Origin of the sequence: Bacillus sp. SW14 (assembly GCF_047608225.1) — a bacterium.
GTDB lineage: Bacteria > Bacillota > Bacilli > Bacillales > Bacillaceae > Bacillus > Bacillus subtilis_G.
In genome coordinates this window covers 2,187,416-2,245,086 of the sequence record NZ_JBLKRW010000001.1, presented here as the reverse complement: position 1 = coordinate 2,245,086, position 57,671 = coordinate 2,187,416, and the positions used below count along the sequence as shown (strand labels likewise).

Genomic DNA, 57,671 nt, shown 5'->3' with positions numbered 1-57,671 from the left:
AGCAAAACGGGCCGCCGTATGGGGCGCAAGCGGTTCACCTCCGGCGAATACACGCTTCAGGCTTGTCCCGTCACCCAGCGATTCCATTTCCGCTTGATCCAGAAAGCTGTTCAGCATAGCCGGAATAAAATGAACCGTTGTCACTTTTTCCTGATGAATGGATTTTACGATCAATGCCGGGTCTTTCTCCCAGCCGGGCGGAAGCAGATAAGCTGAAGCGCCGGAAAGCGCCCACCAAAACAGCTGCCAGACAGATGCATCAAAGGAAAAAGAGGTTTTCACCATGACAATGTCCTCTTCCTGAAGCGGAAATTGATGCTGCATACCGGTCAGAAAGGAAACAGCCTGGCGGTGCTCAACGGCTACTCCTTTTGGCTGTCCGGTGGAGCCTGACGTATAGATGACATAGGCGAGAGAACCGCTGTCAGCGGGAGCAAACACATGACTTTCTGCTTTTTCGTTCGCAAGAGATGCCATGTCAACTTCAAGTGTCTCTCCGGAGAAGTTCGGTGCGGAACATCCCGGCTGCGTCAGCACGAGAGCTGCGCCGCTGTCTTTCAGCATGTAGCTCAGCCGCTCCTCTGGATATGCCGGATCAAGCGGCAAATACGCCCCGCCTGCTTTCAATACGGCAAGTACAGCTATCAGCATGTCAGGTGACCGCTCAGATAGGACACCGACGATGCTTTCCTTGGTGACGCCGCGTGCCGCGAGGCGCGCGGACAGCCGGCTGGCATACATGTCAAGCTCAGCGTATGTCAGCGAACCGCCGGAAAAACGGATGGCTGGCCGCTCCGGTGTGCAAGCCGCCTGTCGTTCAAACAGCCCGTGAAGGGTTGGGACTGTAGGCACAATAGCTTCTGTCTTGTTAAACTCATTCAATAATTTTTGTTTTTCTCTTACATTGGTCATATCTAATTCTTTTATGAAACTGTGCGGATGTTGAAGGGCGTTTTCCAGCAACGTAAGCAGATGGTGCTGTATTCGTTTAATATCTTCAAGAGAAAATAAGATATTTTGATAGTCGAAATTTAAATGTATGGTTCCGTTGTCTATCCGTTCCTGTATTTGAACAGAAAGCTCGTTCGCGGTGGATCCGCTGAAATAAAGCGCCGTTTCATAGTCAAAACCGTCTGCTTTGTGCCATTGGAGCGGCTGATACTGCATAGATATACCGATAAGGTTGTGTAATTCTTTCCGGTCTTTTCTTAATTCATTCACCAGCAAATTATAAGGAAACCGTTGATGACGCATAACGGAAAGCTGTTCCCTGCCTACTCTGTGGACAAAGGAAAGAAAATCTTCATCAGGATCAACCGTTATTCTGATGGGAAGAGAACTGACAAACATGCCGAGCATTTCTTTTTCAGCCTTTGACCCTCTGTTGCCATAGTAGGTGCCAATGGCAAGATCTTTTTTAGAGGTGATCCGGCTGATGCATATGTAAAATGAAGCCATAAATAAGGAAATGATATTGATCTTTTGTTCTTCGCAAAAGATTCGAATCGTTTGCCCTAGATGAGGTGAAAGTGTGATGGTATCTCTGGATGCGGATGTGCTCTGTTTTTGTAAGGACGTCTGGCCGGCTAACGAATGGTATTCCAGCGGCTGCTGAAAGATTTGACTCCAAAATAAACGGTCCTTTGCAAAACGTGAAGATTGTAGATATTGACTCTCTTTTTCGATGTAGCTCAAGTAAGAAGGTTGAGGCTGATCGGGTAAAGGATCTTGCTTTTTTATTTTTTGATAAAGGTCTATAATTTGATTTCCCATCACATTTAAGGAGATGCCGTCCATTATAATATGATGAAATTTCGCAAATAGCCAAACCTCATGAGTGTGGATTCTTAGGAGATAAAAATGATAAAGGGGCGAGTTGAACAGTTTAAATGGGATTCTCGCTTGATCTTGTATCCATTGCTCTATTTCTATCATTTCAACATTTGAAAAATCTGTTATTCCAAGTGAAGTATATTGATATTCAGTAAGATACAGTCGCGGTTCAAGCTCCTCTCCTTCTAGCAGTTGAAACCTAATGGCGTCATTGCGGGAGATGGAATGATTCAACGCCTCCTCTAGGTCATCAAGATCAATATTGCCTCTGAATTTCACACAGGCCGTGAGATTGCAAATGCCGGTGCCTGGCTCCAGCAATTCGGTAAACCACACTCTCCTTTGGGCATGGGTTAAAGAATAAGTATGTTCGCTCAACGGATTCCCTCCAGTTCTTTATAATAAGAGGATAAGAAAAAAGCAGAAAAATGACGATAAAAGTAATTATATGACTATATAATCCTTATATGGACTATATTAACGGATTTTTTTTAAAGTACAATGAAAAATATTAAATTTTTATAACATTTTTTTGAATATAGTATTATTTCTTTAGGTTAATTTTCTTTTTTTATCATTTTTTTGAACATTAAGTGATAAAAGTACCATTTTATGTCAGGTCTTACATACTGTTTTTGATCATTTATGGGAGACATAAAAAACCTGTTTTCGCTTGGAAAACAGGTCTGCCGCTATTATTGATTTGCTAAGATGACAGCGATTTGATCCTCAATATCTTTTCCATCCTCGTCATCAATCAATCCATTTAGAAGAATAGAGAAAACAAGGGTTTTTCCGCTCTTGGTTTCTGCGTACCCGGATAGAGAGCTAACCGTACTTAGCGATCCGGTTTTTGCCCTTATTTTTCCTTGTGCAGGAGTGTCGTTCATGCGGTTTCTCAGCGTTCCGCCTATCATTCTGTCACTATTGCCCGCAATAGGCAGAGAATTTAGATACGCTGAGAACCATTTTTCATCTTGAATGTCATATAACAGCTTTGAGATTTGGTCGGAGGATACAGCATTAATATGAGAGACTCCTGATCCGTCTCTTAAGACCAGTGATTTGGAATCAACACCACATTCCAGAAGCGTACTGTTTAATACTTCGAGTCCCTTTTCCCAGCTCCCTTCTCCTTTTTCCGCTTTCCCCATCTCTTTTACGAGCACTTCGGCATGTCCATTATTGCTTAGTTTCAAAAACGGAACAAATAGTTTTGTCAAAGGCATTGAGCGATGAGAGATTAACACGTCTGAGGAACCGGTCGTTTCGCCCCTCATGACGTTCCCCTTTACAGTAATCCCTTGTTTTTTTAGTGCTTGCTTAAATAAATCTAAAGCATATCCAGACGGCTCCCAGACAGCAATCCATTCCTTTGTCTTGCTTGCGTCAACCGGTACGCTACCCTCAATTGTGATCGTGTTTGTCCCATGCTTTCTTTCGATCGTGAGGTCCTTCTTTTGACCATCCGCAGCCGTTTCAGCATTGTTCTTAATCGTTACATAATCCGTTTTCGGAGATACAGAAACGGCAGGCTTATCCCCTTCTTTTTTCCCCGGGGTGACCTCTACAATTACAGTGCCTGCATCATAGTCTTCATTTGGAGACACTGTTAAAGCGGAAATTTGAGCGCCGTAATACGTGTATTCATCACTCCACGGTAAATCAGGTGATAATCGCTTGTCATCATACCACGTATCATCACCAATCAGATTGCCTTTAATCACTTTCACGCCGGACTGTTTCAATTGCTCAGCCATTTCTTCAAAATCAGCTGGTAAAAGTGTTGGATCCCCCTTCCCTTTCAAATAAAGGTTTCCATTCAGTTTTTTTCCTTTGAGGGTGCCGTCTGCCCGGACCTCGGTTGTAAAGGAATAGTCCTCGCCAAGAACAGTAAGTGCCGCGGCCGCAGTCAAAAGCTTCAGAGAAGAGGCGGGCCTCATTCGGACGTCTCCTGAATGCTCATATAGAACAGCGCCTGTATCTGCAGAGCGAACGGTGATGCCGGCCGTTGCGCCTTCGAGTGCAGGATGATCAGCTAAAACCTTATCGATCTGCCCGGCAAGTGCATCGTGTTTATCAGCCGCTTGCGCAGCCTGATGCATATAAGGCACCGAAGCAACGACGAATAGCAGCAAAACAGCAACATATAGCTTTATGCTTTTTTTCATTATTTACCCCGCCTCTCTGCGCCTCATCATAGGTTATTGATGATTCAGTTCAATGGTGATACTGCTTTTAGCTGTCGTTTTTTCTCCCGGCTCCAGCACTTGTAAACCAGTGAGCGATGAAGGCAAATCAAGATTCACTGCGTTTGTCACCCATGTGTAAGGTTCAGGGCATAAATACCCCTGTTTTGCGTCCGCATTGTATACAACCCAATGTTTAAATTGTTCATCTGCCTGATATATAATGCTTAGATGTGCATGCTGATGATAAATGACTGCCTGATTTTCTCCGCCTCTTTTCTGATAAGCAGATAAAAAGACATCATCCAACTGCTTGTGGCGCAAATCCATCCCTTCATGCAAGTCTTCTTTATTCGGTACATCCATCAGCTTCCCAGTCGGCAGCAGGCGTTCATTCAACTCCCATTGCTGATCGGCTGTCAGGGAGAATAACGAACTTTCTTCCGAAAAAACAAATGTAGTATGATAACCGATCCCCCAAGGAAACGCTTCCTTTCCTTTGTTCATGACCGTTGCATGTTTAAATAGAGTATTCCCCTTTAGCGTATATGTCATCCGAACGACGGCATGATGAGGAAATTGCTTATATACATGGGGAAGCTCTGAAAGATCAATTTCCGTTTCAACGATCACTTCTTCATCAGTTTGCTTCATGGTCACTACGTTCCACTTTTCCTGATAAAGAAACCCGTGAAGATGGTTGTGTTTATCTTTTTCGTTGATATCAAGATGATACGTTCTGCCTCGGAAACTGAATGTGCCGTCACTTATCCGGTTAGGCGGAAACAGGATCGGAATTCCATACAATGTTGGTGTGTGGCGGAAGTTTTCTGCTGTTTCTGGTTCTCGCAAAAGCTGGATCTTTGTTGTTTTGTCCACGAGAGAAATGACGTTGCTCCCCCACTCGGGAACAACAATTATTTCTATATGCTCGTTGCCCGCTTTGATGGCAGGTGTTCCTAAATACGTAATCTTCTCAATGTAGTTTGACATGTAACTCAACCTCTCCTTGATTCATTGCTTGTATAAGAATTCAATGTACTGTGCCATATTTCCTCCATTTGATGTTCTCTCGATTAAATAAAAACACACCGTTCAACATTTGAACGGTGTGTTTCGTGAGTCTATTGGATGAGACGTGTAATTTGTTTCTTTTTCCACACGAATTGATAATACCCATAAATCAACAACAAGCTGACAGCAAACGCAGCCGGATAGCCAACCCAGACGCCGAGTATCTCGAGTTTTGTGTAGTGGGAAAGTACGAATGCAACAGGCACCTCTACTCCCCAGATGGCGAAAATACTAATAACGGTCGGCCATAAAACCGTTCCGCTTGCACGCATCGCCGCAGAAAAAATTTGGGCATTTCCAAACAGCAAATAGCTCCACAATGTAATCATCAAGAGACGATGCGCGATGTAAAGTGTTTCTTTCTCGGTTAAAAATAACGATAAAATCTGCTGGGAAAACACATAGATCAGAATGATCAATACGCCGCCAATAATATAATTCAGCCAAATTCCGACGCGAATGACCTGCTTCAAGCGGTCAAACTCGTTCGCTCCGATCGATTGCGCGGCGAAAATAGACACCGCAATGCCGAGGCTGACGGCCGGCATTTGCACGTAGCTGGCTACCTGGTTGACCACGCCGTATGCAGCTGTCGCATCAGAGCCGTAGTGGTTGACGAATGAAATAACCGCTATCTCTGATAATGAGACGAGAATCATATTGATGCTTGATGGAATCCCAAGGCGCAGCAGGAGAGCCAGCAGTTCCTTATCCATTTTCAAATAGCGCCGCACCGTTTTATCAAATTGTAGCGGATGGTTTCGTTTTCGCAAATACACCATTAAAACAAGAAATGTCACAATCGTGGAGATGACGGTTGCATATGCGGAGCCGTATATGCCCAGTTTCGGAAAACCGAACATGCCAAGGATTAAGACTGGCAAAAGCGCTATGTTGATGACCGTGCTTACAATCAGCGTATAAAACGGTGTCTTAGAATCCCCTGTTCCGCGCAAGAATGTTGTATACGCAAAATATAAAAACATAAACGGCATAGCGTAAAATAAAATACGTGCATAGCTGGCGCTGACATGAATAACATTTTCAGGTGTACCCATTAAACGAAGAATATCCAAGGTAAAAATACTGCCGACGACGGCTAACACAAGCCCTAATAAAAACGTAAACGTGAGCGTCGTTCCGACAACAGCCTTTAACCGTTCCTCATTCTTCGCCCCGTAGGCTTGTCCGATCAGGATCGAACTTCCTGAACCAATTCCAATTGTAAATGAGATTAAAAGAAAAAATAACGGGAAAAAGGATGATACAGCTGCAACCGCATCAACACCAAGCCATCTGCCTACAGCCATCATCCCGACTAACTGGCCTATTGATTGCAGCACGTTGCTTAGCAGAAGCGGTACTAAAAAGAGTGACATAGACCGCCAGACAGATGGATTGCTTTTCTTCTGGGTTACAAGTTGTTCTTGTGATGTTTCCATATTGAAGGACTCCTTTATTTGAATTCGTTTGTAAACATGTCCCCATTCCTTTTACAAAAACAGGATATGCAACATGTTATTATTCATCACTGTCCATATGAAACCCTTCCCGTTTCTTCTAATTTTACACATCTTTTTAGCTTATGAAGAATAAACTAGCAAGTAACAGTCTATTTCTTTGTGAGTAAAAGAACAAAAAATAATTTATGCAAAAGTATTGTAATCTATCCGTAATTATTGTAACATTTGTAATATAAGAGAAAGAGATTTTGAAGGAGTGGACCACAATGAAAAAATGTCTTCTATTTCTAACAACGATTGCACTTATTCTGTCATTAAGCACAAATGCATTTGCGAAACATACATCAGGCGATTTATCACAAAAACAAGCTCTGGAGCTGGCATTATCAGCAAGAGAACACTTTTGGAACACAATGAGCGGGCACAATCCAAAAGCAAAAAAAGCAGTTTGCCCATCAGGCACATTCGAGTATCAAAATCTTCAATATGTGTACATGTGCAGTGATCTAGGCACTAAAGCAAAAGCAGTGAATTACTTAACTCCTATTTTCACAAAAACAGCAATCGAAAAAGGCTTTAAAGATTATCATTTCACTGTTTCTAAAGGAAAACTTGCGGTTCCAATCGGCGATGGAGATAATCTTTTGAACTGGAAAAAATCAACTGCTAAACTGATCTCTAAAAAAGGCGGCGCAGTCACATACGAATTTACTGTTCCTGCTTTAGATGGGTCACCTGCAGCGAAACGGAAAGTGACATTTGTAAAAGAAAATAAAAAATGGAAAGTTACTCAATTTGACGCAGTAATATAAGAAAAACGCCCGGCATAAGGGGACTGACCCCCGTTTTTGAGACAGGGATCAAAACACCTTTTAAACAGCCAATTGCCGATAGTTTATCGGTGATTGGTTGTTTAGTTTCGTTTGAATACGAATGTTGTTATAATAATAAATGTATTCTTTGACAGTGCGTTCTACGATGGCGGTCGTGGTTCGATCAATGCTGTTAAGATAGAACGTTTCAGACTTTAGTGAGGAATGAAACGATTCGATGGAGGCATTATCAGCGGGTGTCCCTTTGCGGGACATGCTCATGGTAATGCCTTTTGTTTTAACAGCTTTCTGATACTTCTAAGATGTATACACAGATCCTTGGTCACTATGTAACACGCAGTTCTCAGGCAGTGTTGGCAGTTGATCAAGTGTGTGTAAGACAAAGTCTGTGTCCTGCTTATCTCCAATCGTAAAAGCAATCACTTCTCCATTGTATACATCCAATATACTGGAAAGGTACAATTGCTTCTGTCCATAAGGCAAATACGTGATGTCCGTTACTAGTTTTTCAAGAGGATGATCAGACTGAAAGTTCCGATCTAATATATTATCGACCACGGCATATGGCTGCCCATTCTTCTTGCGCTTTTTCACCTTAACCCGGCACTGCCACTGATTTTTCTGCATGATACGCTGAACCGTTTTATGGTTAATGCACATTTCCTTTTTTAATAGGGCGGTGATTTTTCGATATCCATATCGATACTTGTGCTTTCGGCATACTACGCCAATTTGTTTCTCTAAATGCCGTTTGGGGTGATCTTTCGTCAGATTCTTCTTCCAACGATAATAAGACGCTCGTGAGATACCTAAATGAACACAGATATCCTGCACGGTCATTGTGCTGTGCAATCCTTCTACAAGTTCGACTGACGTTTGGCTATCAACTTCCTTTCCAATTCGTTGTACTTTTTTAACACTTTATTCTGTTGTCTCAGGTATCGATTCTCTGCCTGCAGTTTCTCTAATTCGGAAGCATACTCCGGACCTTTTCCGTAAGTGTATTGCTTTCCAACAGGCTGTTCGAATCGATGTGTATCCCCAGCCTTATGCCATCTAACCCATGTCTGAACCTGTGTCTTATTCTTGATATTCAATTTCTGCATGATCTCTTTCATAGGCACGCCTGCCAATCTCATGTCTACAGCCTTCTGTTTCACTTCAACCGGATAACTCACTCTTGTCCCCATAGAAAAAACACCTCCAAGTCTAATGTCGGATAACAATCATCCGTTTTCAAACTTGAAGGTGTTTTTTATTTGTCTCATCTTATGGGGTCAGTCCCTAAGCGGGCGTTTTTTATTTGAAATAAAGAAAGACAACAGACGAGTAGTTCATTGTCTTATTGTCATATAACGCTCTAGGAGAGATTCGAACTCCCGACCTGCAGTTTAGGAAACTGCTGCACTATCCGCTGTGCTACTAGAGCTTTTGTATTTATATAGTAGCTCTGATGATCAATATTTTCAAGCCGTTTGTATTAAAGCCCTCCAAAAACCTTATACGCGGCCCTTGTCGTATCTTCATCTATACCGATATACCGCATTGTAATCGAGGGTGATGAATGATTCAGTATTCTCTGCAGCTCGGCGATATCTTTTGTCCGCTGATAAAAATGATAGCCAAACGTTTTCCGGAGCGTATGCGTCCCTATCTCCTCAAGTCCGCATGCCGCGGCGGCCTCTCTTAAAATTCTGTAGGCCTGAATCCGGGAAATCGGCTTTCTGGTTCGGACAGATTTAAAAAGATATTCGTTTTCCTTCATATCTTTCGTATACTCGTATATTTCCTGTTTCAGCGATTCTAAAATAAGAATCTTTCTTTTCTTTTTCGTTTTGCTTTCAGTCGCCCATAAATGATCCTTATTTTTAACGTCCTTCACTTGCAGCGGCAGAATATCAGAAATACGAAGCGCGCTGTTGATGCCGAAAATAAACAGAAAGTAATCCCGCTTGTTTTTGTTGAGCAAATACCGTTTTACATCTTGAATTTTTTCTAAACTGCGAATCGGCTGTACAATATGCATCAAAAAACTCCTTAAAAACAGTTATGTAACGTTTTGAGGCCTATGTTACTATTATAGCTGAAAAACGTTGAATGTCAAAGTACGGCGGTATTTATGTAACATAATATACATAGTGTTACATAAGCGAATAATAGAGGCTTTCGAAAACTCCTCCCTCGCAAATGCGTTTTATAGCCTCATATAAAGCTTTTAACCTATTTGATACTCATTGCTCTATATATCATCAAAAACCTCTTAAAACAAAATCTGACGATTCGGTTTTTCTGTTGTTTTTAAAAGGATATACAAAAAAAGACACAATTTGAAATTGTGTCCTAATCCTCATCCTTTACATCAATATCTTCCGGGATCGGTTCATTTAATATTTCCTGCACGAGTGCTTTGTAATTCTCCAGCTGTTCAAGATGCGTTTTGAACTGTCCCTTATAAATCAAAAATTGCTCACCGTCATGAACGGCCCTGATGTTTCCTTCGAGCACCAAGCTTTTAATATAATCCTCTGAAAGATTTGCATATTCAGCTGTTTCTTTAATCGTTAAATACATATAGCAGTCCTTTCTTAATCCGTATACTGATTCTAATATAGCACATGGCCCATAACAATTTAAGAGTAATAGGGTTCTTGGTGCAAAATTAAAAGAGAATAAAGCACATAGATTTCTAAAAAAAACGTAACTTATGCTGCAAGTCGAAATAATTGATGGATGAATTCTTTTGTATAGCTTCTACTCCAGAAAGGATGGATGTAAGCTGTGCAAAACATTTGAACCCTAGCATAGAACGGATTCGCGCCTTTTAAAGCGATAATCGTTATTCAAGTACTTTTTGTTGTCTAAGTTGCATATCCCCAGGTTGCTTTTTTCTTTCTGTTCAATTGCCATAGGATAAGCAGAGTTCTTATCGACTGTTATCAAACGTGAAAGACCGCCGTATGATGCCAACCTGTGGGAGTATGATCATATTTGTACTCCCCGATTCCACTAAACCATATCGTTTCATGTCGATGGTCTTGTGATATAGGGAATCGTCTTCAAACCTTTGATGTAGTTGAGTTCGGCTAAAGGTGCTATATGTCTGATCAGACAAGTTGTAACTCCTCCCCATTGTTTGCGAAGCCTCGTTCAAGTTCCAGCAGTCGCGTTTTCATTTCCATTCCGCCGCGATAGCCCGTCAGCGATCCATTTTTGCCGATAACACGATGGCATGGAACAGTAATGAGGATCGGATTCGTTCCAATGGCCCTCCCAATGGCCCGAACCGCAGTCGGTTTTTGAATTTGTTGAGCAATATCCGAGTAGGAGCAAGTTTGACCGTACGGAATATCACATAGTGCCTTCCATACGGCTTCCTGAAAAGGTGTGCCGCGATAAAAGATTGGAATGGTGAACCGATTGAGCTTGCCTTGAAAATAATGAACAAGCTCATCTGCAAAAGATTGCAATTTTTCGTCATCTCGAATCAGGTCGTTTCCAGGCAAATAATGATTTGCCCATTTCACCAATTCTTCGAATGGCTGATTTTGTGATCCGACAAAACATAGACCATCATTTGTTGCGGCAATGTACATCTTCCAGTTTTCATAAGAAAACAAGGACCAATAGAGAGAACTGCTTTTTTTAGCTCCCATTCGAAAAAGCCTCCATCAGTGTTGTTTTTGCCGTCTACGGTAAGCTTCCGGCGTTTGTCCGGTTTTCCTCTTAAACAGCGTGATAAAATATGGTGTATTGGAAAGCCCGACAGACTCACCAACTTCAGAAACTGGGTCATCAAAAGTAGTCAATAACATTTTCGCCTTTTCTATTCGAACATGCTGGATGTAGTCCACCGGGGTCATGCCTTTGAGTTTTTTAAAAGTTCTATGCAAGTGATAAGGGGTACCATGACTCAGAAACGCAAGGACTTCGAGCGTCAACTTTTCATCACAGTGGCTATCCACATATTCGGTTATGAAAGCAATCCACTCCTCATCGGGCAATCTTTGCCCGGTTGGCTTGCACCGTTTACAAGGACGAAAATGTGCGGCTAGTGCCTGATCAGCAGTTTCAAAAAAGCCAATGTTTTCTCTTTTGGGTACTCTTGATTTGCAAGAAGGGCGACAAAAAATCCCTGTTGTTTTCACTGCATAAAAAAATCGGCCGTCATAAGAAGCATTATTATCAACAACAGCCTGCCATTGTTCATCAGAAACAGGGGCAGGTAGAATTGGACTGTCACATTCTGGTTGTTGATTAGTTCGGTTTGAATTCGTTTTCCAATCGTATGTCATTTTGAATCACCTCTAGCTTCAGTATAAACCCGGAAACCCTCAAAGCAACTTATTGAAAGCATTTTAGAATGTAACAGCAAGATAACGAAATGACAATGACGAGTTGTTATGTAATCATACATAGCCTGATTCATATGATTGGAGAGGTTCAAAAATCTGCGGAGCCAGGTATCAGGTCTGAGGTTTGAATTCATCTCGTCACCAGAGCCATATTTTTTGGAAGAGTGGAAAGTGTAGAGAGCGAGCCCTTCAAGATCAATTGCTGAGAACCAATGCACTTCATATTATAATTAATGCTATAAGATGTGAAATACAGTCTATATGAAAAAGCTGAACGCAAGGGTGAATTTCGAGAGGGCTTAATGCCGTATATATGGCCTTTAAGTTGGGAACACATCAATTTCTTAGGAGAATACAAGTTTGAGGGATTACATTCAACAAGTTTATATCCTTTACGTACTTGAAGTAATAAAGAGCCGAATTTGCTTAGCGTGGGTTTTTCTGAAATGCTGGCGGCATGGCTCATAACAATATAATCAATTTCGCACAGAAAAACGGGTGAATGTTCTATATAATATACCATTTGTCACTTGTGAAAACGCTGTAAATTTTTTACGCTAAGATTGTAACATAACAGCTTGATATAGGAGGGAGAACATGAAAAGAACGTGGAACGTCTGTTTAATAGCTTTGCTTAGTGTTCTGTTAGTCGCCGGAAGTGCCCCTTTTCACGCGGAAGCTAAAAAGCCGCCCAAAAGCTACGATGAGTACAAACAAGTAGATGTAGGGAAAGATGGCATGGTTGCCACCGCGCATCCTCTCGCTTCGGAAATCGGTGCTGATGTGCTGAAAAAAGGAGGAAATGCCATTGACGCAGCGGTCGCCATTCAATTTGCACTCAATGTAACAGAGCCGATGATGTCAGGCATTGGCGGCGGCGGTTTTATGATGGTGTATGACGGAAAAACTAAGGATACAACGATCATTGACAGCCGCGAACGCGCTCCAGCAGGCGCAACGCCCGAAATGTTTCTCGATGAAGACGGGAAAGCGATTCCTTTCTCTGAACGTGTGACAAAAGGTACTGCCGTCGGTGTTCCGGGTACGCTGAAAGGGCTGGAAGAAGCTCTGGATAAATGGGGAACCCGTTCAATGAAGAAATTAATTACCCCTTCTATTAAACTCGCTGAAAAAGGCTTTCCGATTGATTCTGTGTTAGCAGATGCCATTTCTAATTATCAGGAAAAGCTGGCGCGTACTGCCGCAAAAGATGTATTTTTGCCAAATGGCGAGCCGCTTAAAGAAGGCGATACATTGATTCAAAAGGATTTGGCAAAAACGTTTAAGCTGATTCGCTCAAAAGGCACTAACGCTTTTTATGAAGGAAAATTTGCCAAAGCACTTTCTGACACTGTGCAGGATTTCGGCGGATCAATGACGGAAAAAGATTTAGAAAATTACGACATTACAATCGATGAACCCATTTGGGGAGACTATCAAGGCTATCAAATCGCCACTACCCCTCCTCCAAGCTCTGGCGGTATTTTCTTATTGCAAATGCTGAACATACTTGATGATTTTAACCTTTCACAATACGATGTCCGCTCATGGGAAAAATATCAACTGCTTGCTGAAACGATGCATTTGTCTTATGCGGACCGTGCATCTTACGCAGGTGATCCCGAATTTGTAAATGTTCCCCTTAAAGGCCTGCTTCACCCCGATTATATTAAAGAACGCCAGCAACTTATCAGCCTAGACCAAGTGAATAAAAAACCGAAAGCCGGTGACCCTTGGAAATACCAAGAAGGATCCGCAAACTATAAGCAAGTCGAACAGCCAGAAGACAAAGTAGACGGCCAAACAACACACTTTACAGTTGCCGACCGCTGGGGAAATGTTGTTTCCTATACAACGACAATTGAGCAGCTATTCGGAACGGGTATTATGGTCCCTGATTACGGCATCATTTTAAACAATGAACTAACGGATTTTGATGCGGTTCCAGGCGGAGCTAACGAAGTTCAGCCGAACAAACGGCCTTTAAGCAGCATGACCCCGACGATTTTATTTAAGGATGACAAACCGGTCCTGACCGTCGGATCTCCTGGCGGGGCCACCATTATTTCATCCGTATTGCAAACCATCCTCTATCACATCGAATACGGCATGGAATTAAAAGCAGCTGTTGAAGAGCCGAGAATTTATACAAACAAGATGAGTTCCTACCGTTACGAAGACGGAGTTCCTGAAGATGTCCTCAGCAAACTAAACGGCATGGGCCACAAATTCGGCAAAAGCCCGGTAGACATCGGAAACGTACAAAGCATTTCTATTGACCATGAAAACGGCACCTTTAAAGGCGTAGCTGATTCAAGCAGAAACGGCGCGGCGATCGGCATTAATTTAAAATGTAAATAAAAGAAAAAAACTGTACTCGCTTTAAACGGGTACAGTTTTTTTGTCTGCAGACTTTATATAATACGCTTCAGTGATACCTGATAAAAATCTCGAAATGCCAAAAGGATGCCGACTTTCTCGGAAATTGCCTGTGCTCTATGTTCAGCTTATGGAGGTAACAGACTTCATCTTTTCATTTCGATTACCTCATCAATAAATCTCTGAAACGCACTCGTCATAAAAAAGTCTTTTCTGTATATAAATACGATCTCTAAATCTTGATACGCTTCGGGAAGCTGATGAGTATATACATTCGTACGATCAACAGCTGATTTCGGAAGCAGGGCCGTTCCCAACCCGGCGGATACTCCTCTTATAATGGCTTCCAATGTACCAAACTCTATGATTTTTTGATTTTGAATGCCTGCTTCCTCCAGCAATCTTTTGACCCTGTCACGATGAGAACAGCCAGCTCCAAAAAAGAGCATCGGCTGCCGAAGCATGTCTTCTGCCGTCCCTTCCCGTGATGAAATCAAAACCAATTCATCACGGGAAACAGGGATTTGTCTGACGTCTGAGTGCTCAACCGGTCCGTATACAAAAGCGCCATCAACTGTATGATCAAGAACCTGTTGAATCAAATTGTGCGTATCAGCTGTATTGACTGATAAATCAACTTCAGGAAAACGATTGAGGAAGCAGGCCGCATGCTCAGGCAGATGTATTACAGCTGTTGTTTCCAACGACCCGATCCGCAAAGGTCCTTTTGGATGCAGGCTCATCTGTGCCGATTTTTCAGCTTCGTCTAACAGTGCTAATACTTGATCCGCATATTGCAAAAGATTTTCTCCAGCAGCGGTCAGCTTCATCCCCCGATTCGTTCGATGAAACAGCCTGATATTCAAATCTTCCTCAAGATTATGTATTCTGGCTGTCACATTCGATTGAACATAATTCAGTTTCTGGGCTGCCTTCGTTATGCTTCCTTCGCGGGCAACAGCCCGAAAAATCTTTAAATCTCTGCTTTCCATAGGAATTCACCTTCTTGCTATGATAAAAAGTGATATCGGCTATCATTTTTGTTCATTTTACTTGAAGAAAACCGCTATGTACAATAGGTGAAGATATGAAAATACAATTCAATGAGGAGGCAGACAGTATGAAGGCTGTAATTCACAACGGGAAAGCCGGACTTCTGGGGGTATCGTTTCAAGACGTTCCATCAAAACAGCCCGGATACGGCGAGGTAAAGGTAAAATTAAAATCTGCAGGTCTAAACCATCGCGACCTGTTTCTTATGAAAAACAACTCTGAACAAGATCCTCATGTGACACTGGGGTCTGACGGCGCAGGTATCATTGAAGAGGTCGGTGAAGGCGTGAAAAACGTTGCAGTTCAAACTGAAGTGATTATTTTCCCGACACTGAACTGGGATTTGACAGAAAATGTACCGTCTGTTCCGGAAATTCTAGGAGGCCCTTCTGACGGAACACTTGCTGAATATGTGATCATCCCTTCACAAAATGCGATCAAAAAACCTTCTTATTTATCCTGGGAAGAAGCAGGCGTGTTACCTTTATCTGCTTTAACCGCTTATCGGGCTCTTTTCACAAAAGCCCAATTGAAAAAAGGCGAGCATCTATTGATACCCGGCATCGGCAGCGGTGTTGCAACCTATGCGCTCTTCATGGCTAAAGCGATCGGGGCGACAGTAAGCGTGACCTCCCGCAGTGAGAAGAAAAGAAAAAAAGCGCTGCAATTAGGTGCTGATTACGCATTTGATAGCTACAGCAATTGGGATGAACATTTGCATGGAGAAAAGGTTGATGTGGTTCTTGACAGTATAGGCCCCGCCCTCTTTTCGGAATATTTCCGCCATGTAAAACCGAACGGCCGTATTGTCAGCTTTGGGGCAAGCTCAGGTGATGTTCTCAGTTTTCCGATGCGTTCTTTATTCTTTCCTCAGATCAATGTATTGGGAACCTCGATGGGAAGCTGTGAAGAATTTCACGATATGCTCGCTTTCATTGAAAAACACCAGCTGCGTCCTGTACTTGACAGCACATATCCTTTAGAAAAAGCATGTGAAGCATATACAAGAATGCAGGAAGGCAGACAGTTTGGGAATATCGGAATCATAATGAAATAAAAAAGAAACCGGCTGTTCAAACAGACCGGTTTCTCTTATATGATAATCCCCTTTATTTACGGAAGAACTGAACTCCCCATCAAATATCGATCCACTTCGCGCGCCACTTCACGGCCCTCATTAATCGCCCATACGATTAAGCTTTGACCTCTTCTTGCATCCCCTGCGGCAAATACGCCATCGATATTTGTTTGATAATCCCCATATGTTGCGCTGATTTTGTTATTTACAGAATCAACACCAAACTGTTTTAACAGCGGCTGTTCTGTACCTTCAAAGCCGATAGCAATGAAAACAAGCTGAGCAGGCCACACTTTTTCCGTTCCAGGCAGCTCGCGGAACTCGTATTTTCCATGCTCATTTTTCACTTTTTCCATTTGAATGGTATGCAGTTCTTTCAACTTGCCATTTTTATCCGCAACCAATTTTTTCGTTTGAATCGAGTATTCTCTCGGATCTCTTCCGAATTTTGCTTCCGCTTCTTCATACGCGTATTCGAGTGTAAAAACGTGCGGCTGTTCAGGCCACATATTGTCATTCGTGCGGGCTGGCGGAAGTTTCGGGTGTTTGCCGAATTGGTGCACGCTTTTGGCTTTTTGCCGCAGAGCAGTGGCCACACAGTCAGCTCCTGTATCTCCGCCTCCGATTACAATGACATCTTTCCTTTTGGCATCAATGAATTGCTTGTCTTTAAAGTTAGAATCTAAATAGCTTTTTGTTGCGAGTGTCAGGTAGTCCATCGCGTAATGGACTCCTTTTGAGTCGCGTCCTTCAATTAATAGATCCCGCTGTTTTTGAGCGCCTGTGCACAGAATCACCGCATCAAATTGCTCCTTCAGCTCATCAGCTGTAATGTCAACGCCGATTTCTGTGTTCGTGACAAAATCAATTCCTTCTTGCGTCAGCAATTTAACCCGGCGTTCTACAATGCCCTTCTCAAGCTTCATGTTCGGAATACCGTATGTTAAAAGACCGCCCGCTCTGTCTGAGCGTTCAAAAACAGTGACGGAATGTCCCGCTTGATTCAGCTGGTCAGCACTCGCCAGTCCGGCTGGGCCCGACCCGACAACGGCCACTTTTTTGCCTGTTCGTTTTTTAGGAATTTTAGGCTGAATCCAGCCATTCTCAAATCCTTTGTCGATTATGGTCCGCTCGATGTTTTTAATTGATACCGCCGGGTCAGAAATCGCTAATGTACATGATCCTTCACAAGGAGCGGGACATACCCGCCCTGTGAATTCAGGAAAGTTGTTTGTTTTCAAAAGACGCTCCAATGCTTCTTTCCATCTGCCCCGGTAGACAAGGTCATTCCATTCAGGAATTAAGTTGTAAATCGGACAGCCGGATGTAAATCCGTTAATGTCCGCACCGATCTGGCAAAACGGTGTGCCGCAATCCATACAGCGCGCCCCTTGCCGTTTCGATGCTTCTTCTGAAAAAGGAGCAGAATATTCTTTCCAATCCTTTAAGCGAGTGAGAGGGTCCCGCTCAGCAGGTTTTTCTCGTTTGATTTCCATAAATCCAGTTGGTTTCCCCATATTCCTCTCCCCTTTCTTACTGTACTACCGCTTGTTTTTGTCCCGTTGACGCTGTATTCTGCTTTGGTTTCGTATTGGCTTCAAATGCGTACATGACAGCTTCTTCATCTGATAAACCTGCAGCTTTTTGCTCTTCGATGCTTGCGAGCATTTGTTTATAGTTTTTCGGAATGACTTTGACGAATTTGTTCACGCTGTCTTCCCATTGGTCTAACAGGTCTGCCGCTTTTTTGCTGTTTGTATAAGCAGTATGTTTTTCAAGCATTGCTTTGACTTGCTGGATTTCTTTCTCATTCACTAATGATTCAAATAAAATCATCTCGAGGTTACATTTGCGTTTAAACGCTTTTGCATCTTCGGCCAATACATAAGCGATTCCGCCGGACATACCTGCCGCGAAGTTTTTGCCTACATCACCGAGAACGACAACACTGCCGCCAGTCATGTATTCACAGCCATGATCGCCGATACCTTCTACAACCACGTTCACACCGCTGTTCCGAACGGCAAAGCGTTCACCAGCACGTCCGTTAATATAAGCTTCCCCGCTTGTCGCACCGTAGAACGCCACGTTGCCGATAATGACATTGTCATCTGACGCGGAATGGAATCCTTCCGGTGACTTAACGATGATTTTACCGCCAGAAAGCCCTTTTCCGACATAATCATTTGAGTCTCCGTCCAAATAAAGCGTCATCCCTTTAGGAACAAAGGCTCCAAAGCTTTGTCCGGCTGATCCGGTAAACTGCAGCTTGATCGTATCTTCCCGAAGTCCTTCTTCTCCATAACGTTTCGAAATTTCACTGCCTGTAATCGTTCCGGCTACACGGTTTGTATTGTTAATTTCAAAGGAAACATCCGCTTCTTTTCCAGACTCGATAGCTTCTTGGACGACCGGGAGAATCTCTGTAATATCTAGTGATTCATCAATTTTATGATTTTGCGGCGATTGGAACGTCCGTACGCCTTCAGGCTGATAAAGCAGGGTAGACAAATCAAGTTGGCTTGCCTTCCAATGCGTCTTCGCCCGTTCACTCACATTGAGTACGTCAGTGCGGCCGATCATTTCATCAAATGTCTTGAAGCCTAACGCAGCCATATACTCACGAACTTCTTCAGCAATGAACAGCATATAGTTCACAATATGATCAGGATCTCCCATGAACTTTTTACGAAGTTCTGGATTTTGTGTCGCTACCCCGACAGGACATGTATCCAAGTGGCAGGCACGCATCATGACACAACCGAGTACAACTAACGGAGCCGTTGCGAAACCGAATTCTTCGGCACCAAGCAAAGCAGCCATAATAACATCGCGGCCCGTCATGAGCTTTCCGTCTGTTTCTAATACAACACGTTCACGAAGTCCGTTCAGCATTAATGTTTGATGTGCTTCTGCGAGGCCAAGCTCCCACGGAAGCCCTGTATGTTTAATACTGGTTTTCGGAGAGGCGCCTGTACCACCGTCGTAACCGCTGATTACAATGACATCGGCAGTCGCTTTAGCGACACCTGCTGCGATTGTCCCTACGCCTGCTTTTGACACCAGCTTCACGCTGATTCTTGCGTCTCGGTTGGCATTTTTCAAATCGTGAATCAGCTGGGCTAAATCCTCAATCGAATAAATGTCATGGTGCGGCGGAGGTGAGATTAATCCGACGCCAGGCGTTGACCCGCGGACATCGGCAACCCAAGGATAGACCTTGTTGCCAGGCAGCTGTCCGCCTTCACCCGGTTTAGCACCCTGCGCCATTTTAATTTGCAGCTCATCTGCATTGACAAGGTAATGACTCTTGACACCGAAACGTCCAGATGCAATTTGTTTGATCGCACTTCTTCTGTCATCGCCGTTTTCATCTGGAACAAAACGTTTTGGATCTTCTCCGCCTTCACCGCTGTTGCTTTTTCCGCCAAGACGGTTCATTGCGATCGCTAAAGCTTCGTGCGCTTCCTTACTCAAGGATCCAAATGACATTGCACCCGTTTTAAAGCGTTTGACAATCGATTCAGCGGATTCGACTTCCTCCAATTTCAGCGGCTTGCTGTTTCCCCCAAATGCAAACAAGTTCCGTAAAAATCCGATGCGTTCTTCATCTGCCGCTTTTGTATACTGCTTAAACAAATTGTAATCATTTCTGCGGCACGCCCATTGTAAGGTATGAATCGTTTTCGGATTAAACGCGTGATGCTCTCCGCCGTTTCTCCATTGGAAGTCACTTCCCGATTCAAGCGTTTTGCTGTAATCATCCTGATACGCTTCCCGGTGGCGGCGCTGTGCCTCTTCGGCAATTGTTTTCAAGTCGATGCCGCCGAGCTGTGATGCTGTTCCTGTGAAATAGCGGTCAATCACATCATGGCTGATACCTACCGCCTCAAAGATCTGGGCGCCTCTGTAGCTTTGTACAGTTGAAATCCCCATCTTGGACATGACTTTGACGACACCTTCAGTAATGCTTTTTCCATATTTGCTGACCGCTTCTTCATAGCTGATATCCAAACGGCCTTCATCAATTTCCTGCTTGTAGGTCGCATAAGCGAGATAAGGGTTAATCGCATCCGCACCATAACCGATTAGTGCTGCGAAGTGATGCACTTCACGCGCTTCTCCTGATTCCACAATAATGCTGACTTTCGTACGCAGCCCTTTGCGGATTAAATGCTGATGCAGCGCGCTGACTGCCAGAAGCGGCGGAATGGGTGTCAGGCGTTCGTTCATCTTTTTATCTGATAAAATTAATAGACTTACGCCTTGGCTGATAGCTTTCTCAGCCTGTGTGAACATGTCCTTTAATCCGCGTTCAAGATCCTCTGAAAACAGCACGTCGATTTTTTGGCTTTTTAAATCAGGATGAACGATCGTTTTCAATGCGTAAAATTGTTCATTAGATAAAACAGGTGTATACAATTTAATCCGGCGAACGTTTCGTTCACTCGGGTGAAGAAGATCGCCTTCTGCGCCGAGCCAAGTCATTGTAGAAGTTACAAGCTGCTCACGAATCGCGTCGATTGGCGGGTTCGTTACTTGTGCAAACAGCTGCTTAAAGTAGTTAAACAGTGATTGCGCGCGGTCTGACAGGACAGCAAGCGGCGAGTCATTCCCCATTGAACCGAGAGGATCTTTGCCTTCTTTAATGACAGGAATTAAATATTTTTGGATATCTTCATATGTGTATCCGAATGCCTTCTGACGAGTAAGAAGATCTGTAAACTGTTCTTCCTCTCTTGTTTCCGGATCAGGATTCACTTGGACAAGCTCTTCTTCAAGCCACTTTTGGTACGGGTACTCAGTTGCAATTTCTGTTTTGACTTCTTCATCCGAGATAATACGGCCTTCTTCCAGGTCGATTAAAAGCATTTTTCCAGGTTCAAGGCGATTTTTATATAAAACGTTTTCCTGTTCTACTTCAATAACGCCTACTTCAGATGAGAAAATAATATAATCATCTTTGGTTACATAATAACGCGCCGGACGGAGACCATTCCGGTCAAGGACAGCACCGATTTGTTTACCGTCAGTAAATGAAATAGCTGTCGGTCCGTCCCAAGGCTCCATCAAAGAACTATGGTACTCATAAAACGCTCTTTTTTCCTTAGACATATGCGTATTTTCCGTCCACGGCTCAGGAATGAGCATCATTGCTGTATGCGCCGGTTTGCGTCCAGCCATCACAAAAAATTCAAATGCGTTATCCAAAATGGAAGAGTCACTGCCGTCAGCATTCAAAATCGGCAGAATCTTGTTCAAGTCCTCTCCAAAGTTTTCAGACACAAATTGCTGCTCGCGCGCTCGCATCCAGTTGATGTTTCCGCGAAGGGTGTTGATTTCACCGTTGTGAACCAGATAGCGGTTTGGATGCGCTCTTTCCCATGTAGGGAATGTGTTGGTGCTGAAGCGTGAATGAACAAGCGAAAAAGCAGAAATGAACGCTTCATCTTGCAAATCAGAATAAAACGCATCAACTTGTTCAGGTGTTAAAAGACCTTTGTAAACAATGGTCTGGCTTGAAAGACTGGCAAAATAAAAATCAAGACCTTCCGTTACTCCCCAGTTTTCAGCCTGTTTACGAATGACATACAATTTTCGTTCAAAAGACAAGTTATCCTTCAGGTCAGAACTTGCACCGATAAATACCTGACGGACAAACGGACAGCTTTTTTGCGCTACTGTTCCGATTTTTCCGACATTTACAGGTACAGTTCTCCATCCAAGAACGGCTTGGCCTTCTTGTTCAATCAGTGCATTGATTTGTTTTTCGATTTTTTTTCTTTCTTCTTCCTTCTTTGAGAAAAAGACCATTCCTACCCCGTAACGCCCTTTTTCCGGCAGATTGATGTCTTTGCACTCTTTTCTAAAGAAAGCATCAGGGATTTGAACCAGTAAGCCGGCACCGTCTCCTGTATCCGGATCACTGCCTTGGCCTCCTCTGTGGTCTAGCTGACAAAGCATCTTAAGCCCTTGTTTGACGATGTCATGAGTCGCTTTGCCCTTTAAGTGCGCGTATAGTCCGATTCCGCATGCATCATGTTCAAATTCAGGACGGTAGAGACCTTGAGCTTTCGGCATTTGATTGTACGTCATAATTCCTCTCCCCCGATCAATTTCCGATAATACCGGTCATAAAATCTAACACTCTATAATCATTGTAGGTTTTCAAAACGATATAAACAATATATAATTTAGATCAAAAGAATCTCAAAATGAGATAGATGGATGTGAGATAAACATGGAGCTGCGCCAACTGCGTTATTTTACGGAGGTGGCTGAAAGAGAACACGTTTCAGAAGCCGCTGATCATTTGCATGTGGCCCAATCAGCAATCAGCAGACAAATTGCAAATCTTGAAGAAGAATTAAATGTGACTTTATTTGAGCGTGAAGGGAGAAATATCAAACTCACGCCAATCGGAAAAGAATTTTTGATTCATGTGAAAACGGCGATGAAAGCCATCGAATATGCGAAAGAACAAATTGATGAGTATCTCGACCCGCATCGCGGAACGGTAAAGATCGGTTTTCCTACAAGCCTCGCGAGCCAGCTTTTGCCGACTGTCATTTCAGCATTTAAAGAAGAATATCCGCACGTCGAATTTTTGCTGCGCCAAGGCTCCTATAAGTTTCTGATTGAAGCTGTCAGAAACCGCGATATTGATTTGGCCTTATTAGGGCCGGTGCCGACGAATTTTCCTGACATAACAGGAAACATTTTATTCACAGAAAAAATTTACGCGCTTGTTCCATTAAATCATCCGCTTGCCAAACAAAAAACGGTTCAGTTAATCGATTTACGAAACGACCAATTTGTATTGTTCCCGGAAGGATTTGTGCTTAGAAAAATGGCGATTGATGCTTGCAAACAAGCCGGCTTTGCTCCTCTTGTTTCTACGGAGGGTGAGGATTTGGATGCTATCAAGGGATTGGTTTCCGCTGGAATGGGCGTTACTCTCCTGCCGGAAAGCACATTTGCTGAAACGACACCTCGTTTTACTGTGAAGATTCCAATTGAGTTCCCTCAAGTGAAACGGACTGTCGGGATTATTAAACCGAAAAACAGAGAACTTGCGCCGTCTGCGAATGACTTTTATGAGTTTGTTATTCAATTCTTCTCTAAGCTGGAGCAGTATCAATAAAAAATCAACCCGAGCTTCGATAAAGAAGCTTCGGGTTTTTTTGCTTTGGTAAATGTTTTTAATTAATAGACAGGCAAAGATAAATCAACATGGCACACAAATGCTTCCTGATCAATGACCGCTTTGTTCATCAGCTCTTTTTTCTTGTCGGGTTCTTGAAGCTGTACAGAAGAATAATTGACGATTCCGAGCCCGATTTCTGCCCCTTGCGAATCCATCAGCCTGACAACTGATCCGTTTTTGAATTTTCCTTTAATCTCCTGTACACCGTCCAGATATAAACTCGATTGCCCGTTTGTTATTTTTCGTGAATAATCATCTGATAAAATCATTTCACCTTCAGGACCGGAATTAAAAGCGATCCACTGCTCCTTACGATTCAACGGAAGCGTTCCCTCAGCTTCAAAATAAGTGCCTTCCGCCTCTTCATGAACGGCTTGATATAAAATATCATCAGCATCTGCCTGACCAAGAAATCCTTTAATGCCGGATGCCATTACAATTTTAAACGCATCAAGCTTGGAGCGCATGCCGCCGGTACCGACGTCGCTTCCAGTGTCACCTGCGCATGCTTCGATATCAGGCGTTATCTCATTCACCAGCTTCATCCTTTTCGCTTCTGGATTTGTGCGCGGATTGCCGTCATATAATCCGTCGATATCTGATAAAATCACAAGCATATCCGCATCGATTAATCCCGCGACTTTTGCTGCAAGCGTATCATTGTCGCCAAACTTGAGCCGATTGACGGTAACTGTATCATTTTCGTTTATAATCGGGATGATGCCGCGTTCAAGCAGTACATTCATTGTATTCCGGACATTATTATATCGATATTCATCAGAAAAATCGCTTCTCGTAATTAAAATTTGGGATGCAACATAACCATGCGCCAAAAACAGCTTTGAATATGCTTCCATCAGCAGGCCCTGCCCGATTGAAGCCGATGCTTGTTTTTCGGGAAGCTTCTCGGGTCTTTGGATAAATCCGAGTTTTCGATATCCCGCCGCCACTGCTCCTGACGAAACCAAAATGACTTCATAGCCGGCGTCTTTTAATTTGACGACCTGGTCGACCAATGCTTCTAATTTCCGAATGCTGATTTCTCCATGAAGACTTGTTAATGAACTGCTTCCAATCTTCACAACGACTCTTTTCATGTTTATATCAGCCGTCACTTTACCACTCCTGACAGCGGGGCCGCTGTTTTTTCGATATTGTCGCTTATTTCCTTTGATCGCTCAGCCGCATGTTTAATCGCTTGAGAAATCGCTTCTCCGCCGCCGCTCTGTTTCAAGGCTTGCAGCCCGGCAGCTGTCGTTCCGTTCGGCGACGTGATATTGTCTCTTAAGACCTCAGGCTGTTCTCCTGTTTCCATGAGCATTTTTGCGGCACCCAAAAGCGTCTGTGCGCCGATGCTTCGTGATAACTGTTTATCAAGGCCCGCTTCCTCGCCTGCCTTCTCAATGAATTCCATTAAATAATAAAAATACGCGGGGCCGCTGCCGGCAATTCCGGTGAATATGTCCATTTGATCTTCTTCGATTGTATAGACTTCACCCATGCATCCGAGCAATGATTCGGCCAGGATTTTCAGGTCTCCTGTCACATGCTCGCCAAGCGCAAGGGCCGTTGCAGAAGCGCCGATCATACTGGATGTATTGGGCATCACTCTGACAACCGGCTGTTGATTAAGCAATGATTGTTCAATAAAAGAGGTGGTTATGCCGGCAAGGACCGACAATATTAATTGATGGGGTTGAATACGTGATTTTAGTGATGACAGAGCGCTTTCGGCGTCTTTTGGCTTCATTGCCAACACGAGCACATCCATATCTTCAATACATAATTCATTCGGTGCAGCGCCTTTGATTCCATATTGAAGTTCAAGTTCAGCTAATCGCTCTGTATTGCTGCGGTTTGTAACGCAGATGTTCTGTTTCGGGATTTTGTTGGCACGAACGATACCTGATATCATTCCTTCCGCCATAGATCCTGCTCCTATAAAGGCTACTTTTTTTTGATCAAAGATCGGTAACATCTCCTTTGTTCGCTTTTTTGTTCGCATTTTCACACGTTTAAAATGTTACCACGTGAGGAAATGTTGTCAAGTAAGAAGGTCATCATTGATTTGTATTGTTTCTTTTCGACAAATATGTATACTGTAAAGCAAAAACACCCAATGGACACTGCTTAGCCGGGTGTTTGTTTATCTTAAAAGTTATCTGAGAGCGCTTTTTCAATCAATTTTTTACAGCGATCCAGCTCAACTTTCAGCTGTTTTTTATATAGTTTGGCAGCTTCGTAATCTTTAAATTGATAGAGGACGACTTCTTGGAGCTTAGCCCCTTCTTTTTTTACTTTGATCTGCTTTAATATCCCGTCATCAAGAAGCTCGTGCAAAGACCGGTAAACTTCTGTATGATTTGGCTTAAAACCAATCTCTTTAAATTCAGACCGAAGCACTTCAAGCAGCTTTAAGCCGTAAAGTCTCTCTTGCTCTGTCATTGTGATCATATATAGTTTCAAAAATGCACGCTGTTTGACTAAAAAGCCTGTTGAACTCCTTTTTTCCTCTTTCATCATAGGCACTCCCTTCTTCTGTCACTGAAAATACGATGTACTAAATATTCAATTTATTCTTTTGTTTTCCTTCTTTATATTAAAGACTGGTATTGCAGAAATCTTATATATAGTGTTTATAAGTGGAGTGGACTAACAAATTTATATGAATATTTAGTACATAGTTTTTTTAGTTCTATTATAACAGATTTTCACTGGTACCATCAAATTAAAATGAATAAAACGACTTTACCGTTAACCATTTATTAACGCGGATGATATCAAACAAAAAAAGCCTGTCGAAAGACAAGCTTCACATTTTTACGGATTAGTTGACCATAATCCAGCTGTTTTAATAAAAATTCGCGGATCTAATTTCAATTGTGCCACCATGTATTCAGCAAGATCCTCTGGCTGCATCACCTTTTCAGGATTACCGTCTGTTAAATTCAATTCAATAGACATATCACTAGCGACAGTGCTTGGTGTTAACGCGCTCACTCTGATATTATGCTTTCTCACTTCTTGCATAAGAGACTCTGTTAATCCGAGAACCGCAAATTTAGAAGCGCTGTAAGCACTTGTCACAGCTGCTCCTCTTTGGCCCGCTGTAGACGAAATATTAATGATGTCTCCGGCTTTGCGTTCGATCATTTCCGGAAGCACCGCACGAGTGACATGGTACACACCCATCAGGTTGACTTGTATAATATTTTCCCACTCATCAGCTGACAGATCTAAGAAGCCGCCAAATTTGCTGATTCCGGCGTTATTAATGAGGATATCGATATCACCGAGCTGTTCCTTCACTTGAGCTACAGCATGGCTAACCTGCTCTGCATCTTTTACATCCGCAGCGGCAAATGCAGCTTTTACACCAAGCGCTTTGACTTCTTCTGCCACTTTTTCAACATTTTCGGCAGTCCGGCCGATTAACCCGATATTCACGCCTTCTTTCGCAAGCGCAAGAGCTGTAGCGCGGCCGATTCCTCTGCCTCCGCCCGTGATAAGAGCAGTTTTATTTTGTAAACTTTGCAATTGAAGCACCCTTTCTTTGTTTACATATGTACGATTCCACATTATAAGTACAAAAGATCCAATACGCAAATCAAACGTACTGAGCAAATATGATGTCTTTTGATTAAAAAAGCGAAATTAGGGTAATGACATAAGAAAAGGAGTGAACATATGGTTATTGTTTATATCAGTCTCGCAGTATTAGCTATTTCTATCATTTTCTTAGGGATTAATGTGATTCAAAACAAGAAAAAAATAGATCCTGCACTAAAGGAGCTCACCTCTGTTACGCACGCTATGCAAAGACAAGTCAATGGATTAAAAATCGAGGCGCAGCTGCTGACACAAAAACAAAAGAAGATTCAGCAGGATGTCCAAATGAAAAAAAACGCCTTTCAGCAGACAGCAGCTGAAGTGAAAGAAGTTCCTCAAGCAGTCAAAGAGGTGTGGCAGGCACGACATTTTAATAACAGATAAAGATGAATGGTATCCCGTTGTTACGATCAGAATGGACAATGGGATATCATTTTTTTGAGGAGGCTTACACATGATTGTAAACCGCAGCTGATTAGAAGCGTTCACAGAGAAACTCCATACTCTTCCTCCTTCTCTTACAAAGTCCGATTGACTTACTGCTCACCCAGCACAGCCTCCGGAACTTTTTATTTTCTGCCTTCATGGCTTCTCCCATCCATCAGGCGTGAACGGCCATCGTTTGAAACAGTTTAGCAAAAACAAAGAGCAATTAAAAAGACAAATTCATTCCTTTGCTTCCTCAGTTTTGAATTCATTATAGAAAAGAGGAAATAAAAGGGATATGATAAACAAAAACACAAACTTGGGGAGTGGTTGAATGTTTCCTGTGTTAGAAACGGATCGGCTTACACTTAGGCAAATCACAGATCAAGATGCAAAAGCCATTTTTGCTTGTTTTTCAAACCATGGAGTGACACGCTATTACGGACTTGAAAACATGGAATCTATAGAAGAGGCTACTTCAATGGTTCAAACGTTTGCCGCTCTTTATCAAGAAAAACGCGGTATACGGTGGGGAATGGAAAGAAGAGACACCAAAGAATTGATCGGAACAATCGGCTTTCACGCTTTGGCTAAAAAGCATAGGCGTGCAGAGATCGGTTATGAAATCATCCCGGCGCATTGGCGAAACGGATTTGCATCAGAAGCTATTTCAGAGGCTGTATCCTACGGGTTTGCTTGCCTTGGCCTGACGCGGATTAGCGCAGTTGTATTTACCCAAAATGAAGCATCAAATCGACTGCTCTTAAAAATGGGATTCGAAAAAGAAGGCGTCTTAAGACAGTACATGTATCAAAATGGAATCCCTTATGATACAAATGTATATTCTATTTTAAAATCAAGCGAATGAACGGACATTCTCTTGATCTGAATTTACATTCTCTTCTCTTTAAAATGTCCGATTCATGACCTGCACAAGTTATGACACCTTAATTCTCGATCACTACCTTCCGGATTTTAACAAAAAACAAAGAAATGCATAGCTTCCTATGCATTTCTTCAGGCTGTCGAGAAAATCTCGACAGCCTTTATTTTTTCCTTAAAATATCCATTCTCCTGTAATAAAATAAAAGAAAGACTAAAAAGGACGGTGTCTTTCTTATGTTTCACACAAGAAATTCTTCTCAAAGCGCTGCCGAATTTGTTCTGCTTGACCAACTCGTCGAAGAGGATCATTTGCTTCGAAAAATTGATAAACACATTGACTTCTCTTTTATCATTGAAAAGGTTAAGCCCTACTACAGCGAAAACAAAGGCCGCCCCTCACTCGATCCGCTGATTTTATTCAAAATGATGTTTATCGGATACCTCTACGGCATCCGTTCAGAAAGGCAGCTTGAAAAAGAAATTTACTACAATATGGCGTATAGATGGTTTTTGGGACTGAATATCAATGACCCAGTTCCGCACCACTCCACCATCAGCTGGAACAGACGCACACGCTTTAAAGATACAACTATTTTCCAAGACATTTTTGATGAGATCGTTCTTCAGGCCATCAATCATGATGGTGGGCGGACGTGTCCTTTTCACCGATTCAACTCATCTGAAAGCCAATGCCAACAAGCACAAATACACAAGAAAAACGATTGAACAGGATACACAAAGCTATATCAAAGATTTAAATGAAGCCATCCAAGAAGATCGGGAGGAGCACGGAAAAAAGCCATTACCGGCCAAAGAGGAGGTGAAAGCTGAAAAAGAGATCCGCCACAGTACCACTGATCCGGAAAGTGGATATATGTATCGTGAAAACAAACCGGAGGGTTTCTTTTACTTAGATCACCGAACAACGGATATGAAACATAACATTATCACCGACGCCTATGTCACGTCTGGAAATATCCATGATTCTGTGCCTTACCTTGACCGATTAGATCACCAAATTGCACGATTTAATTTTGAAGTAGAAGCCGTCGCTCTTGATTCTGGTTATTTAACGACTCCGATCTGTAAAGGATTAGCCGACCGCCATATTTTTGGCGTTATTGCCCATAGACGATATCACCCTACTAGGGGCTTGTTTCCAAAATGGAAGTTTCATTATGACAGTGAAAAAGACAGTTACATTTGCCCGAACCAGCAGGTACTTACATACTCAACAACTGACCGAAAAGGCTACCGGTCATATAAATCAAATCCTGAAACCTGTTCCGCATGCCCATTACTTAAGCAATGCACAAGATCAAAGAACCGCCAGAAGGTCATCACCCGGCATGTATGGGAGGACCACAAAGAAAAGGTCAGACAAAATCGTTTGTCTGTTTCAGGGAAAACACTCTATAAAAAAAGAAAAGAAAAAATAGAGCGAAGCTTTGCAGATTCAAAACAGCTGCATGGGCTTCGCTATTGCAGGTTGAGGGGAAAACGGAATGTGAGTGAACAAGTTCTCCTCACAGCGGCATGCCAGAACATGAAGAAGATTGCCACATACCTAGCCAAGCAGGGCTAGGTATGTGGGAGCTCTTTTTCTGCTTTTGAAATCAGCTGAATATCTAAAGAAATACTACAAAACAAAAAAGCTTGTAGAAAAAACATCGTTTTCTCTACAAGCTGAAGAAATGCATAGCTTCCTATGCATTTCTTGTTCTTTCTCCCCTATTCATAAATTCCTTTATTGACCCTTTTTCTTGTAATAAAACCTCCAAGGAAACAAAACACAGCTGACCACTTCAGAATGAAGAATTCGTGTATGATAAAGAAGTCTCAGATTGGATGTCAATCACATTTTTCAGAATTGACGTTATCATCCAAAATGTTATAATTCTTACAAAATATCTAAGAGAGGAACTGGGCCATGAAATCTTTCGCCACACAACAAAACGGCATTTTCAAATCGGTTTGCTCGCTGGACTGCCCGGATCAGTGCGGATTGTTAATACATAAAAAAGACGGAAAAATTGTGAAAGTGCAAGGTGATCCCGATCATCCTGTGACCGCCGGAAACATATGCAACAAAGTTCGAAACATGACGGAGCGCATCTATGATGAAAAGCGGCTGACGACACCGCTCAAACGAACAGGTGCGAAAGGCGGGGCAACATTTGAACCGATTTCTTGGGAGGAGGCGATCGATACCATCACCTCACGCTGGAAACAGCTGATTGATAAAGAGGGAGCTGAAAGCATACTTCCTTACAGCTTTTACGGAAATATGGGCAAATTAACAGCTGAAGGAATGGACCGCCGCTTCTTTTATCGTCTGGGCTCAAGCCAGCTTGAACGGACGATTTGCAGCAAAGCGGGATCTGAGGGCTATAAATATACAATGGGTATAGGTGCGGGAACCGATCCCGAGGAAACCATTCATACGAAACTATTTATTTTTTGGGGAATCAACGCGGTCAGCACAAACATGCACCAAATCACAATTGCCCAAAAAGCTCGAAAACAAGGGGCCAAAATTGTCGTGATTGATGTGCATAAAAATCAAACAGGGCGTCTCGCAGATTGGTTTATTCCTATAAAACCCGGAACCGACAGCGCACTGGCCCTTGGCATCATGCACATTTTATTTAAAGAAAACCTTCATGATGAAGCGTTTTTGTCTGAATACACGGTCGGCTATGAAGAGCTCCGTGAACACGTGAAACAGTATGATCCGGAAAAGGTATCGCTGATCACCGGTATCAGCACCGACGATATATACCAGCTGTCAAGAATGTACGGCGAAACCTCCCCTTCTTTTATCAGAATCGGAAACGGACTCCAGCATCATGATAACGGCGGGATGATTGTAAGGACGATTGCCTGTCTTCCGGCGATCACCGGCCAATGGCTCCACACAGGGGGCGGCGCAATAAAACATAACAGCGGCATTTTAGAATATAACACGAATGCCTTGCAGCGGCCTGATTTACTGAAAGGGCGAACGCCGAGATCGTTTAATATGAATCAGCTTGGCAAAGTGCTTTTGGAACCAGATCCGCCTATTCGCTCTCTTTTTATTTACGGGACGAATCCTGCCGTTGTCGCGCCGGAAGCGAACAAAGTCAGACAGGGCTTGCTGCGGGAAGACTTGTTTACTGTGGTTCATGATTTGTTTTTGACGGAAACGGCTGCATATGCGGACATTGTACTGCCTGCGACATCAGCTTTTGAAAATACTGATTTTTATACTTCCTACTGGCATCATTACATTCAGCTTCAGCAGCCGGTGATTGAGAGATATGGAGAAAGCAAATCAAATACTGAGGTGTTCCGATTACTGGCTGAAGCAATGGGATTCACAGACCAGGAGCTCAAAGATTCCGATGAAGAATTAATCCGTCAGGCGCTTGACCATCCAGATAATCCGCATTTGGCGGAGATTGATTACGATTCACTAAGTAAGCATTCATTTATGAAAGCGAAACGCGAAAAGCCGCTGTTTCCATCCGAACTTCCGACTCCAAGCGGAAAAATAGAATTATATTCAGAAAAAATGGTGCAAGACGGTTTCCCGGCTTTACCGACACATACGTCTCTTGCAAGCGATGACGAACATCCGTTTATGTATGTTCCGGGGCCAAACCATAATTTCTTAAACTCAACGTTTTCCAACAATGCAAAGCACATCAAGCTTGAAAAGACGCCAAAGCTCTTTATTAACACAACTGATGCTGAAAAATACGGAATCGTTGATGGAGACCCTGTACGAATTTGGAACAGCCGGGGAGAATGTGAACTGGCTGCTGCAGTCGGAGAACAAGTGCTGCCAGGTGTCGTAGTCAGCCAAGGGTTATGGGCGGATGAACCGGGAAAAAAACAACTCGTCAACGCGCTTACCCCAGACCGCTTATCCGATATGGGCGGCGGCGCAACCTTTTTTTCAGGCCGCGTACAAATAGAAAAGGCTTAAAAGAAACCGTCAGAGCACATTCTGGCGGTTTTTTGGTTTAAAAATGAAACCTGGCGTATGCTCAGCTCGTATAACCTAACATCGACATAATGGAGGCATGCATATGGACGTTTTTTTAGGAATCGGTATTGCTTTGGCTGGATATTTTATCGGTGAAGGCTTAAAGCAAATGAACCATTCAAAAGCATCTGAAAAAAGTGATACCTTGCTTATAAAAGAACGAGATATTTACTATTACATCGGATATTTTTTAGGAATAACGACAGCAGAGGCAAAACAGTTAGCCGGAGACATGACAGACCTGCCTTACATTGAAGTAAACGGAAAAAAGTATGTGCAAAAACATCTGTTAAAAGAATGGACATTCACATTAGTTGAGAAACATCAGGGTGAATAAAGCAAAGTCCGCGAAGAGCGTATTCATTAGAGACGCTCTTCTCAGTGACTTTTATTTTAAGTAAACTTATCAAGTACATGATGATTGCCTTAAGACCAAACGTTGTATTCAATTTTGCGGTTTTGGCTGAATGTTTCAATCCATATCTGTTTTGAGCTCCATTAGGCAGACAAATGCTTCAATCTGTTCGCTTTTTCAAACACAAATTTATTTTTTATAAATTTTACATATTAAAGCATATACCCTCTTCGATTTCTCCCCTTTATGATAAGGATGCACTCATCTAAACAAGTGACAGCCGTTTCAAATCCGCAAATGTACTAACGAAAGAGTTCAAAAATGATGTTTACCCATATGAAATAATACGATAGGTTTGCCAATCAACAAAATAAAGCGAATGAATACCTGCCTAACTGACAGAATAAGAAGAGTTGATATTCAACACTTTTCGTAAAGGAGTGAAACCTATGAGTAAAAAAGGAATTCAAAATTCAAGTATTGAACAAATAAGAAATGACCATGAGACTGAGACAGCTTTTAAAGCAGATGATCCTAAAAAACATGGTTCTGATCCTAAAAGAACAAGATAAGTTTTTGCATGAATCCCGTATGACACGATAAAATTTCAACAATCTGGAGTGAGTAAAGTGACGCAAAAAAATGGAGCAGACAGACCGGATGACTACAAAAGATATTCTTCATTAGACAAGGAGTATGATTTTCAGCAGTCTTTAAACGCAGGTGATAAGACAGAGAATGTAAAAACTGAAAACCACACTCATAATAAAGAAAACATAAATGACACCACGGAAGTTGCTGGAAGATTTTTCGAACCTTCCGATTATAAAGGAACCACGCAATTGGAAAAAGGATTGGCTGAAACTCATGAACAAGTCAGTGATGACTATTTTGAAGGAACGATTGATCAAAATTTGGACTAGTCATTCAAACGGAGCTAGCTTTAAAAAGCAAGTCAGCTCCGTTTGAAGAAACAATCACAATGAAAATGACGATCCCCAGCTCCCCCATAAACATAAAACCCCACCGAATAAGATGGGGTTTAAAGAAATGCAACCTAATTAATATTTAAAACGATTAATGACGGTTTGAAGTTCTTCCGCCAACTGGGATAGAGATTCAGCAGCATAGGAGATTTCCTCCATTGAATTGAGCTGTTCCTGTGATGACTTCGCAACCGCTTCTGTATTTGCTGACGTTTCCTTTGTGCCAGCGGCCAATGTATGAACTGTATGCTGAATCACTTCAACACCCGATGTAAGCTGTTGAGTTGCCGCTGCCACTTCTTGTATTTGCGAAGCGACTTGTTCCACAAGGTTCAATATTTCATTGAAATTCCCTGTTGTCTCTTGAGAAAGAACAATACCTGAGCTCACATTTTTTTGAACAACCTTGATATTATTCACCGTTTCAACTGATTCATTTTGGATGGTTGTTACCACCGATTGGATGTGATTGGCAGATTTATTTGTTTCATCGGCCAATTTCCGAACTTCTTCGGCCACCACAGCAAAACCTTTTCCTTGCTCTCCGGCTCTGGCCGCCTCGATCGCTGCATTCAAGGCCAACAAATTTGTCTGCTCGGATATATTTGTGATAAGCGAAGAAATATCACTGATTTCTGCTGTGCTTGATACCAATGCCTGTAAACCATTGCCGGCTGAATCTACAGATGTATCAATGAACTTCATCTGCTCTAACATTTTGTTAACGGATTTAGACCCTATTTCAGCTTTATCTCTCATCGAAGAAGAAAGATCCGCTATGTTACCTGTATTTGAAGCAACAGATGAGAGACTGTCTAATAATTCACTAATGGATTCCGCACTTTTTTCTGTCATTGAGCTTTGTTTTACATTGCTGTCTGCAGCCATCTGCATGGCTCCGGAAATATGCTCAGAAGTTGATTTTGATTCTTCCGCGCTTGCCGATAATTCTTCGGAAGATGCGGCAACTTGTTCAGATGAACTGCTGATCTGCTTCACAATTTGTGTTAATGATTGGGTAAAAGAATTGAAAGATTGAGCAAGCTGACCAAATTCGTCTTTATTTTTCACAATGACTTTTTTAGTTAAATCAGCGTCTCCGTGAGCAATTTCCTCCAGCTGCTTATTCATGCTTCTCAATGGCACCATAATAGACTTTAACAGCAATAAACTTAAAACAACGCCTAACATAATTGATATCCCTGTGACAATGCCGATGAACCATTGACTCATTTCCCCATTGGCGCGTATTTCACCTTTTAAATCCTCGACCTCTTGATCCAGATGATCAGAAAGCTTATCGACAGCCGGATCTAGGACTTCTTTTCTTAACGTTCTTTCTTCTTCAAAATGGATGGTTTCCGCTTTTTTAGGATCCGAAGAGTAGGCTTTTACCACTTGCTGATTTAAAGCTCTATACTGAGTGAAACTTGTCTTAATGTCTTCCATATTTGATTGATCATTCTCTTCATCAACCAAGTCATTGACCCGATCAAGGCTCTTTAAGACATCGTCTGCTTTTTCCTTCATTCCCTCGTCATATTCTTTGTCACCGGTAATCAGAAATCCTCTTTCATCATTTGATAAACCGGTCAATCGATATTGGATGTGTTTCATTTCTTTTTGGAATTCCATTTTGTCTTTAAGTTCTTCATTCTTTTTCACAGTAGAAGAAATCATAAAAACTGAGGAGCCTCCAATTCCAATGATTGAAATAACTAATATTGATATAATCCCCAGCAATTTTGTTTTCACTTTCATGTGTCGATTCCCTTTCTGCACTATGTAATGTTCGAGCATTTAAGTGTAATTCACTACACCCATGTCAATAATATCGACAGGTTTAATAAAGTTTATAGTGCTATCAGCATGATGAACAATCCAATTATTTGCATATCTGGACATGGCAGAAAAACCGTGCGAGACATCTGCTGCCTTGTCTACTTAGGTATTTCAAATTGTTCTTTTTCACTGCTTTTATTAAGGCATACTAAAAAAGGCTTTTCCGATTTCAAATAGACTGAACAGGCTGTTCTTTCGAAAATATAATGACAATACACAGCTATTTGAAGGAGGAAACGTCAAATGGGGATCATCAATGGAAAAGAATTCATTGACCGATTGAATAAACTAGAAAACGAAGTATGGTATGATGGCGAAAAAATAGCGGGGCATATTTCCGATCATCCTGCATTTAAAGGGATCATCAGAACGAAAAGCTCGCTTTATGATTTGCAAACGAAGGATGAGGTCATGAATGAAATGACTTATTGCCTTCCTGGAGAACATGATCCTATCGGCCTCTCTTACCTTCAGCCTAAAACCAAGAGTGATTTGAGAAAAAGAAGGAACATGATTGAACATTGGGCCAGACATACTCACGGGATGATGGGGAGAAGTCCTGATTACATGAATACAGTTATGATGAGCTTTGCATCTTCAGCAGAGCTTTTAAGAGGTAAAGAGAATTGCTTTCCGGAACATATACTAGACGTGTATAAGCAAGCTGCTAAGCATGATCTTTCCTTTACCCATACCTTCATTACGCCCCAAGTGAACAGGTCACAGTCTTATTTAGAGATCAGCGAAAAACCGATATCTGCTAAAGTTATCGATAGAACTGAAAAAGGCTTAATTATACAAGGCGCACGTCTTCTTGCAACCCAAGGCGGGTTAACAGATGAAATTCTGGTTTTTTCGGCACCTAAATTTTTCTTTGAAACAGATGAAGCTTATGCTTTTTCGATACCCTCTAATACAAAAGGCCTCAAATTCATCACACGAGAATCATTTGTAGTAAGCGAATCTGCCTTTAATCATCCCTTAAGCTCAAGATATGAAGAAATGGATTCAATCGTTGTTTTTGATCACGTGTTAGTGCCATGGGATCGTGTGTTTTTTTATGATAATGTGGAAGCAGCTAAAGATTTTATGACAAAAAGCTCCTTTCATGCCTTTACCTTTCACCAGGTTGCCATTAGGCAAATGATCAAAATTGAATTTCTATTAGGAGTCGCGCAGATGCTGGTCGACACGATTAATGTTTCTGAATATCAGCATATACAAGAAAAACTCTCTGAGATCATTGTGGGAGTGGAAACCATTAAAGCACTCATTGACAAATCAGAAAATGACGCTAAGTTAGATGAGTGCGGCTATATGCGTCCCAGTTTGATCCCGCTTCAAGTCGTCAGTACGGTCATTTCTACTCTATATCCCCGATTAACGGAAATCATTCAATTAATTGGCGCTAGCGGAATGGTGACACTGCCGACAGAAAATGCGTTTAACTCAGAGATACGGGAAGATCTTGACCAATACCTCCAAGCAACCAATGCAAATGCTGAAGAGCGTGTGAGAATTTTCCGTTTGGCGTGGGATTTAACCATGAGTTCATTCGGAACAAGGCAAACTCACTACGAAAGATACTTTTTCGGAGATCCGATTCGGATTTCAAGCAGACTGTATACCAGTTATCCAATGCAACAGCAAGTAAACATGATTAAAAAATTTTTATATGCAGATGCTGGTGATTGATAACTATTTATATTAAAAATGAAAAAACAGCGGGAAAGGTCCGCTGTTTCGTATTTTTCATTCAGGAAACTGTACATGGCCCGGCACTGTATATGCATTGGACGTTCCGCTTTCAGGCAGCTTCGGAATGGTGTCTTTCACAACCTTTCCGCGGATGTCCGTCATTCTGACTTTGAGAGAGCCTGTCCCTACATTGGTACTGACAAAATGGTTATAGTCCATTTTTTCCATGTTGACCCACTTTCCATCTTTAACATATTCCATTTTCATAACAGGATACTTGTGATTTCTGACTTGGATTGCAGCCCACCACCTGCTGCTTCCTTCTTTGATCCTGTACGTGAAATTCCCTGTGATTGGGGCTTTGACAACACGCCATTTGATATTGATTTTTCCATCTTTCATATTGCCGATTTTACGGAAAGCATTAGGTGACAGATCAAGAGCTCCCTGAGCGCCTTCAGGATACAGATCGGTAACGTAGACCATTGTTTTTCCTTTTGGCCCCTCGACTTCCAAATAAGATCCTGCGAGTGCCGCTTTCACTCCCCCGTAATTGAGATCTGCCGGATTGATTGCAGCAATCTCCATATCGGAAGGAATGGGATCCAGCAGAAAAGCTCCTCCTGAATAACCCGACCCTGTATACGTTGCATAGCCTTCATGCTGGTCGTCATATGCCGCCGAAGCTTGCGGGGGAAAACAAAGGATCATCAACAAAATTGCGCTAACAAATGCACTGATTTTCTTTTTCATACATGACCTCCTCAATCCAGTCTTTAAATGAGAATCATTATCATTATAAGACTCAATCCATCTGGTTTGAAAGAGGAAATAGATTCATAGATGGTTTTCATACATAATCACTATCATTCCTATATCAAAGGAAGCGTTTTATGAAAAAACCAATACGAATGAATGAGTATGCACATCAGCCGAATTTCTTATTATTCACATAGCAATAAAGGACATGAAACACGTTTTTGGGTCGATAACAGTATGAGGAAAAGTTATTTTTCCCCGCTCAGTTTCAACTTAGCTGTCATCATGATGCCAAATATCAGCACGATCGGAACCCAAATAATGATGTCATAAAAATCAGGCTCAGCGAAAGCTACAATAATAGCCCCCACACAATATAAGATAATAGCCAGCGCTCTTAACACAGCATCTCTTAAAAATGTCTTCTTCTGCTTCTTAAAAAACAAACGGCCGGACAAATCCTCTAAAAGAGAAGCCAGTGTTCCGGTCAACACAGTTGAAGAAATACCTGCGATCCCCAGCTTTTTAGCTGCTATTGTTTGAATCCCCATCGATATGCTCATGAGAATAATAAGGATGTATACAGGAACAAAAGCCGAATAAAAAGAAAGACAAGCAAAGACAAACAAAATGAATGCTTCAAGCGCAAGCGCTTTTGTCACCGCAGTAGGCCACAGGGTATTTTCTGCCTTTCCGACCATCAGTGTTGAAATAATCACGCCACATATAAATCCGATTAGCGCAGTCAAAGAATTAAAAACTGTGACCTCAAGGGATTTGCCGATCGCTAACCCCAACAATACAATATTTCCAGTCATATTCGCTGTAAACACATGCCCCAGACTTAAATACCCGATTACATCCACGATTCCAGCTGTTAAACATAAAAGTGAAAGCAAGGTGTTTCGATAAGCTGCTGCAGTCAACGGTGTATCAATCCCTTCTTCTATTTCAATTGAAAGTATGTCTTTTAACGAAATCTGTTTATTTTGAATTAACCCGGCTTTAATTAGGAAGATAGAACCTATTATTCCATTCCATTAACTGTAATAATAATCTCCGCAAGGAAATTTATTAATTGAAAGGGGCAAATTATGCTGAAACGATTTTGTTTATGGTTCGCCGTGTTTAGTTTGTTTTTGGTTCTCTTGCCTGGAAAAGCGTTTGGAGCTGTCGATTTTCCAAACACCTCAACGAATGGCCTTTTAGGATTTGCTGGAAATGCTAAAAATGAAAAAGGCATTTCTAAAGCGAGCACAACGGGCGGAAAAAACGGCCAGATTGTTTACATTCAAAACGTTAATGATTTAAAAAACCATCTAGGAGGATCAACTCCGAAAATTTTAGTTCTTCAGAATGATCTTTCCGCATCTTCGAAAACAACAGTCACCATTGGCTCAAATAAAACACTCGTAGGCTCTTACGCGAAAAAAACGCTGAAAAATATTTATTTAACAACTTCATCTGCTTCTGGAAACGTCATTTTTCAAAATCTGACGTTTGAACACAGTCCGCAGATTAACGGAAATAATGATATTCAGCTTTATTTAGATTCCGGCATCAACTATTGGATTGACCATGTCACATTTTCGGGCCACAGCTATAGCGCAAGCGGAAGTGATTTGGACAAGCTCCTGTATATCGGTAAATCAGCAGATTATATCACGATCAGCAGCTCAAAATTCGCGAATCATAAATACGGTTTGATTTTGGGATACCCTGACGATTCACAGCATCAATATGACGGCTATCCCCACATGACAATCGCCAATAATTATTTTGAGAATTTGTATGTAAGAGGCCCGGGCCTCATGAGATACGGATACTTTCATGTTAAAAACAATTACAGCAACAACTTTAACCAAGCGATTACCATTGCCACAAAAGCAAAAATATATTCCGAATATAACTACTTTGGGAAAGGCAGTGAAAAAGGCGGAATCCTCGATGACAAGGGCACTGGCTATTTCAAGGATACAGGCAGCTACCCGTCTTTAAACAAGCAAACCTCTCCGCTGACTTCCTGGAATCCCGGATCTAACTATAGCTACCGTGTCCAAACGCCGCAGTATACAAAAGAATTTGTCACGAAATATGCCGGATCACAGAGCACAACACTGGTATTTGGCTACTGACACAAAAGAGGCCTGCGTAAAAAACGCCGAGCCTCTTTTTTACTTATAGGCCGATCTTGTTGCACTTCATCAAGCCCAGAGCTGGTCAAACCATTCTTATCAAAAAGTGTATTGTCTTTTTCACAATCACTTCTCAATCAATTTTCTTATTATACCAGTTTATCGCAAGTAAAAAGAATAAATCGAATCGGATCATACTAAGTTTCAAAATCGGTTTTCTATTTACATATCATTTAGTTTTTTATCATCTATAAACTAGACCGCCATCAGTTAATATGGCTTGACCGGTAATGTAATCAGAGGCATCTGAAGCTAAGAACGATACCAGATTAGCAACATCCTCGGGGGTTTGATATCTTTTCAGGGCTATTTCCGAAGAAAATTTTTCAAAAGCTTCCCCTGGCTGCAGGTCATCACTGTGTTTTACCATTTCTTCATCAATTCTGTCCCACATTTTTGTTTTTGCGACTCCGGGGCAATAAGCATTCACCGTTATTTTATACTTTGCCAGCTCTTTAGCAGCTGTATGTGTAAAAGACTTCACCGCATGCTTCGTCGCTGAATATGTGCCCAGCATTTCAAATGACTCGTGACCAGCTATACTGCATGCGTTAATGACTTTCCCCTTTGTTTTTTGTTTCATGAACTGATCAGCAGCTGCTTGAGTGCCAAAGACAACTCCATTCACGTTAACCTGAAACAATCTATTCAGTTGTTCTTCTGTGATTTCCAAAAATGGAGAAACAGCTTCAATACCCGCATTGTTTACAAAAACATCTAAGCTGCCAAACTGATCTGCTGCTTCTTTAACCAAATTGAATTGGTCTTCACGCTTCGATACATCCCCTCTAACCCCAATCACATGAAAGTGTTTCTCTTTGAAATCTGAAACCGTTTCATTCAGCAGTGCTCCATTGATATCATGCAGCACTACACGAAAACCATCTTTACATAGTCTTTCTGCGATGCCTCTCCCTAATCCGCCTGCTGAACCTGTAACTATCGCTGTCTTGGACATAAACATTCCCCTTTCGCAATAAGTTAACGTGACTATATCTTTATTTTAACAAATCAATAACTCTCCGCATCATTTAAAGGGCTGATACAAAAAAACAGTTTCTATATGTAGAAATTGCTGTTATAATTTCAAACCCACATTGCCTTGTGATTTGGTTCCGGTTGTCCATGCCAGAGACACTTTCTTTTTTGCTTGTTCATTGTATTCTTGAGACTTCAACTCATTACAAAAAGGCCAAGTTTTCAAACCGGCCTTTACATTCAATCTTTTATTAGAATTCGCACAACTCATCAACTGATAACCGTATAAATCTTTAACTTTCCCATCCCCACAATTTTCACCAATATAAGCTTTAACAATAAGTCTTTATAATCTATTCCTGCATCTTGTTATGAAAATGCCGTATTTATCTACTGACTAATCCAGCATGATACATTATGAATTTATCTAAACCATGCCTTTTCTAAATGATTCATGAAATTAGGATCATTAAAAGGGACATTCGCTTTACCGAAATCCGTTGTATTCAAAGCATTCCTCGCTGCCGGTGTTAAGTTTTCCCACCCAATTAATGGCTGAGTGCCCCCTACTTGATCACTAATATGCAATTCATGGTTTAAGGGCCATGTGCTGTCGTATGCAATTAACGGATGTGTATCCTTCATATTTCTTTCATTTGGCTGAACATTCGTGAATTTTCCGTGCCCGGAGTATGCGATAGATAAAACTTTTGGATTTTGATTAGACGGATTGTCGACCCAAACTACAATTCCTTCCCAGTCATGTCTATGCCCCAACCTTGGAGAAGCCTCATCTTTTGGAAAATACCAAGAATACATGATTGCCCACACGCCATTGTACCAAGTTGAACGTGAATAAACTTGTCCGGTATGTTTGCTGCAATCTCCTTCAGGCGCTCCAGTCGGCTGTAACCCGCCACTTGTATTGCCTTGTGCATCTACTGCCGGAAAGGGTACACAGCCGCTATAAACCTTCAAATACGGCTGGAACTTTTTTTCGGCTTTTTGAGAAATAGTAGTTGGGGCAACTTCATCGAAACCTACTACTTTGTCATGATCAATGACAGCAGCATCAATTGTTGGAACTAAGCTGATAAAAACGAGAAATGACATCAAAACAGCAAACGCAATTTTCTTCATTTCACTTTCCTCCTTATCGCATTAGTTATATAAAACCCAAACTGCCAAGTCATTATACAATGGTGAAATCCCCATTCAATCAAATTTACAGAATCTTAAAATCAATAAACAGAATCGATACGATTATTCATCATTCTTTACCTTCAAAGCAGCCTGAAGAACACATTTCGGTTTTTATTTTCATGTATCCAGCCCAGGTTTCATCATTAGTAAACTCACCTAAAAAATCATTCACCTGAGCTTCTTGAAGCACAGAATGATGTAGTGTAAGCTTCTATAATAGGATTTTGTGAAGGAGTTTCATCACTTAGTGCCAATGTATTTTTATTATGATGAAAATTTAGTACATAGATTAGTTAGTATATTCTATAAACAGCTCTTTACTAAAAACTGCTCTCACACTCATTTTATAAAATCAAAAAACACCCCTTCATACATAGATCAGAGGTGTTGAATAAAACTTATTTCGTCTTAACACTTCTCAGAAAAACACTTCTGTTCTCTGTGGCAGTTGTCAGCATCGTGGCATTTTCATTAAGCCGTTGAACTAAAGCTTCTTTAGCTTTTCCTTCATTTAAGTTAGTAGCCCGAATAACAAAAGTCCCGACTTAACATTTACTGCTAGTTGATTGTGTTAAGTAAACTCCTTAATTATTTTTCGGATTTGTCAGAAAAATAACCGAACCACATTAAACTAATGACGCCGGCAGCACCTAAGATTGTCATTATGATATAAGCCCATGTGGGTAAATTCATACACTTCCCCTCCTAAAAATTAAATAAAGGAATCTCTATCTTCAATTAAGGTCTTCTTCTTTCTTTTTCTTGTCCAGTTTAATACTTATAAAAATGTTGATGATTGCAGCTGAGAGATATAAAAACCCTACTCCCAGAGTGCCTAAAATTGTACTTGCAATTATGATGTAACTTTTTGTCATCACTTGACTGTCAATCAAAATAAGAAGTGTAATTAATCCAGCTAAAACACCTGCAAACCAAGCATTGCCAACAGCATAAGAATCATCAAGAACTCCTATCCATTGGCCAAAGATTGAGATTCCAACAGCAGTCAAACTGGATAGAAAAAGGTAATGATTTCATTTTCCCCCTCCTTAAACAGCTATTCTCATTAGTGATTCAAGGATTGGAACATTGAGAATTGCTGCTCGTCTTCATCAAGTCGGCTATCTTTTATACCATAATTTCTTATGTAATTTCATTTCTTCTGTTTGTTTTTTCTCCCCGGTCTTCCACGCCACTTTAACTACCTCACTTCCTCTTCAGGCATAAAATCAAAGGTAGCGATGTGGTCTTCCATGTGCCCTCCATCAGGCATTTCTTCACCTGTATACTCTGATAAATCATAATCTTCTCTGTCATCATATTTTTTACCATCTATAAATAAAGTGATTTTTTCAACAACAGTTCTTTTTTCGTCCTTCTTACTTCCCTGCCAGTACAAATTCAAAAAGTAATTAGGAGCAATTGAAGTTTTATCTGATTTTTCAAGGTTAGAAACCCATATTCCGCTTTTTCCGCTGCCCTCATATTTTACTTTGTTTTATTGACATTATTACAAAGATTGATACGATGCAGATCAGCAAAAATACAGTCATTAGCAATAGTCATTTTTTATTGTTCTTTTTTCTCATGTTTTTCCTCACTTCCCTCATTCTTTTAGTAGGAAAATGCGATCAAAATGTTACTGAAAAGAAAATTAAAAAGAGCAAGTGAGCCAACAGAGGGTTGCTCTAAACTTTTTAAACTTAAATTAAAGGAAAATTAAAACTTATAACATGCTTTAAATGCATGTTTTGTTTCATTGAGTCAATAACCTTCAAAATTATTACATTAAACCCTAAGACTATGATAATAACTTTATGAGATATTATCGAATTTTGAGAGTGAAAGTGTTGATGAATTAGCCTTACGTAGCCGCAAAAAGTTTTGAAACAATAGGTGCTTTTGAAGAGGCTGCAAGCTTTTTCAATGAAAAGATTTGGGCTGAACAGAAAATGAATCAGGTGAGGGAATCTTATGAAAAAATAGTGCTTTGCGTATCTATTTTAACTGTGATTTTAAGTGGGGTAGCTTTAACGCAATTGAGTACAGATTCACCATCTAGCATCCAAGTTGCTGAAAGGCCGGTCGGAGGTTAAGGAGAAGAGCATTCGATATAGCCCGCCTCATGAGAGTGGGCTTTTTATTTTTCCATTACTCCAAGCTTCCTACACCTTAAGGCAGCATTAAGTTCGCTAACAATAGCTTGTTGAATAATTTTTATACTTATTTTATCCTTATGATTCAATGATAAGTACCTATTAGTATATAATTAGATCAATGAATTCTTATCAGCAGAACCACAAAATAGCAAGGTGTTACCATGAATTTCCAACAGATAAAAGAGGGACTAATTTGAGAGAAAAATTATATTCATGTTTAATTTGCGGATATAAAGGATTAAGTCAAAATCCTTTGTATAAAGGCGAGTATCAAAAAACGTTTGACATTTGTCCATGTTGCGATTTTGAGTTTGGCTACAGTGAGGACCATGATGTAAGATTAGGCTTTATTGTCACTCCGGATCATTTAATTGAGGCTGCATTTCAATTGTATCGCAAACAATGGATTGAGTCCGGGATGAAAATTGCTCATCCTGAAGATATTCCAGAAGAATTAAAAAATGGTGATTGTTTAAAATTCGAAGTTCTGGTGAAACAACTGAAAAACCTAAATCTCGACATAGAGAATTTTGAAATTAACGGCTTTAATGATTAACTGAGGTGCTTTTTTTGGTTTTTCAAAGGTGTAACAGTCTTACAATGTCAAGCTAAAATGCTCAGGAAGTGATTCAACTGCTTGTTCATTTCAATACTTTTCTATTCGTATTCAATAAAGACTTTGTGATCGTCAACAAACATTTCACTTCCATCAGATAAGTGTATCCAAAAAGCGTCCTCTGGTTCTTCTCTATAGTCAAAAATTGCAGTAACTTTGACGTTTGACTCATCTTTGATTGGTTTTCCAACTGTTATTTTCGTTTTTTCCTCTGGCAAAGTAATGGATTTAATCATCAAAACCATCCCATCTTATCAGTTTTACTCTCCCTCATCCCTTTCCTTTCTCCGCAGTATGCTTAATGCTGATTCATCTCATCTATATAAGAAATATGAATTTTCTATTTCAATGACTAACAAATTTTATAATAAGATGCTTTAACGCCTATTTAACGCCATCTTCAGTGAATTTAAAGGTCTGTTTTAAATTGCGTCCTTCTTGCCCTTTTTGCGTCCAGATTATAACAACTTCTAATTCAGAGGCTTTATCTGCCAGCATAAAATGCTTGAACCTCAACGGCGAGCCATCGTTTAAACTTTCAGCTAACGTTTTAGCAGCATCTATTTGTTTTACACAATTTTCATTGGGGCATCCAAAAAGTGAAAACCTTGTGATTGAATCAGGATCATTTCTATACAATTGCACATCCACCGTAGCTGCTTCTTTCCCAATATTGTTGACTTCCAAGGAATAAACATTATATTTCCCTTTCTTAGGTGCCGCAAATTCCTTTGCATTTTTTGCTTCACTTACTTCTACTGACCACTGTTCCGTTTTTTGTGTAATCGGCAACACCGTAAAAGTAAGAGCGTGAGCTTTTGATTGAACAAAAGTAAACGCAAATAATATTACATATAAGAAAAATAATACCTTCTTCACTTCATTTATCTCTCCTTTTTTTCATTCGCTTGTCCAATAATAGTATCCTATTGCCGCTCGGCATTTATTTCTTTCGGTATTTGAGATGGCGCTTTAGGGACTTTTCTCAGTTTGTTATTGATCATATCGGAAGAGTACAACGTAACAATCATACTCCCTCCATACCGTTTTGCCCGAATTAATATTGGCTGGTTATATTGGTTTTTAAAGAGAAAGTCTGGACCTCCCCAGCTTACTGTCGCATCACGTCCGGACGGAACATATGGTACGCTTCTTGAATGAGAATAGCGCTGAACGATTCGCAGCCCTGCACGATCGACTGCATTAAATAATGTTGAAGATACCTGGCAAATTCCTCCGCCTACACCTTCAGACAACTCACCTTTAACGATAATGGGCGCACTCTTATATCCTTTGTCTTGAGTTCTCATCCCAACAACTTGATTAAACGAAAACGTCTCATTAGGGAAAACAACATGATTGTCAATCGCTTTTGCAGAAAGAGAAATATTGTGTGAACGGCTTTTATTGTTCGAATTAAAATATGTTACGTACTGACCGAGCTGATGTGTACTGATGTGAGCAAGCAGCTCGCTGTCAACTTTCGGATATATGTTCAATTCCGGCACTTCTACCTTGGAGGGGCCATGGCCATAGAAATAGGCATAAAACTTTTCCTTAAACGCCTGTTGATAAAGTCTGTAACCAACCCTGCCCGGGACAATGCTTCCCTGTTCGTTAAGCACAGCATTAGCCGGCTCCCGGTAAATTTCCTGATCCAGCTGTTCGATCAATTTACGGTATTTTTCATGGTCAATCATTGGAGTACCAGGAAGAGGCATTGTAAAGTTTTCACGGGTAACAGTAGCTATCGTCCGCCCTTGCTGTGTGACTGTTAAGCTGTCAGGCGGCTCGCTCGGTTGAGCCAATAATAAAAGACCAGTGATCCAAATTTGTATCATAAGTCGGTTTACCTCCCGACCATTAGTATGGGCATCAGCTTATTCTTTGATGTATTTCTTCCTATCGCTTGTTTGAATATTTAGATGTTGATTCGCTTATTTTTGAGTAATAGAAAAACCACATAAGTGAGCTATAACTTTAATTGTTCTCTGGTTCAATTCGCTGCCAAGTTAAAAAAAGACTAAAATAATAAAGATGTAATAACAACAATAAAATAATCTATCTTAATATTTTTTTATTGTAAAACGATAAATATCGTGTTAAATTCAAAATGACAACAAATCAGTGAGGTGCTTTTTATGAATCGAGTCTCAACACTCTTTTTAAAGATTGCCGTAATTCTTATCGGACTTCCGATTCTTGCTTTGTGCATTTTTGCGGTGCCGAAGATAGCCAATTATGCAGCGGAATTAGTTCCAAATATCGCTTATATCAAATATCTCGTTTTCATTTATTTGTATGTAACGGCGATTCCTTTTTACTTTGCTCTTTATCAAGCGTTCAAACTTTTAAGCTATATTGACAAGAACAAAGCTTTCTCAAACATTTCTGTAAGATCTTTAAAGAATATAAAATACTGTGCGGTCACAATCAGTATCTTGTATGCAGCAGGCATGCCGATCTTTTATCTGATGGCCGAGATAGACGACGCCCCGGGTATCATAGTCATCGGATTGGTCATTATTTTTGCTTCAATGGTGATTGCAGTCTTTGCTGCTGTTCTTCAAAAACTGTTAAAAGAAGCGATTGATATAAAATCAGAAAATGACTTGACGGTCTGAGGTGATGAACATGGCAATTATTATCAATATTGATGTGATGCTTGCTAAAAGGAAAATGAGCGTAACAGAGCTTTCGGAGAGAGTCGGCATCACGATGGCTAATCTTTCGATATTGAAAAACGGAAAAGCAAAGGCCATTCGATTATCAACTTTAGAAGCGATTTGTAAGGCTTTAGAATGCCAGCCCGGAGATATTTTGGAATACCGAAGTGATGAAGATACACAAGATTCATAAAGAGGACACGGTACACTATGGACGTAACGCTATATCCATCTATGCGTGCCTTACATATAATCAGAAAAAAAGTTTGGAGGCACATATCATGAGAGCGTTAAAACAACTCTTTCATTTTGGCTGGGAACAGGCCCTTTCGTGTTTGTTTCCTGTCGTTATTTTTGCCTCTTTGGCTATCACACAAATCATCCCTCTTCCCTTCTTGCCGCGGTATGACTGGCTGCTCATCATTTGCGTTTTCATGCAGGGGCTGATGGTGCGTTCCGGGCTTGAAACACGAGATGAATTAAAAGTAATCACCTTGTTCCACCTTATTGGGCTTGCCCTTGAACTTTTCAAAGTCCATATGGGCTCCTGGTCTTATCCAGAAGAAGGATATTCCAAAATGTTCGGGGTGCCTTTGTATAGCGGCTTTATGTACGCAAGTGTGGCCAGTTATCTTTGTCAGGCGTGGAGAAGGCTTAAGGTTGAATTGGTGAAGTGGCCGCCGTTTTTTGCAGTTGTCCCGCTTGGCGCTGCGATCTATTTGAATTTTTTTACCCATCATTTTTCAATTGACATACGCTGGTGGTTATCTGGACTTGTCGTCATTGTCTTTTGGAAAACATGGGTCATATACGAGGTAAATGGAACTCATTACCGTATGCCGCTTGCACTTTCTTTTGTGCTCATTGGATTTTTTATATGGATAGCGGAAAATATCGCAACGTTTTTTGGGGCTTGGACATATCCAAACCAAACCGAGGCATGGAGTCTTGTTCACCTAGGAAAGGTGAGTTCATGGCTTTTGTTAGTGATTGTTAGCTTTCTTATCGTAGCGACGTTAAAACAAGTTAAGGAACAGAATCCCACAAAGACACAGATTGATGAACCTTTTTTAGGTTGAAGTTCTCCTAGCGTATAAAGTACCAAATAAAATGAAAAAGCAACGTTTGAATTGTTGCTTTTTTCTTTTTTTAAACTCTACCGATGAGTATTCATTTTCCTCTAGGGTTAGCTCACAGAATAATTGTGGAGAAATCGTCTTTTGCCATCCTTTAAGAACATCAATAAAGTCTTCGAACACTTTTTATAAAACGTCTTAAACTAAGAGTTTTTAGCTCCTCTTCTAGACTAGAGCCGCCTTATTACGACTACGTATTCAGATGACGACTGTTTTCAATATCTTGATAAACTCATGCGCCGCCGGCGTTATTTCATCAAATGAATGCGCGATGACGCCAATATCACGGGTGATTCGGGGAGAGATGTCTTTTTTGATCAATTGATGCGAAACAGATGAAAGTGTAAAGTTTGAAATAATGCCTATGCCCAAGTTGTTTTTGACCATATTGATCAAGGTTTCGGCATTTTGCACAGTCAAGTTTTCCTTTAATTCAATATGGTGCTGCTGAAACGTATTTGACATTGCAATTTCATGACCGCCTTTGCAAAAAATAAGGTCATCTTGATATGTGTTGAGGTCGACATGCTTTTCCTGTTTTAATTCATCATCTTGCGGAGGGATGACGGCCACCATATAGTCGTTACATAATAGTTGATAGTCAAACGGGTCAAATGGAGATGCCGCGATCCCAATATCAACCGTCCGATCCTCGACCCATCCTTTGATTTGATCGGAGGTCCCCTCGACCAATTCTATGCGGATCAGCGGGTAGTTTGATCTGAATGCCGCAATCGCCTGCGGCATGATATTTGTTGAAACAGCAGGAAATGAACCGATTTTCACCTTCCCGCTTAACAGCTTGTTTTCCCTGTTGGCTACTTGATATATATTGCTTTCAATCCCCTTCATTTGCCTCGCCAGCAGTAAAATTTCCTTTCCGACGTCAGTCAGCATTAAACCATGATGTTTATCCCTGATCAATAATTTGAGCTGGAGCGAGTTTTCGAGGTTTTTTATCGCTTTGCTTACCGCCGGCTGAGAGATGAACAATTCTTTTGCCGCTTCTGTAATGTTCAATTTCTCCCCGACTTTTATAAATATGTGAAGATGGTTCAAATTCATAACCATTTGGTTATACCCCCGATAATAAAAATGTATTTCAGTTATATATAAATGTAACATATGATAGAAACCAGCACGATATTTAAACAAGAAAGGCGGCTTATTAATGGCAAAAGTCATGCTGGGAATCATATCTGTCACACTTATTTGGGGCTATACTTGGGTAGCGATGAAAGTGGGAATTCATGACATTCCCCCGCTTTTGTTTTCTGCATTGCGTCTGTTCATCGGGGCGGTTCCTTTATTTCTCATTCTCTTCATTCAAAGAAAAAAACTTTCAATTGGAAAACAATATGTCAAAAGCTATATCATCATGAGCCTGCTGATGGGCCTGGGCTATATGGGGATCTTAACGTATGGAATGCAGTTTGTCGATTCAGGGAAAACCTCTGTTTTGGTATATACGATGCCTATATGTGTTACGGTGATCAGCCATTTTACATTAAACGAGAAAATGAATGTATATAAAACGATCGGGCTGATAAGCGGCTTCTCCGGACTTTTATTCATATTTGGAAAAGAAATGCTGAATGTCGATCAAAGTGCTTTATTTGGAGAACTGTGCGTCCTTGCGGCAGCGCTTAGCTGGGGAATTGCGAATGTGTTTAGCAAGCTTCAATTCAAGCATATCGATATCATTCATATGAATGCCTGGCATCTACTGATGGGAGCCGTCATGCTGTTGATGTTTTCCTTTATATTGGAGCCGGTCCATTCAGCCGAGTGGTCATATCAGGCGGTTTGGTCATTGCTGTTTAATGGTTTGCTTTCTACAGGCTTTACATTTGTCGTATGGTTTTGGGTGCTCAATCAAATCGAAGCGTCAAAAGCATCCATGGCATTAATGTTCGTTCCCGTTTTGGCTCTATTCTTTGGATGGTTGCAATTGCACGAACAGATCACCATAAACATCATCATCGGCGCACTGCTGATATGCTGCGGCATTTTTATGAATACATTTAAATTATCACGACAGAAAGTGTGATTTTTGTTGACCTCGTATGATAGGAGACGGCTGTTATGAGTGCGTCTTCTAGAATCCTGACTGCAGTCTATTCAACAATGAAAAAAGCTAATGTCTGCATGTGAGACATTAGCTTTAATGGCTGGCGTTTAGGTTGGTGAGCAAGCCACTTGCAGGCAGCTTTACTTGTAAAACCGGGTTGCTTTTTGTAATACAATTGCATAGTGCTTATACTTCGGCAGAATTCAAATAATAATTGCTTATGTATAACATTTTTTTCATCTTGAATTTTTCCAGCTGTCCAAAAAGGATTTTTTTAACTAAAAAGCCTTAAATACTGAATTAAAGAAAAACATCAAGATAATGATGGCTAGTACAATAACAATCTCAAAAGTATGTGAACTGCTATCTTCTTTTTCTTGTCAGCCTTCTCCCTCATTTGTTCCCTATATGTTCTTTGTATTTCATCCTTATTCTTATCCATCTTACTCGACTCCCTTCAAAGTAAAGCCAAGCAATTGAATTAGTAAAAATCAATTATCATCTTTCACATTCATTTTTTTCAATTTTTTTGTGAAAGGTAATTGAAATCACTGTTGCTAATATTGTTAAGCTTGATGTCTTTATTTATCTCTAGTGCATATGGTTTAATGAAATCGACAATAGGTGTCATATTAAAAGGAAAATCAAAGTCCAGCAGCTCAGAATTGGATTTATATACATGCTCTTTAATAAAGAAGTGGCAATCTGGTTTCATGTTTAACAGACCATCTATAAAAGAAAAGGTATCCGCTGTAAAGTTTTCATGAAATCTTTCTTCAGTGAATGCAATGACCTGAATAAAATTTGAGGAACCCTCGTATTCATTTTCATCCTCTATACCAATAAAAACTGGATTATCACACAGCTCTCCTTTTCTTTTTGAATCAACAATTAAGATATAACCGTAAATGTTTGAAGTTTCTTTTTGCAGTACCTGAAAAAACTCGACTTCATTTGTTCTAAAAAGCCTGTAAAATTTTAAATCCATATAAACCTCACTCTTCATATGATGATTTCGCTTCTATTCTCTAACCAAAAAACAGTTTATTCAGAGCTGCTCATTCGTGTTTTCTTATTTTACCTTCTTGTTTAACTTGAAGCCAATCAAGACATTGATAATCGCAACTGGAAAATATAAAATTCCTGCACCCATTATTCCTAACGCAGTACTCGAGCCGACGATAAACGACTGCACTTCTGTACTTCTCGACTTTAGACTAAGTAACACAAGAATTCCCGCTAAGATACCTATAAACCGAGCAACACCTGGTATGAAGAAATCGGTTAAAATTCCAAAAAATTGTCCCATGGTCGATAACAGGATTCCTAGAATACTGGAAATTACAACTAGTTTTTTTATGACTTGTCACCCCTTTTTTAAATCCTTTTCTTTTCAACAAATCCTTCAGCATAATACTTTTCAGTTCACCATCTCTTTCTATACAATAAATTCAACACCTTTTTAATGGCCACATTTGATTTTCCCTTTCTTACTTCACTTGTACATTACACTTCGGTTTAAGCTCACTTCCTGCTATTATCATCTTCTAAGCGCCATGAAGGTAGTTAGTCAAATAAGGTGAACTCTTGCGTGAGCGCCGGCGATTCGGGATTAAAAACAACATTTTTAAATTCATGGTCTTTTTGTTTTACATTTTTTAAAATACTTCTTTTATCTTGATTCCTTAGTCTCTCCAAGGACAGTGCATAACGTGTTAAGTTTTTAATAAAAACTTTGCAAGGAGTGGTTCTTTGCTTAAAGCTTCAAAATTTTTCATTTCATGTGTAGCTTTAATACTGTGCGTGTATTCATTATATAATCAAAGTGTTTTCCTCTTAACCTCTCTCCAAGTACTAGTTGCACTTCTCTTTGTTTTAATGGGGGTGGAGGCACTTTTTAAAAAACAAACGAGTTCTGCGTATTTTTTGTTCGGATCAGCGGCCATTATACTTGTTGTGAACGTAGTTAAATACATGATTTAACTTAAAATGTTCTAATTCCGCAGAAATATAGAACCCCTGAATCAATAATGAAGGCAGCTACAATGCTCTTTATGTAATACTTTGCCTGCTTTTGATTTTTTCTTAAAATAGTTGAGCATGCCCAGTTTGCTCCTCCAATATTTAAAATTAAAACCGGTTTTATTTGTTTCCATTTTTTGGAAACGACATTATCAAAGGCATAATCCGTTTGAAACTTCCCATTAATGGTAATTGTTGCATGTATTTCAAAGAAAAAATGATATATTTAAAAAAATTAAGATTTTCATGACGATCCCTCCGCTCTTTTTTGCTTTATGATATTGTGAAGTTGTTTTATACTCAAAAACTTCAGCTGCAAGCAGATACATCGTGTACCCAGCATTCTTTTGAAAGTCCATGCGAATAAACCTAATACAGTTAACACTAAGATGATCTTAACAATTGTTAAAATAGACATTTTTACTCCTTACTGTTTACCTCGACACTTGCCATCCAAACACTTGCGCTCTAAAATTAGACGAATAATATTAACAACGAATGAGCAAGAAATAAGAATAGAATGGAAAACTCATTTTACATATCTATATTCTCATTAATAAAGGTTTACATTTTCACAGTAAACATTTATATCCTATTGTGCATAAACTGTATTTTTGTTTCTATTAAACACCTTCGCCGTTTCTCTTATTCTTACGCCAACAGCGAGCTATTACTGCTGGTATTAATAGCAGAGTACCGACAAAAAGCAACATACAAAAGATGACAAACAGTGCTCCTGTACCCGGCATAATTTCTTCGTAGGTTATAAAGCGTTCCTCCCCCTGCAGGACGAAAAACCGAGAATTTTCGAGAAAAGCTAGATGAAAGGCGATAGATGTCCATAAACTTCCTGTTACAATACGCAAAAGTTGAAGGATGAATCCAAAAGATAACAATAAAATGATGTAGTCTAATGTGATAGCTGGTGATTCAATTCCTGCTATATATTGCAAACCACCTACAGTTATAGGTGCAAGCACAAATAGGATCGGCTGCAGGAATAAAGCTATAAAACAGTTAAACCGCCTGTTTAGAGCGTAGTACACCGCACCTCGAAAAGTTAATTCCTCTGGAAAAGCTTCATAAAAGAAAGCGATTATCATATTTAAGAGCAATACTGTAACCAAATGACCAGAGAAGTGAAATCGTGTAATGTTGATCCACCCTAATAAATGAGCGATAGCAAATCCAGAACCAGAAAGAATAATCACATACATTGCTCCCATAATGGCTTTCGGAATGGCTTGCCGCCACCCAGACAGTCCGAGAGAGCAGAATGGTCTACTAGAAAACCGTTTAAGAATAATGTAGAGCAACGGGACAGTAACTAGTGTCACTAAGCCTGCTTGGATACCTTGCTGCAAGAGCTTGGAAGCTCCTGCCTGGCGTGCCATTGAACCGACAAAAGTTGCAAAAAACAGCGCAAAAACGAACGTTCCCCAGCTGAAAAAAACAGCCGCCAGCCATTTAAGATGATTGTTTTGTTTTCCGTTTTGGATTTGATGAAATTGCATTTTCATCCCCCTTTCACAGCATGAACAGCATCAAACAAGAAAGCAAATTGAGCAGTCGATCATTAGCTTTCTTATCACAATACGTTCCAGATGCTGTTATTGTTTCAAATTTTTGAATCACCCTGCTTCAATTGTATCGCTTTCTTTCATCATAAAAAAATGCCCCATCATTTCTGGGGCATGGTACTGATTCTATCAATTTACTGTATTCATTAACTCGAAGAAGTATTCGGGTTTTTGGATCTTATTTAGCTTATACCATGCATGCAATGTATCAGGTGCAAATACATCTAATTTTTTCAGTACTTCCATCGCAAATTCCAGGGGAGCTATTCCTGATGCGGTGACCAAATTCTCATCAGATACTGCAGGTTCCATCTCATAAAATGTTTCTCCTTTATAATGAGGACAGACCATTTTTAAATACGCTAAATCATTGCTTGTATGCTTTCTGGAATCTAAGTATCCATAATTCGCGAGGCCCTCGGTTGCACCACAAATGGCAGCAACAATCGTATCAAGTTGTAAAGCTTCGCCAACTTTTTTCAAGATCGGTTGATGAATATCTTCTCCCCAAGTATTCCCTCCGGGTAAAATCAGAAGATCATCACTCTCAAGCGTACACTTATCAAGGGTAATATCTGGTTTTATGCTCAGCCCTCCCATCGTCTTTATCATTTCTTTATGAGCCCCTACTGTAACTACTTTTAGAGGCGCTACATCTTTTTTAAAGTATCTCCCTGAGTTTAGTTCAGCAATTAAATAGCCATATTCCCAGTCTGACATTGTATGAAATACATAGAGATAAACTTTTTTCGTTTGCATCTATTACACTCCCATCACAATTGATCAAGCCCATGAGGATGACTTTCGTGCCATCCTTTTAAATAATGCCCTATGGTGGAAATATATGCAATTATAAAAATCTGCTACGCTTGCCCTATTATCAATGATGTAACATTTCACATAATGCTCACCTTTGTAAAACTTAATGAAGTCACCCACTACAGCAAAGACGATCTTGTTACATATTCTCCAATCACAGAAAAATACGTGGATACAGGCAGCTGCTATTCGTTACAGCGATAATACTGCTGGGAACATATTGTTGCAACAACTTGGCGGCCCTAAAGGTTTCGAAAAGTCACTGAAGCAGATTGGGATCATGTAACCAAGGCAAATCGATTCGAGACGGATCTAACTCTGCAGTTCCTGGGGATATTCGTGATAGAAGCACCACAAAAGTACTAGCAACCGACCTAAAGCTTTTACAGTGGGGCAACAATCTCACGACTGACAAGCCCTGATCTTAACTGATTGGATGCTTCGAACTCGATTCCAAATATTTCGTCCCGTTAAAAGACACTAACATGTCAAACCATATCTCAAAATTGGAATCTAAGTTAACTGCATCTTCAATATTATCAATTGAATCTAGATATAACATATAATCTAATCCTTTTCTTGATCTGTTTGTGTCAATGACATATCTTCCATCATAATGATATTTAGGACGTATCCCTCGGAGAAATTTAGGACTTCATTGTAATCAATAATTCCTTCTGTGCTAAGTAATTCAATACCATCAAACATTTCCATCCCATTATGTTGTAACAAAAACTCTTTATAATCATTAGGGTTTTTAAATAGACTTTTCGAGTACACTTCTATTAAGGTAAAAAAATATCGGCAGATGCACGAACATCTAACCGATCTGTAATAGAATAGCTCCTTAAAAGCTTCACAGCATCCCATTTGATTCTGGAACTTCCATACTCAAACACTTTGTATTCTCTCGGTTCCGTTACATCTTCAGTCGTTGTTACAGTCAACACTTTACTAACTAGTAATGACTAACCTGATACACTAATCGCTTTTCCCGTATAGCTATATCTATTGTTAGCTATTAAAACCGTATCGGTATACACTGTACTAGATGCATTGGCAAATTTTCTAATTATCTCTGTAAACCTCATATTCTTGTCCACTATCAACTGGATCTGACCACATTAATTCAATAGTATTTGCCGTTACTTTTGAGGCATTAAGATTTGTTGGATGGAGGTTCAACATCATCGTGTGAGGTTTACATCAATTACGTTATAAAAGGCATTAGAGGTGTCCGCAACATCCCACACCCCTAGAATGACATGATAACCACTGCGATCAGTTGGTACATAAATCTTATGAGATAGATTCGTATCGGCCCTTGAACCATCGTGATCAACAGTACCAATTAATTCAAACTCATCTCTTGTTAAAGGTTTGTTTGGATTCCAATCTTTCTTGGTTATATAATAGTGCCACTTTGTTGTTGCGTGAGGAGCAGTATAGTGCCAAGTAAAGGTGTTTAGACCCCCACGTATGTTTTGTTTTACCCAATGATCTGCAGTCTGCCTGTCTAACCCAAAATCAATTTGACCCGATCCTCCATTTGCTGATGCAATTTTCCCATCTGGTGGACCCGCTGATGGAAACCCTTTTGGTCCTTCTACCGATTGAGGATTATCAACTACGGAACCATATTTTTGGGTAGCTGCAGTCCAACCAATTATTTGTTTTTCTAATGATCCCATGTACGCTCGACTAGCAGGTTCTTTTATATACCCGTGTGCAGATACATCGCCTGCAAATAAAGTAGCACCAACACCTAGAACAGCAGTTAGAACAGCACCTTTAATAAAACTCTTCATTACTAACTCATTCCTCCCTTTGTTGTAAAATTTTTCTCTTTCCTACTATAATAATTCATTACATGTGAGGTAATCTCCTTCTTTATTTTTGATCACGTGAAATTTAAAGAACTTCATGTTCCCCCAGCTCCTTTGTTCTTCAGCTTATTGACAAACACTCTTTTCATACAGCTTCCATTTTAGTTACAGATACCGAAACACTTTATCAATCTCTTCTTGATCTTTTCAGCAACGCTATAAAACACATATCATCTAAATATCATTTAACCTGCCGCTCATTATTGGTTCTTTATATTTTGAAAGAAATCTTGTATTGAATTTTTAATAAAACAATGCAACTTGAATCAAAACTGCAGCTGGGTTC

The 57,671-nt window shown here is 40.7% G+C and carries 50 protein-coding genes, 1 tRNA gene and 8 pseudogenes (1 of these 59 cut by a window edge); 23 read left to right on the top strand and 36 right to left on the bottom strand.

From position 1 onward, the window contains the following. From ACMX2I_RS11985 to ACMX2I_RS11970, 4 genes are all read right to left on the bottom strand, one after another. Positions 1-2,211 carry the start of an amino acid adenylation domain-containing protein gene (locus tag ACMX2I_RS11985; protein WP_414957053.1) on the bottom strand. 5,475 nt of this gene lie to the left of the window's left edge, so the window shows 2,211 of its 7,686 coding nt (coding positions 1-2,211); the start codon lies at positions 2,209-2,211; its stop codon lies off the left edge, out of view. A gap of 317 nt (positions 2,212-2,528) precedes the next feature. Next, positions 2,529-4,004 carry a D-alanyl-D-alanine carboxypeptidase/D-alanyl-D-alanine-endopeptidase gene (gene dacB, locus ACMX2I_RS11980; RefSeq protein ID WP_414957052.1) on the bottom strand — a complete coding sequence of 492 codons (1,476 nt, stop codon included), beginning with the start codon at positions 4,002-4,004 and terminating at the stop codon, positions 2,529-2,531. Positions 4,005-4,037: 33 nt separating this feature from the next. Next, the gene (galM, locus tag ACMX2I_RS11975) at positions 4,038-5,015 is read right to left on the bottom strand and encodes an aldose 1-epimerase (protein ID WP_414957051.1); all 978 of its coding nucleotides are present in this window, start codon (positions 5,013-5,015) and stop codon (positions 4,038-4,040) included. A gap of 131 nt (positions 5,016-5,146) precedes the next feature. Beyond that, entirely contained in the window at positions 5,147-6,538 is a 1,392-nt protein-coding gene (locus ACMX2I_RS11970; protein WP_414957050.1) for an MATE family efflux transporter, read from the bottom strand. Positions 6,539-6,825: 287 nt separating this feature from the next. Here ACMX2I_RS11970 and iseA point away from each other — a divergent pair, with 287 nt between their 5' ends. Continuing rightward, positions 6,826-7,371 (top strand): DL-endopeptidase inhibitor IseA, encoded by a 546-nt coding sequence (gene iseA / locus ACMX2I_RS11965; RefSeq protein WP_202327551.1) that lies wholly within the window; start codon positions 6,826-6,828, stop codon positions 7,369-7,371. Positions 7,372-7,431: 60 nt separating this feature from the next. Here iseA and ACMX2I_RS11960 read toward each other — a convergent pair. The 7 genes and pseudogenes from ACMX2I_RS11960 to ACMX2I_RS11930 all read right to left on the bottom strand — a co-directional run bounded on the left by ACMX2I_RS11960 (position 7,432) and on the right by ACMX2I_RS11930 (position 11,684). Continuing rightward, a pseudogene (locus ACMX2I_RS11960) lies at positions 7,432-8,582 on the bottom strand (IS3 family transposase). A gap of 166 nt (positions 8,583-8,748) precedes the next feature. Continuing rightward, a tRNA-Arg gene (locus ACMX2I_RS11955) sits at positions 8,749-8,821 on the bottom strand. A 51-nt stretch (positions 8,822-8,872) separates the two neighbouring features. Then, complete coding sequence (locus ACMX2I_RS11950; RefSeq protein ID WP_087991911.1) at positions 8,873-9,418, bottom strand: site-specific integrase; 546 nt, start codon at positions 9,416-9,418, stop codon at positions 8,873-8,875. Positions 9,419-9,732: 314 nt separating this feature from the next. Further along, the gene (locus ACMX2I_RS11945) at positions 9,733-9,963 is read right to left on the bottom strand and encodes an excisionase family DNA-binding protein (RefSeq protein ID WP_148961930.1); all 231 of its coding nucleotides are present in this window, start codon (positions 9,961-9,963) and stop codon (positions 9,733-9,735) included. 131 nt (positions 9,964-10,094) lie between these two features. Then, positions 10,095-10,335 (bottom strand): annotated as a pseudogene (locus tag ACMX2I_RS11940) (IS6 family transposase); the annotation flags it as partial. 161 nt (positions 10,336-10,496) lie between these two features. Next, positions 10,497-11,045 (bottom strand): methylated-DNA--[protein]-cysteine S-methyltransferase, encoded by a 549-nt coding sequence (locus ACMX2I_RS11935; protein WP_414957049.1) that lies wholly within the window; start codon positions 11,043-11,045, stop codon positions 10,497-10,499. A 15-nt stretch (positions 11,046-11,060) separates the two neighbouring features. Then, the gene (locus ACMX2I_RS11930) at positions 11,061-11,684 is read right to left on the bottom strand and encodes a bifunctional transcriptional activator/DNA repair enzyme AdaA (protein WP_414957048.1); all 624 of its coding nucleotides are present in this window, start codon (positions 11,682-11,684) and stop codon (positions 11,061-11,063) included. A 657-nt stretch (positions 11,685-12,341) separates the two neighbouring features. On the opposite strand from ACMX2I_RS11930, the gene ggt reads away from it, so the two are divergent. Continuing rightward, positions 12,342-14,105, top strand: a complete 1,764-nt coding sequence (gene ggt, locus ACMX2I_RS11925; protein WP_414957047.1) for a gamma-glutamyltransferase — start codon at positions 12,342-12,344, stop codon at positions 14,103-14,105. 164 nt (positions 14,106-14,269) lie between these two features. Here the strand turns inward: ggt and ACMX2I_RS11920 are convergent, their stop codons facing one another. Beyond that, on the bottom strand, positions 14,270-15,115 hold the full coding sequence (locus ACMX2I_RS11920; RefSeq protein ID WP_414957046.1) for a LysR family transcriptional regulator: 846 nt from the start codon (positions 15,113-15,115) through the stop codon (positions 14,270-14,272). Between the two features lie 128 nt (positions 15,116-15,243). Between ACMX2I_RS11920 and ACMX2I_RS11915 the strand changes: the two genes are divergently transcribed. Then, on the top strand, positions 15,244-16,233 hold the full coding sequence (locus ACMX2I_RS11915) for a zinc-binding dehydrogenase (protein ID WP_394716235.1): 990 nt from the start codon (positions 15,244-15,246) through the stop codon (positions 16,231-16,233). Between the two features lie 56 nt (positions 16,234-16,289). Here the strand turns inward: ACMX2I_RS11915 and gltD are convergent, their stop codons facing one another. Both gltD and gltB read right to left on the bottom strand, forming a co-directional pair. Further along, positions 16,290-17,771, bottom strand: a complete 1,482-nt coding sequence (gltD, locus tag ACMX2I_RS11910; RefSeq protein WP_414957045.1) for a glutamate synthase small subunit — start codon at positions 17,769-17,771, stop codon at positions 16,290-16,292. Positions 17,772-17,787: 16 nt separating this feature from the next. Next, complete coding sequence (gene gltB, locus ACMX2I_RS11905; protein ID WP_414957044.1) at positions 17,788-22,350, bottom strand: glutamate synthase large subunit; 4,563 nt, start codon at positions 22,348-22,350, stop codon at positions 17,788-17,790. A gap of 145 nt (positions 22,351-22,495) precedes the next feature. Between gltB and gltC the strand changes: the two genes are divergently transcribed. After that, positions 22,496-23,398 carry a glutamate biosynthesis transcriptional regulator GltC gene (gltC, locus tag ACMX2I_RS11900; protein ID WP_087991902.1) on the top strand — a complete coding sequence of 301 codons (903 nt, stop codon included), beginning with the start codon at positions 22,496-22,498 and terminating at the stop codon, positions 23,396-23,398. A gap of 62 nt (positions 23,399-23,460) precedes the next feature. On the opposite strand, the gene proB is transcribed toward gltC, so the two are convergent. The 4 genes from proB to ACMX2I_RS11880 form a co-directional block, all read right to left on the bottom strand. Continuing rightward, positions 23,461-24,576, bottom strand: a complete 1,116-nt coding sequence (proB, locus tag ACMX2I_RS11895) for a glutamate 5-kinase (protein ID WP_148961669.1) — start codon at positions 24,574-24,576, stop codon at positions 23,461-23,463. Then, positions 24,573-25,466 carry a pyrroline-5-carboxylate reductase gene (proC, locus tag ACMX2I_RS11890; protein ID WP_414958330.1) on the bottom strand — a complete coding sequence of 298 codons (894 nt, stop codon included), beginning with the start codon at positions 25,464-25,466 and terminating at the stop codon, positions 24,573-24,575. The genes proB and proC overlap by 4 nt, the downstream gene beginning before the upstream one ends. A gap of 146 nt (positions 25,467-25,612) precedes the next feature. Beyond that, positions 25,613-25,981, bottom strand: a complete 369-nt coding sequence (gene rtp / locus ACMX2I_RS11885) for a replication termination protein (protein ID WP_003220337.1) — start codon at positions 25,979-25,981, stop codon at positions 25,613-25,615. Positions 25,982-26,281: 300 nt separating this feature from the next. Next, entirely contained in the window at positions 26,282-26,998 is a 717-nt protein-coding gene (locus ACMX2I_RS11880) for a 3-ketoacyl-ACP reductase (protein ID WP_414957043.1), read from the bottom strand. Between the two features lie 150 nt (positions 26,999-27,148). On the opposite strand from ACMX2I_RS11880, the gene ACMX2I_RS11875 reads away from it, so the two are divergent. From ACMX2I_RS11875 to ACMX2I_RS11840, 8 genes and pseudogenes are all read left to right on the top strand, one after another. Then, positions 27,149-27,454: a DUF948 domain-containing protein gene (locus ACMX2I_RS11875; RefSeq protein ID WP_087991898.1), complete on the top strand. Its 306-nt coding sequence runs from the start codon at positions 27,149-27,151 to the stop codon at positions 27,452-27,454. Between the two features lie 149 nt (positions 27,455-27,603). Next, a pseudogene (locus tag ACMX2I_RS11870) lies at positions 27,604-27,787 on the top strand (hypothetical protein); the annotation flags it as partial. Between the two features lie 43 nt (positions 27,788-27,830). Next, entirely contained in the window at positions 27,831-28,364 is a 534-nt protein-coding gene (locus ACMX2I_RS11865) for a GNAT family N-acetyltransferase (protein ID WP_414957042.1), read from the top strand. A 251-nt stretch (positions 28,365-28,615) separates the two neighbouring features. Beyond that, positions 28,616-29,966, top strand: a protein-coding gene (locus ACMX2I_RS11860; protein ID WP_414957041.1) for an IS1182 family transposase whose coding sequence is annotated in 2 segments (ribosomal slippage) — positions 28,616-29,022 and positions 29,021-29,966 — 1,353 coding nt in all. Because the reading frame shifts where the segments join, the coding sequence is not laid out codon by codon here. A 345-nt stretch (positions 29,967-30,311) separates the two neighbouring features. Further along, positions 30,312-32,354 (top strand): molybdopterin oxidoreductase family protein, encoded by a 2,043-nt coding sequence (locus ACMX2I_RS11855; RefSeq protein WP_414957040.1) that lies wholly within the window; start codon positions 30,312-30,314, stop codon positions 32,352-32,354. 103 nt (positions 32,355-32,457) lie between these two features. After that, positions 32,458-32,751 (top strand): hypothetical protein, encoded by a 294-nt coding sequence (locus ACMX2I_RS11850; protein WP_414957039.1) that lies wholly within the window; start codon positions 32,458-32,460, stop codon positions 32,749-32,751. A 467-nt stretch (positions 32,752-33,218) separates the two neighbouring features. Next, on the top strand, positions 33,219-33,341 hold the full coding sequence (locus ACMX2I_RS11845; RefSeq protein WP_087991891.1) for a biofilm-forming protein: 123 nt from the start codon (positions 33,219-33,221) through the stop codon (positions 33,339-33,341). Positions 33,342-33,398: 57 nt separating this feature from the next. Further along, a complete protein-coding gene (locus tag ACMX2I_RS11840; RefSeq protein WP_087991890.1) occupies positions 33,399-33,692 on the top strand; it encodes a YozQ family protein in 294 nt (97 codons plus the stop codon). A 138-nt stretch (positions 33,693-33,830) separates the two neighbouring features. Here the strand turns inward: ACMX2I_RS11840 and ACMX2I_RS11835 are convergent, their stop codons facing one another. Further along, positions 33,831-35,516 (bottom strand): methyl-accepting chemotaxis protein, encoded by a 1,686-nt coding sequence (locus ACMX2I_RS11835; RefSeq protein ID WP_414957038.1) that lies wholly within the window; start codon positions 35,514-35,516, stop codon positions 33,831-33,833. A gap of 324 nt (positions 35,517-35,840) precedes the next feature. Between ACMX2I_RS11835 and hpaB the strand changes: the two genes are divergently transcribed. Beyond that, a complete protein-coding gene (gene hpaB, locus ACMX2I_RS11830; protein ID WP_414957037.1) occupies positions 35,841-37,292 on the top strand; it encodes a 4-hydroxyphenylacetate 3-monooxygenase, oxygenase component in 1,452 nt (483 codons plus the stop codon). A gap of 57 nt (positions 37,293-37,349) precedes the next feature. On the opposite strand, the gene ACMX2I_RS11825 is transcribed toward hpaB, so the two are convergent. Next, a complete protein-coding gene (locus ACMX2I_RS11825) occupies positions 37,350-38,048 on the bottom strand; it encodes an expansin EXLX1 family cellulose-binding protein (protein WP_414957036.1) in 699 nt (232 codons plus the stop codon). A 254-nt stretch (positions 38,049-38,302) separates the two neighbouring features. Beyond that, positions 38,303-38,980, bottom strand: a complete 678-nt coding sequence (locus tag ACMX2I_RS11820; protein WP_087991886.1) for a YoaK family protein — start codon at positions 38,978-38,980, stop codon at positions 38,303-38,305. Positions 38,981-39,151: 171 nt separating this feature from the next. Between ACMX2I_RS11820 and ACMX2I_RS11815 the strand changes: the two genes are divergently transcribed. After that, complete coding sequence (locus ACMX2I_RS11815) at positions 39,152-40,189, top strand: polysaccharide lyase family 1 protein (RefSeq protein ID WP_414958329.1); 1,038 nt, start codon at positions 39,152-39,154, stop codon at positions 40,187-40,189. A 244-nt stretch (positions 40,190-40,433) separates the two neighbouring features. On the opposite strand, the gene ACMX2I_RS11810 is transcribed toward ACMX2I_RS11815, so the two are convergent. From ACMX2I_RS11810 to ACMX2I_RS11795, 4 genes and pseudogenes are all read right to left on the bottom strand, one after another. Continuing rightward, a complete protein-coding gene (locus ACMX2I_RS11810) occupies positions 40,434-41,207 on the bottom strand; it encodes an acetoin reductase (RefSeq protein WP_414957035.1) in 774 nt (257 codons plus the stop codon). A 443-nt stretch (positions 41,208-41,650) separates the two neighbouring features. Continuing rightward, entirely contained in the window at positions 41,651-42,367 is a 717-nt protein-coding gene (locus ACMX2I_RS11805) for an NPP1 family protein (RefSeq protein WP_414957033.1), read from the bottom strand. A 797-nt stretch (positions 42,368-43,164) separates the two neighbouring features. Then, positions 43,165-43,440 (bottom strand): hypothetical protein, encoded by a 276-nt coding sequence (locus tag ACMX2I_RS11800; RefSeq protein ID WP_414957032.1) that lies wholly within the window; start codon positions 43,438-43,440, stop codon positions 43,165-43,167. A 111-nt stretch (positions 43,441-43,551) separates the two neighbouring features. Continuing rightward, positions 43,552-43,983, bottom strand: a pseudogene (locus ACMX2I_RS11795) (DUF4944 domain-containing protein). Positions 43,984-44,267: 284 nt separating this feature from the next. Here ACMX2I_RS11795 and ACMX2I_RS11790 point away from each other — a divergent pair. The 3 genes and pseudogenes from ACMX2I_RS11790 to ACMX2I_RS11780 all read left to right on the top strand — a co-directional run. Beyond that, positions 44,268-44,394, top strand: a pseudogene (locus ACMX2I_RS11790) (aspartate phosphatase); the annotation flags it as partial. Continuing rightward, positions 44,383-44,526: a PhrK family phosphatase-inhibitory pheromone gene (locus ACMX2I_RS11785; protein ID WP_414957031.1), complete on the top strand. Its 144-nt coding sequence runs from the start codon at positions 44,383-44,385 to the stop codon at positions 44,524-44,526. The pseudogene ACMX2I_RS11790 and the gene ACMX2I_RS11785, both read left to right, overlap by 12 nt. Before the next feature lie 256 nt (positions 44,527-44,782). Further along, positions 44,783-45,145, top strand: coding sequence for a hypothetical protein (locus ACMX2I_RS11780; RefSeq protein WP_414957030.1), 363 nt, complete (start codon positions 44,783-44,785; stop codon positions 45,143-45,145). Between the two features lie 101 nt (positions 45,146-45,246). On the opposite strand, the gene ACMX2I_RS11775 is transcribed toward ACMX2I_RS11780, so the two are convergent. From ACMX2I_RS11775 to ACMX2I_RS11765, 3 genes are all read right to left on the bottom strand, one after another. Further along, complete coding sequence (locus ACMX2I_RS11775) at positions 45,247-45,441, bottom strand: hypothetical protein (protein WP_414957029.1); 195 nt, start codon at positions 45,439-45,441, stop codon at positions 45,247-45,249. 148 nt (positions 45,442-45,589) lie between these two features. After that, positions 45,590-46,084, bottom strand: a complete 495-nt coding sequence (locus ACMX2I_RS11770; RefSeq protein ID WP_414957028.1) for a hypothetical protein — start codon at positions 46,082-46,084, stop codon at positions 45,590-45,592. Positions 46,085-46,131: 47 nt separating this feature from the next. After that, positions 46,132-47,046 (bottom strand): VanW family protein, encoded by a 915-nt coding sequence (locus ACMX2I_RS11765; protein WP_414957027.1) that lies wholly within the window; start codon positions 47,044-47,046, stop codon positions 46,132-46,134. A gap of 300 nt (positions 47,047-47,346) precedes the next feature. On the opposite strand from ACMX2I_RS11765, the gene ACMX2I_RS11760 reads away from it, so the two are divergent. From ACMX2I_RS11760 to ACMX2I_RS11750, 3 genes are all read left to right on the top strand, one after another. After that, on the top strand, positions 47,347-47,829 hold the full coding sequence (locus ACMX2I_RS11760; protein WP_087993941.1) for a DUF2975 domain-containing protein: 483 nt from the start codon (positions 47,347-47,349) through the stop codon (positions 47,827-47,829). Between the two features lie 10 nt (positions 47,830-47,839). Then, positions 47,840-48,064, top strand: a complete 225-nt coding sequence (locus tag ACMX2I_RS11755) for a helix-turn-helix domain-containing protein (RefSeq protein WP_003220412.1) — start codon at positions 47,840-47,842, stop codon at positions 48,062-48,064. Positions 48,065-48,152: 88 nt separating this feature from the next. Next, positions 48,153-48,950 (top strand): DUF817 domain-containing protein, encoded by a 798-nt coding sequence (locus ACMX2I_RS11750; protein WP_414957026.1) that lies wholly within the window; start codon positions 48,153-48,155, stop codon positions 48,948-48,950. Between the two features lie 255 nt (positions 48,951-49,205). On the opposite strand, the gene ACMX2I_RS11745 is transcribed toward ACMX2I_RS11750, so the two are convergent. Then, positions 49,206-50,078, bottom strand: a complete 873-nt coding sequence (locus tag ACMX2I_RS11745) for a LysR family transcriptional regulator (protein ID WP_414957025.1) — start codon at positions 50,076-50,078, stop codon at positions 49,206-49,208. Between the two features lie 100 nt (positions 50,079-50,178). Here ACMX2I_RS11745 and ACMX2I_RS11740 point away from each other — a divergent pair, with 100 nt between their 5' ends. Continuing rightward, entirely contained in the window at positions 50,179-51,057 is an 879-nt protein-coding gene (locus tag ACMX2I_RS11740; RefSeq protein ID WP_414957024.1) for a DMT family transporter, read from the top strand. A gap of 299 nt (positions 51,058-51,356) precedes the next feature. Here ACMX2I_RS11740 and ACMX2I_RS11735 read toward each other — a convergent pair. The 3 genes and pseudogenes from ACMX2I_RS11735 to ACMX2I_RS11725 form a co-directional block, all read right to left on the bottom strand. Further along, positions 51,357-51,520: pseudogene (locus ACMX2I_RS11735) on the bottom strand (hypothetical protein). 78 nt (positions 51,521-51,598) lie between these two features. Next, on the bottom strand, positions 51,599-52,066 hold the full coding sequence (locus ACMX2I_RS11730; RefSeq protein ID WP_414957023.1) for a hypothetical protein: 468 nt from the start codon (positions 52,064-52,066) through the stop codon (positions 51,599-51,601). An 84-nt stretch (positions 52,067-52,150) separates the two neighbouring features. Continuing rightward, complete coding sequence (locus tag ACMX2I_RS11725; protein ID WP_414957022.1) at positions 52,151-52,387, bottom strand: permease; 237 nt, start codon at positions 52,385-52,387, stop codon at positions 52,151-52,153. Between the two features lie 443 nt (positions 52,388-52,830). Here ACMX2I_RS11725 and ACMX2I_RS11720 point away from each other — a divergent pair, with 443 nt between their 5' ends. After that, entirely contained in the window at positions 52,831-53,061 is a 231-nt protein-coding gene (locus ACMX2I_RS11720; RefSeq protein WP_414957021.1) for a hypothetical protein, read from the top strand. A gap of 662 nt (positions 53,062-53,723) precedes the next feature. Here ACMX2I_RS11720 and ACMX2I_RS11715 read toward each other — a convergent pair. Further along, the gene (locus ACMX2I_RS11715; protein ID WP_087993964.1) at positions 53,724-54,614 is read right to left on the bottom strand and encodes a CPBP family intramembrane glutamic endopeptidase; all 891 of its coding nucleotides are present in this window, start codon (positions 54,612-54,614) and stop codon (positions 53,724-53,726) included. Positions 54,615-54,809: 195 nt separating this feature from the next. Further along, entirely contained in the window at positions 54,810-55,439 is a 630-nt protein-coding gene (locus ACMX2I_RS11710; protein ID WP_414957020.1) for a type 1 glutamine amidotransferase family protein, read from the bottom strand. A 159-nt stretch (positions 55,440-55,598) separates the two neighbouring features. On the opposite strand from ACMX2I_RS11710, the pseudogene ACMX2I_RS11705 reads away from it, so the two are divergent. Then, positions 55,599-55,938: pseudogene (locus ACMX2I_RS11705) on the top strand (serine hydrolase); the annotation flags it as partial. Here ACMX2I_RS11705 and ACMX2I_RS11700 read toward each other — a convergent pair. Next, a pseudogene (locus ACMX2I_RS11700) lies at positions 55,924-56,252 on the bottom strand (SMI1/KNR4 family protein); the annotation flags it as partial. The pseudogenes ACMX2I_RS11705 and ACMX2I_RS11700 sit on opposite strands and share 15 nt — an antisense overlap. A 434-nt stretch (positions 56,253-56,686) precedes the next feature. After that, the gene (locus tag ACMX2I_RS11695; protein WP_289347492.1) at positions 56,687-57,307 is read right to left on the bottom strand and encodes a lytic polysaccharide monooxygenase; all 621 of its coding nucleotides are present in this window, start codon (positions 57,305-57,307) and stop codon (positions 56,687-56,689) included. Positions 57,308-57,671: the final 364 nt, after the last annotated feature.

Excerpts from the sequence above, each read along its gene's own strand:
- dacB (WP_414957052.1), bottom strand. The coding sequence starts at position 4,004 with ATGAAAAAAAGCATAAAGCTATATGTTGCTGTTTTGCTGCTATTCGTC.
- galM (WP_414957051.1), bottom strand. The coding sequence starts at position 5,015 with ATGTCAAACTACATTGAGAAGATTACGTATTTAGGAACACCTGCCATC.
- ACMX2I_RS11970 (WP_414957050.1), bottom strand. The coding sequence starts at position 6,538 with ATGGAAACATCACAAGAACAACTTGTAACCCAGAAGAAAAGCAATCCA.
- iseA (WP_202327551.1), top strand. The coding sequence starts at position 6,826 with ATGAAAAAATGTCTTCTATTTCTAACAACGATTGCACTTATTCTGTCA.
- ACMX2I_RS11950 (WP_087991911.1), bottom strand. The coding sequence starts at position 9,418 with ATGCATATTGTACAGCCGATTCGCAGTTTAGAAAAAATTCAAGATGTA.
- ACMX2I_RS11945 (WP_148961930.1), bottom strand. The coding sequence starts at position 9,963 with ATGTATTTAACGATTAAAGAAACAGCTGAATATGCAAATCTTTCAGAG.
- ACMX2I_RS11935 (WP_414957049.1), bottom strand. The coding sequence starts at position 11,045 with ATGGGAGCTAAAAAAAGCAGTTCTCTCTATTGGTCCTTGTTTTCTTAT.
- ACMX2I_RS11930 (WP_414957048.1), bottom strand. The coding sequence starts at position 11,684 with ATGACATACGATTGGAAAACGAATTCAAACCGAACTAATCAACAACCA.
- ggt (WP_414957047.1), top strand. The coding sequence starts at position 12,342 with ATGAAAAGAACGTGGAACGTCTGTTTAATAGCTTTGCTTAGTGTTCTG.
- ACMX2I_RS11920 (WP_414957046.1), bottom strand. The coding sequence starts at position 15,115 with ATGGAAAGCAGAGATTTAAAGATTTTTCGGGCTGTTGCCCGCGAAGGA.
- ACMX2I_RS11915 (WP_394716235.1), top strand. The coding sequence starts at position 15,244 with ATGAAGGCTGTAATTCACAACGGGAAAGCCGGACTTCTGGGGGTATCG.
- gltD (WP_414957045.1), bottom strand. The coding sequence starts at position 17,771 with ATGGGGAAACCAACTGGATTTATGGAAATCAAACGAGAAAAACCTGCT.
- gltB (WP_414957044.1), bottom strand. The coding sequence starts at position 22,350 with ATGACGTACAATCAAATGCCGAAAGCTCAAGGTCTCTACCGTCCTGAA.
- gltC (WP_087991902.1), top strand. The coding sequence starts at position 22,496 with ATGGAGCTGCGCCAACTGCGTTATTTTACGGAGGTGGCTGAAAGAGAA.
- proC (WP_414958330.1), bottom strand. The coding sequence starts at position 25,466 with ATGCGAACAAAAAAGCGAACAAAGGAGATGTTACCGATCTTTGATCAA.
- rtp (WP_003220337.1), bottom strand. The coding sequence starts at position 25,981 with ATGAAAGAGGAAAAAAGGAGTTCAACAGGCTTTTTAGTCAAACAGCGT.
- ACMX2I_RS11875 (WP_087991898.1), top strand. The coding sequence starts at position 27,149 with ATGGTTATTGTTTATATCAGTCTCGCAGTATTAGCTATTTCTATCATT.
- ACMX2I_RS11865 (WP_414957042.1), top strand. The coding sequence starts at position 27,831 with ATGTTTCCTGTGTTAGAAACGGATCGGCTTACACTTAGGCAAATCACA.
- ACMX2I_RS11855 (WP_414957040.1), top strand. The coding sequence starts at position 30,312 with ATGAAATCTTTCGCCACACAACAAAACGGCATTTTCAAATCGGTTTGC.
- ACMX2I_RS11850 (WP_414957039.1), top strand. The coding sequence starts at position 32,458 with ATGGACGTTTTTTTAGGAATCGGTATTGCTTTGGCTGGATATTTTATC.
- ACMX2I_RS11845 (WP_087991891.1), top strand. The coding sequence starts at position 33,219 with ATGAGTAAAAAAGGAATTCAAAATTCAAGTATTGAACAAATAAGAAAT.
- ACMX2I_RS11835 (WP_414957038.1), bottom strand. The coding sequence starts at position 35,516 with ATGAAAGTGAAAACAAAATTGCTGGGGATTATATCAATATTAGTTATT.
- hpaB (WP_414957037.1), top strand. The coding sequence starts at position 35,841 with ATGGGGATCATCAATGGAAAAGAATTCATTGACCGATTGAATAAACTA.
- ACMX2I_RS11825 (WP_414957036.1), bottom strand. The coding sequence starts at position 38,048 with ATGAAAAAGAAAATCAGTGCATTTGTTAGCGCAATTTTGTTGATGATC.
- ACMX2I_RS11810 (WP_414957035.1), bottom strand. The coding sequence starts at position 41,207 with ATGTCCAAGACAGCGATAGTTACAGGTTCAGCAGGCGGATTAGGGAGA.
- ACMX2I_RS11805 (WP_414957033.1), bottom strand. The coding sequence starts at position 42,367 with ATGAAGAAAATTGCGTTTGCTGTTTTGATGTCATTTCTCGTTTTTATC.
- ACMX2I_RS11785 (WP_414957031.1), top strand. The coding sequence starts at position 44,383 with ATGAATCAGGTGAGGGAATCTTATGAAAAAATAGTGCTTTGCGTATCT.
- ACMX2I_RS11775 (WP_414957029.1), bottom strand. The coding sequence starts at position 45,441 with ATGATTAAATCCATTACTTTGCCAGAGGAAAAAACGAAAATAACAGTT.
- ACMX2I_RS11765 (WP_414957027.1), bottom strand. The coding sequence starts at position 47,046 with ATGATACAAATTTGGATCACTGGTCTTTTATTATTGGCTCAACCGAGC.
- ACMX2I_RS11760 (WP_087993941.1), top strand. The coding sequence starts at position 47,347 with ATGAATCGAGTCTCAACACTCTTTTTAAAGATTGCCGTAATTCTTATC.
- ACMX2I_RS11755 (WP_003220412.1), top strand. The coding sequence starts at position 47,840 with ATGGCAATTATTATCAATATTGATGTGATGCTTGCTAAAAGGAAAATG.
- ACMX2I_RS11750 (WP_414957026.1), top strand. The coding sequence starts at position 48,153 with ATGAGAGCGTTAAAACAACTCTTTCATTTTGGCTGGGAACAGGCCCTT.
- ACMX2I_RS11745 (WP_414957025.1), bottom strand. The coding sequence starts at position 50,078 with ATGGTTATGAATTTGAACCATCTTCACATATTTATAAAAGTCGGGGAG.
- ACMX2I_RS11740 (WP_414957024.1), top strand. The coding sequence starts at position 50,179 with ATGGCAAAAGTCATGCTGGGAATCATATCTGTCACACTTATTTGGGGC.
- ACMX2I_RS11730 (WP_414957023.1), bottom strand. The coding sequence starts at position 52,066 with ATGGATTTAAAATTTTACAGGCTTTTTAGAACAAATGAAGTCGAGTTT.
- ACMX2I_RS11725 (WP_414957022.1), bottom strand. The coding sequence starts at position 52,387 with ATGGGACAATTTTTTGGAATTTTAACCGATTTCTTCATACCAGGTGTT.
- ACMX2I_RS11715 (WP_087993964.1), bottom strand. The coding sequence starts at position 54,614 with ATGCAATTTCATCAAATCCAAAACGGAAAACAAAACAATCATCTTAAA.
- ACMX2I_RS11710 (WP_414957020.1), bottom strand. The coding sequence starts at position 55,439 with ATGCAAACGAAAAAAGTTTATCTCTATGTATTTCATACAATGTCAGAC.
- ACMX2I_RS11695 (WP_289347492.1), bottom strand. The coding sequence starts at position 57,307 with ATGAAGAGTTTTATTAAAGGTGCTGTTCTAACTGCTGTTCTAGGTGTT.